This window comes from Roseateles sp. GW835-FHT13E02 (assembly GCF_058794035.1).
The window spans coordinates 168139-211745 of record NZ_JBXAGJ010000009.1 but is presented as its reverse complement, the minus strand read 5'-3'; the positions used below and the strand labels follow the sequence as shown (position 1 = coordinate 211745).

The following is a 43607-nucleotide window of genomic DNA, read 5'->3' as shown; positions in this document are numbered from 1 at the left end:
TCTGACTTGGCGCTTCTGTCTGAACGAAGCGAACGCAGGGAGCGAAGTGAGTTATGCGCCAGCCCCGAGGTGCGAGCCGCGCAGGGAAGTCGGCCCGGCAGGGCCGACCCCGGAACCATGAGCCCGGTGGCGGCACGGGCTGCAGGGCCTCACGAGCAAAACCAAAGACAACTTCGTGCCGAATCCGGTCCTGCGTCCGACCTGAGCGCTGCTGAAGCCCGTGACCTCATGGCCCCGAATCGGGCGGGGCGCTTTGCTGTTGGCGCTTCTTGATCAGCACCTCGGTCAGTTCCAGCAGCTTGGCGGGGCTGAAGGGTTTGGCGAGGAAGAAGTTGGCACCGGCTTCGAGGGCGCGAGTCTTGGTGGCTTGGCCGGCGTCGGCGGTGAGCATGACGATCAAGGCCTGGGCGAGCTTGGGGTCGGCGCGCATCTGGCGGCAGACCTCCACCCCATCGATACCACCGGGCATCATCACATCGAGGTAGACCAGGTCCGGCTGCATGGTGCGGGCCAGGTCCAGGGCCAGGCTGCCATTGGGCGCTTCGTAGAGCTGGTGGCCAGTGTCTTCCAGGGCCCAGCGGATCAGTCGGCGGATGTCGGCTTGGTCCTCGACGATCAGAATCTTGGCTTTCTTCATCGCGCGGGCGGAATCCTCGGCTGTGTCACCGACAAGCATATCGCCTGCCGGAAACTTTTCCCGTGCAGGACTTGGCATTGGCGCCACTGTCCCCACATGCTCCCTCCTAGAATCGAAACGCTCGCCCCTGAACCGCCGCATTTCCGGCCCGACCCGAGACCCTCGCACATGGTTCCCCACCTCACCACCGCGCTGACCGGCCCCATCAACGAGTTGGAGCAGCGCATCCTGGAATCCATGCCCGCCATCGAGCGCTGGTTCCGCCTGGAATGGATGGAGCACACACCGCCGTTTTACACCTCGGTGGATTTGCGCAACGCCGGCTTCAAGCTGGCACCGGTGGACACCAACCTGTTCCCCGGGGGCTTCAACAACCTGACGGCAGACATGCTGCCGCTGTCGGTGCAGGCCGCCATGGCCGCGATCGAGAAGATCTGCCCTGAGGCCAAGAACCTCTTGCTGATCCCCGAGAACCACACCCGCAACACCTTCTATCTGAGCAATGTCGCCACGCTCAAACGCATCTTCACGCAAGCCGGCTTGAACGTGCGCCTGGGCACGCTGGACCCGGATGTGACTGAGCCGACCGCGCTGAACCTGGCCGATGGCTCCAGCTTGACGGTGGAGCCCCTGGTGCGCAACCGCGGGCGCCTGGGCCTCAAGGATTTCGATCCCTGCACCATCTTGCTCAACAACGATCTGTCCGCCGGCGTGCCGCGCGTGCTGGAGCATCTGCATGAGCAGTATCTGCTGCCGCCCCTGCATGCGGGTTGGGCGTTGCGCCGCAAGAGCCAGCACTTCAAGGCCTATGAAGAAGTGGCCAAGAAGTTCAGCAAGCTGCTGGGCATGGACCCCTGGTTGATTCATCCGATGTCGGTGCCGGTCGAAGGCGTGGACTTCAGCGAAGGCCAGGGCCTGGAAGCCCTGCAAGCGCAGGTCGACCTGGTGCTCAGCAAGACGCGCAAGAAGTACAAGGAATACGGCATCAACGAGAAGCCCTTTGCGGTGATCAAGCCCGATGCCGGCACCTACGGCATGGGCGTGATGACGGTGCGCGATGCCAAGGAACTGGTTGACCTGAACCGCCGCAGCCGCAACAAGATGAGTGTCATCAAGGACGGCCAGGAAGTGCACCAGGTGCTGGTGCAAGAGGGCGTGGTCACGCACGAGCGCGTCAACGACGCGGTGGCCGAGCCGGTGGTCTACATGATGGACCGCTACGTGGTGGGCGGTTTCTACCGCATCCATGCCGACCGCGGCGCCGACGAAAACCTCAACGCGCCGGGCTCCAGCTTTGTGCCCCTGGCCTTCGCTCAGAGCTCGCAGCTGCCGCGCCCGGGCGAGAAGCCCGGCGCCAGCGCGCCGAACCGCTTCTACATGTACGGCGTGATCGCCCGCCTGGCCATGCTGGCGGCGAGCTATGAACTGGAAGTCACCGACCCCGAAGCCGAGGTGTACGCCTAATCATCACGGCTGAGCGCAGGCTCAAGTCAGCTTCTGGCTGGCCTCCAGCATCAGCTGCTTGAACCGCTCCACCACCTCGCTCTGCGGCTCGCGCAGATGCCAGAGGGTCAGGTCGGCCAGACCCAGATCAGCCTCCAGGGGCAGGATCTTGGCGATGCCATTCTGCGCCGCCAGCTTGGCCACATGCTGGGGCAGCAGGGCCAGGATGGGCATGCGCTTGAGCAGGCTCAGGGTCAGCATGACATCGCCGGTTTCCACCAGATTGGTGGGCAGGGTTTGGCCCATGTCATGCCAGAGCCGATCCTGCAGGCTGCGCGAGCGGGTGCCGGGCAGGGGCCAGATCCAAGCCTGCTGATTGAGTGTGTCCCAGCCCAGCTTGTGGCTGGTCTTGGCCAGTGGGTGCACGGTGCTGATGGCCGCCACCTCGGGCTGGGCGATCAGGCACAGGGGCTCCAGATCGGGCGGCGCCTCATGCGGGCGGATGCGCGCCACCACGAGATCGAGCCGGCCTTCACGCAGCTCGTTGATCAGTCCGGTCAGGGCATGGGTGCGCACGCTCAGGGTGATGTGGGGGAACTCCAGCTTCATCGCTGCCATCGCGTCCGGCAGCACCTGGGGCAGGGCGGCATTGGTGGCGCCGATCAGCAATTCACCCGAGGCACCGCGCACGATGGAGGCAATGTCGCCGCCGCCTCGATGCAGGTCGGCATCAAGTTTTTTGGCCAGCTGGATCAGCCGTTCGCCCAGTGCTGTGGCGCGCAAGCTGCGTCCGCGACGCACGAACAGGGTTTGTCCTAGGCCTTGCTCGATTTCGCTCAGCGCCTTGCTGACCGCGGGTTGGGTGACATGCAGGGCATCGGCCGCTGCGCCCAGGCTTCCCGCCTCAGAAAGCGCTTGCAGCACCCGCAAATGACGCAGGCTCAGGCGCTTGCGAACAAAGCTGTCAGCGGCTTCGGGGGCGATGGGCTGGGCCTTGGGCGCGCTGGAGATAACCATTTTTTCACTTTAACAAACCTTTACTCATGTCGATTTTGTGACGCGCTTCTATGGTTGGCGTGAGCCCTGACGCCAGGCCGCCAAAGCCTGGTGCCAAGCCACCCATCCCATCAAAAAACCGTTGGAGAGTCTTCGTGCAACAGCAGCGTCATCACCTCATTGCCCTGGCCGTTTTCAGTTTGGCCGCGTCCGTTCAAGCCCAAAGCTCTGGCACAACAAGCGCGCCTGTGGCCTCGACTGAAAAGCTGGAGCGCATTGAAGTGACGGGCTCGTCGATCAAGCGGGTTGACAAAGAAACCGCTTCGCCAGTTCAAATCCTGAGTGCTGAAGACATTGCGCGATCGGGCGCCTCCAGCGTCGCCGACCTGATGCGTTTGCTGCCTGCCGTGACAGGTGGCGGCCAGGTGGATTCGACGTCCACCAGTTTTTCTGAAGGCGTGGCGACTGTCTCCATGCGCGGCTTGGGTTCCGCGTCGACGCTGACCTTGATCAACGGCCGCCGCATGGCTGCCACGGCAACCGCCAATCCCAACGCCGGGCAGTCGACGCTTTACAACCTGAACAGCATCCCCTTGGCCGCGATCGAGCGGGTTGAGGTGCTCAAGGATGGCGCCTCGGCTGTCTATGGCTCGGATGCCATCGCCGGCGTGGTCAATTTCATCCTGAAGAAGGAGTACCAGGGCCTGGAAGGCAAGCTGAGCACTTCGGGTGCCACGTCCGGAGGGTTCACGTCCTCCACCGCCAGCTTGTTTGGTGGTTTTGGGGATCTGGTGCAGCAGCGATTCAACGTGATGGTTGGGCTGGACCTGTCCCGCCGCGGTGAAACCCCTGTCAGCCGTTTGGATGGCATTTCGTACGAGGAGTGGCAACTCGCTTCGACCTCGGCCACCACAGGCTTGCCGGGGGACATCTATCGTCCGGACAGCGCCATCACATTCGCCCCCAACTTCTGGCGGGAAACCGGGGTCGGGACCGGCGCATACAACACCACGACTCCTCTCGTGCCCAAGTCTTGCCCGGCCCCTTCTCAGCTCAGCACCACGATTCTGGCCAACGGGGCGCCAGCCTGCGCCATGGACACCAGCATCTACGAGCGCTTCACTGATCCGTCCAAGAGCGCCAAGCTGTTTGCTCGTGGCAACTTCTGGATTTCCGAGGACCTCAGCGCTTCGGTCGAAGCCGCTTTCTCTCGGATCGAGAACTCATACGTCAGCTCATCGGGTTTCGCCACCTTGGGTTCGGGCCTGAGCGAATGGTTCGATCCCAAGGGCAACCGCCGTACCTTCCGCCATGTGATGGCGGCCAATCACCCGGACAACCCTTTGTTCCAGGCTGATCCGAACAACAAGCTGCGCGTGCTAACCAGTGCGCGGCTGGGCGACATTCCGCGCGACAGCCGCGTGAATCAAGACGATGTGCGTTTGGTGCTGGACCTCAGTGGCAGCCACTTCGGCTGGGATTGGAACGGCGGAGGCCTGTACAACAAGTCCAAGCGGGAGGAGGTGGAAACCGGCATGATCCATTCGCTGAAGGCTCAGGCTGCTTTGGACAAGTACCGCTTTGGCGGACAAAACAGCCCGGAGCTACTGGCTCAGATCAGCCCGACATCGACCAACACCGGCGAGACCAAGGTTTCGATCCTGAACTTCAAGGGCAGCCGTGAGATCGGGCGCCTGGCTGGTGGCATGGCAGGCCTGGCCTTGGGTCTGGAACATCGTCGCGAGAGCATTTCCATGATCCCCGATGCCGACCTGGATGCCGGCAACTTTGTCGGCCGGGGCGGCTCCAAGGCGAATGGTTCCCGTCAGGTCTCGTCGGCCTTTGCCGAGGTTGTGGCCCCGGTTCTTCAGTCTCTGTCCTTGGAAGCGGCCGTACGTGTCGACAAGTACAGCGACTTTGGCAACTCGACGACACCGAAGCTCGGTTTCAAGTGGACGCCCATGAAGACCTTCGCCGTCCGCGGTACGGCGGCTTCGGGTTTTCGTGCGCCCAGCTTGAGTCAGATGTCCGAGTCTTCGGTCACGAGCTTCCAGTCCATCGGAACCTGGCGTGACGCGTTGCGCTGCCCGCTGGGCACTGATGGCCTGCCTGCCAAGATTCCTGGCGCTACCGGCTATGACTCCCAACTGGCAAATGAATGCAATCGCAATGCGAGCAGCGGCAACTCGCGCACGATTGCGGCCTTCATTGTGGCCAACCCGGCGCTCCGCCCTGAAACCTCCCGCAGCTACACGCTCGGCTTGGTGTTCGCTCCGTTTGATTCGCTCAACGGCACCTTTGATGTGTACCAGATCACTCGCAAGAACGAGGTGGATCGCCTGAGTTCCAGCGATGTGCTGCAGCGACTGTATGAAAACGGTGATCTCAGCTACGCCAACGATGTGATCCGCAGCGCCGATCCAACGACGGCCTTGAAAGATGCGCAGGGCAAGGTCATTCCCGGAACCGAGCGCATTGCCCTCGTCAAGCGCAAGTACCTGAATCTGGGTCAAACCCAGGTGCGAGGCGCCGATCTTGAGTTGACGCATCGAGCCACGTTTGAGAACGGCGGGCGCTTGAATTCGAGCTTGTTCCTGGGCTATGTGCACAGCTATCGTTTCCAGCGGGACAAGGGTCTGCCGATGGTCGACATCAACGATTCCATGGCTGATGATCTGCCGAAGTACAAGGCGCGCGTCAACGCCAGCTACAAGCTGGACAAAGTGACGGTCACGGCCGCTGTGAACTACCTCCACAGCATGGGTCTGCCGCGCTACAACACCCTGACGGGCGTGCGTGACACCTGCAACCCAAGCTACGCAGCAAGTGCCAATCAGATGGCAGCCCTGGGTGGTGATTGCCGTGTCGCTTCCTTGACGACGCTGGACCTGGGCATGGGCGTGCAGCTGACGAAGGGCTTGAACGTGCGGGCCACGGTGCTCAATGTGTTCGACAAGAAGGCGCCTTACTCGCCCACCTTTGACCTGTATGGTTGGGACAAAGGTCAGCACAGCGCTGCGGGGCAGAGCCTTTCTCTGAGCGCGAGCTACAGCTTCAAGTAAACCGACCTTCGATCGACCTGTCGATCAGTCCCGAACGCGGCTGTGGCCGCGTCGGTTTCAGGGGCGCTGCGCAGGCAGCCGCCCCTTTTTTTGTTGTTGAGGGTCTTGAACCATGGGGCTGCATTTCAAAACCCGGTCTTGTTTCGCCGCTTTGCTGTGGCTGGCCTTGGGCTGTCTGGCCCCGGCCGCGGCCCGACCCTTGTTGCCGCCGCCCGGCCTGCAGACCGATGGGCTGCCAGCCTTGGAGCGGGTGCAGGCAGCGACCCGCGCCGAGGCGCCGGTGCAGCGCTTTCTCGGCTGGCATCCGCAGCGGCGCGAGATGCTGGTGCTGGCCAGCGCCGGCGGCAGCCAGCAGCTGCACCGCCTGGCCGAGCCCGGCGCGCGCCCGCAGCCGCTGACCGGCGGCCGCGAGCGGGTGGACAGCGCGCAGTGGGAGCCGCAGCGCGGCGAGTACCTGGTGTTCAGCCGTGACCGCGGGGGTGATGAGGCCTTCCGGCTCTACCGCCTGCAGCCCACCGATGCCAGGCGGGACGCACTCGCCGAGCCTCTGGCGCTGACGCCAGACGGCGCGCGCGTCAGCGCTTTTCAGTTCCTGCCGCAAGGGCAGGGCTTGGTCTATGTGCTGGACCAGCTCGATGGCCGCCGCAGCCCGGCGACGAGAGCGAGTGTGGACGCCGAAGGCGATGAGGAGGCGGATTCGGCCGCGTCGCCATCGGCGCAGCCCAGCGGCACCCGCAGTGCCCGCAGCCAGCTGTTTTGGATGGACCCGCTGCGGCCCGAGAGCGCGCGCCTGCTCGGCGACAGCGTCGGTGGCCGCTACACCGATTTGCGCGTCAGCGCCGCTGGCACGGTGGTGGCCCTGCACACCCGCCATGGGCGCAGCCAGACCCTGCGCTTCGATCTGGAAGCCGCCGTCCCGCCCGGCGGCCAGGCCCTGGGCGCCCCTGGCGGCGCCGAGCTGCGCGAGGACGATGTGCTCTTGCAGCGCCAGGCCTTGGGTGGCGACTTTCGCCAGCTGGTGCTGCTGCGCTTGAACAGCGGCCAGCGCCAGGCGGTGAAGCTGCCCGCCTTGGCCGGCGATCTGGAAGCCCTGGCCGTGCCGCCGCCGGGCAGCGCCATGCCTCTGGCCCTGGTGCACAACGAGGGGGGCGTGTCGGTGCTGCGCCTGGCGCGGCCGGGCAGCGAGCCGCCGCTGCAGCGGGTGGCGGCCGAGCTGCCGGCCGGCGTGATCCAGGGCCCGCAGTGGCACCCGCGCCTGCCCTTGCTGGCTTTCAACCACAACTCGGCGAGCAGCCCGGGGCGCATCCTCAGCTGGTCGCCGGAGGACGCCGGCCTGCAAGCCTGGTCGGGCCGCGAGGCCGAACCAGAGGCCGGGGTGTGGTTGCCCGAATACGCCCCGCTGCGCTGGCAGAGCTTTGACGGCCTGGAAATCAGTGGCCTGCATGTCGCACCGCCGCCTCAATTCAAAGGCCTGCGGCCGGTGCTGATCAGCATCCACGGCGGGCCCAGCGCGCAAGCCCGGCCCACGCACCTGTCGGGCAGCCTGCGCTACCTAGTCGAGACCCTGGGCATGCACCTGATCCTGCCCAATGTGAGGGGCTCCGAGGGCTTTGGCCAGCGCTTTCTCAAGCTCGACAACGGCCGCCAGCGCGAGGACGCGGTGCGTGACATCAGCGCCTTGCTGGACCTGATCGCCGCCCGGCCCGAGATGGATGCGCGGCGCGTCATCGTCTCGGGCGGCAGCTATGGCGGCTATATGTCGCTGGCGGTGGCCACGCGCGAGTCGGCCCGCATTGCCGGCAGCATCTGCCGCGTCGGCATCGCCAACTTCGTCTCTTTTCTCGAGAACACCCAGAGCTACCGGCGCGACAACCGCCGCGCCGAGTACGGCGACGAGCGCGACCCGGATATGCGCGCTTTTCTGCAGCGCATCTCGCCCTTGAGCCGAGCGGCGGCGGTGCGCAAGCCGCTGTTCATCATCCATGGCCGCAACGATCCGCGCGTGCCCTACGGCGAGGCCACGCAGATGGTGGCGGCGGTGCGGGCGGCCGGCACCCCGGTCTGGTTCCTCACGGCCGAGGACGAGGGCCACAGCTTCAGCCGGGCCGAGAACCGCGACTTTCTGTTCAGCGCCACCGTGGCCTTTGTGCAGCAGGCGCTGGCGGCGGTGCCGCCTGATGCCGAGCCGGATGCCCAGTCTGTGGCAGCCGATGCCGATGTTTCATCAGCTTTGACGCAGCGCAGCAAAGCAGGCGCAAAATAGCGCTTTTGGCTCGCCAGCGCCGCACGCGCGCTGCAACAACACGTGAGTTCTTCCAACACGGCCCGCTCGCCCTCCGCCTTGGCCGGCCTGACCCTCGGTGCTCTGGGGGTCGTCTACGGCGATATCGGCACCAGCCCGCTCTACGCGCTCAAAGAAGTCTTCCACGGCGGCCATGTGGCCACCACGCACGACAACATCCTCGGCGTGCTCTCGCTGCTGTTCTGGACGATGACCATCATCGTCTCGCTCAAATACGTGCTGCTGATCCTGCGCGCCGACAACAACGGTGAAGGCGGCCTGATCGCCATGCTGGCCCTGGCCACCAATGCGGTGAACAGCAGCCCGCGCCTGCGACGGGTGCTGATGCTGGTGGGCTTGTTCGGCACCGCCATCTTCTACGGCGATGCTGTGATCACACCGGCCATGACGGTGTTGGGCGCGGTGGAGGGTATCGATGTCTACGCGCCGCAGCTGCATGACGCCATCCTGCCCATGACCTTGCTGGTCTTGGCGGGCTTGTTCGCCGTACAGCGATTTGGCACCGGGGGCATTGGCAAGGCCTTCGGGCCGGTGATGCTGCTCTGGTTCGCCGCGCTGGCGCTGCTGGGCTTGCCCCATGTGATCGCCAACCCACATGTGCTGGTGGCGGTCAACCCGGCCTATGCGGTGGCCTTTTGCCTCGAGTACAAATGGGTGGCTTTCGTGGCCCTGGGCGCCGTGGTGCTGGTGGTGACGGGCGGTGAGGCGCTGTATGCCGACCTGGGCCATTTCGGCAAGAAGCCCATCCGCATCGCCTGGTACGGCATCGTCATGCCCTCGCTGGTGATCAACTACTTCGGCCAGGGCGCCATGCTGCTGGTTGAGCCCGAGGCCGTGAAGAACCCCTTCTTCAACCTGGCTCCGGCCTGGGCCGAGATACCGCTCTTCATCCTGGCCACCTGTGCTGCGGTGGTGGCGTCTCAAGCCTTGATCACGGCCGCCTTTTCGGTCACCAAGCAGGCGGTGCAGCTGGGCATCCTGCCGCGCATGCGCATCCTGCACACCTCCGTGCGTGACACCGGCCAGATCTACGTGCCCTTCGTCAACTGGGGCCTGTTCGTCTTCATCGTGCTGGCGGTGGTGCTGTTCGGTTCGTCCAGCAAGCTGGCTGGTGCCTACGGCATCGCGGTGACCATCGACATGACCATCACCACGGTCATGACCTTCTTCGTCATCCGCTACGGCTGGAAGTACCCGCTGCCGCTGTGCCTGCTGGCCACCGGTTTCTTCTTCATCATCGATGTGATCTTCCTCGGCTCCAACCTGCTCAAGCTGTTCGCCGGTGGCTGGTTCCCGCTGATGATTGGCATCGGCATGTTCACCCTGATGCTGACCTGGAAGCAGGGCCGACGCCTGCTCAGCAGCAAGCTGCGTGAGGACGCGATCGACCTCAAGAGCTTCCTGGAGGCGGTGTTCCTCAGCCCGCCGCAGCGTGTCGAAGGCACGGCGGTGTTCCTGTCCGCCGAGGCCGGTGTGACGCCCAACGCCTTGCTGCACAACCTCAAGCACAACAAGGTCCTGCATGCGCAGAATCTGTTCGTCACGGTCAAGCACCACGAAGTGCCCTGGGTGGGCTTCGACAAGCGGGTCCATGTGGAGCCGCTGGGCAATGCCTGCTGGGCCGTCAGCCTTCATTTCGGCTTCAAGAACGAGCCTGACGTGCCCTATGCGCTGAAGATGCTGGAGCAGAACGGCGTGCATCTCGACGAGATGGAAACCAGCTACTTCCTCTCGCGCGACATCGTCATCCCGACGATTGGCAGCGGCATGGCGCTGTGGCGCGAAAAACTGTTCGCCAGCATGCACCGCAACGCGGCCGCCGCGGCCGACTTCCTGCACCTGCCGACCAACCGCATCGTCGAGCTGGGTTCCAAGGTCGAGATCTGATCGCAGTGCCGGCCCGTGCGGGCCGGCTCGGGGCAGCACCCCTCAGCCCAGCGCCAGCCGGCTGAAACCCTCGCGCCCCAGGCGCAGCACCATGCCCTGGGGAATCAGCTCCCAGCCTTGCTGCTCGTCGGCCAGGGGCTCGGAGGCCACGACCAGGCCGCGCCCACCCTCAGCCTCGCTCGCTTCGCGCATATAAAGCGTGGGCGCGCGCTTGTCGCTGGAGAAGCGGAAGGCGTGCACCTGCTCGCCATCGGCCAGGGCGGCGGCAAAACGCAGGGGCTCGTGGATGTGCAGCACCTGCATCATGGCCAGGGTTTCGTTGAGCACCTGGTTGACCGCATCGGGTACCGATTCGCCCATCTCCACGCGGGCCATGATGAGCAGAAACAGCAGCTCCGAGTCGGTGGCGCCCTTGCGCTGGGCGTAGAGGTGGTCGGGCAGGCGCGCTTCCATGGCGCGGCGGATCTGGCCGTAGCCGCCGATCTGGCCGTTGTGCATGAAGAGGTAAGGCCCGTAGTGAAACGGGTGGCAGTTCTGCCGCGCGATGCCGGTGCCGGTGGCGGCCCGCACATGGGCAAAAAACAGGTGGGAGCGCACATTGGCGCACAGGGCCAGCAGGTTCTCGTCCGACCAGGCCGGCATCACCTCGCGGTAGACGCCCGGGGTCTGGCGCTCGCCATACCAGCCGATGCCGAAGCCGTCGCCATTGGTCACGGCCTTGGCCTGATCGGCGCGCAAGGACTGTCGCACCAGGGAGTGCTGGGGCTTGCACACCAGCTCGTCGAGAAAGATCGTGTCACCGAGGTAGGCAAGAAAACGGCACATGGCGGCAGTGGCGTCAAAGTCCGGTCTTGAGCTTGCCACAACAAGGGCGTGGGCAGCCCGCTATGCTGCGGGCATGCAGACAAAAAACGACTGGTTCCGGGATCTTTCCCTGTCCACGGCGGTGGCCGGTTTTGTGGCCGTGTTGGTGGGCTTCACCAGCTCGGTGGCCATCGTCTTCCAGGCCGCGCAAGCGCTCGGCGCGACCCCGGCCCAGACCAGCTCCTGGATGTGGGCCCTGGGCCTGGGCATGGGGCTGACCAGCCTGGGCCTATCCTGGTGGTCGCGTCAACCGATCCTGACCGCCTGGTCCACGCCCGGAGCGGCATTGTTGGCCGCCACATCGGGCCTGAGCATGCCGGAGGCGGTGGGCGCGTTCCTGTTCTGCCCCGCGCTGATCCTGCTCTTCGGCCTGACCGGCTGGATCGAGCGCCTGATGGACCGCATCCCCCTGGCCGTGGCTGCGGCCTTGCTGGCGGGTGTGCTGGCTCGCTTCGGGCTCGATGCGGTGCTGACGGTCAAGAGCGCGCCCGAGCTGGTGCTGGTCATGGCCGCGGCCTATCTGCTGGGCCGGCGTTTCTGGGCCCGTTACGCCGTGCCGGGCGTGCTGCTGGCCGGCGTGGCCGTGGCGGCGCTGCAAGGGCGCTTGCACCTCGATGCCGTCGAATGGGCCTGGGCCGCGCCGGTCTGGACCGCGCCAAAGTTCAGTCTTGCCGCCCTGGTGGGGGTGGGCCTGCCGTTGTTCCTGGTGACCATGGCCTCGCAGAATCTGCCCGGCGTGGCGGCGCAGCGCGCGGCAGGCTACCGCACGCCGGTTTCGGCCAGCATTGCGGCCACCGGCGCAGCCAGCCTGCTGCTGGCGCCGTTTGGCGGCTATGCGCTCAATCTGGCCGCCATCACCGCCGCCATCTGCATGGGCCGCGAGGCCCATGAAGACCCGGCCCGGCGCTACACCGCGGCCATGGCGGCCGGCCTGTTCTACATCGCCCTGGGCCTGGCGGGCGGCGCCGTCGTCGGGCTGCTGGTGGCCTTTCCGCGTGAGCTGGTGGCGGCCGTGGCCGGCCTGGCCTTGCTGGGCACGATTGCCGGCGGCCTGCACAGCGCCCTGGCTGAGCCTGAGCATCGCGATGCGGCCATGCTGACCTTTCTCGTCACGCTCTCGGGCCTGAGCCTGCTGGGCATTGGCGCGGCCTTCTGGGGTGTGGTGGCCGGCTCTGCCGCTCTCGCAGTGCAGAAGCTGCGCAAGACCTGACCCCGATTTTTTTTTGACCCTTTTGTGTGAGTGCATCCCCATGAAACTGCTGTTCGTTGCCGATCCCTTGGAGTCCTTCAAGATCCACAAGGACACGACTTTTGTGATGATGCGCGAGGCCTTGCGTCGTGGCCACCAGATCTGGGCCTGCGAGCCGCAGGATCTGGTCTGGCGCAGCGGCGGCCGCGTGGTGGCGCGCCAGGCGCGCGCGATTGCGCTGACCGGCCAGACCTCGCCCTGGTTTGAGGTGCTGGCCACCCAGGAGCTGGTGCTGGCCGAGACCGACGCCATCGTCATGCGCAAGGACCCGCCGTTCGACAGCGAGTTCTTCTACGCCACCCATCTGCTGGGCCAGGCCGAGCGCGAGGGCGCGCGTGTCTTCAACAAGCCGGCCGCGCTGCGCGACCATCCCGAGAAGCTGGCGCTGATGGAGTTTCCGCAGTTCTGCCCGACCACCTTGGTCACGCGCAGCGAGGCGGCCATCCGCGCCTTTCATGCCGAGCAGGGCGACATCATCCTCAAGCCGCTGGACGGCATGGGCGGCATGGGCATCTTCCGCGTCGGTGCCGATGGCCTCAACCTGGGTGCCATCATCGAGACTCTGAACAAGGACGGCGCCGAGACCGTCATGGTTCAGCGTTATCTGCCCGCCATCAAGGACGGCGACAAGCGTGTGCTGGTGATCGGCGGCAAGGTCGTGCCCTTCTGCCTGGCGCGCATTCCGCAGGGTGGCGAGGTGCGCGGCAATCTGGCGGCGGGCGGCAAGGGTGTGGCCCAGCCCATCAGCGCGCGCGACCGGGAGATCGCCGAGGCCGTCGGCCCGCTGCTGGCAGCACGCGGCCTGCTGCTGGTGGGCCTGGATGTCATCGGTGAGCACCTGACCGAAGTCAATGTCACCAGCCCGACCTGCTTCCAGGAAATCTTCGACCAGACCGGCTTTGACGTGGCCGCCATGTTCATCGACGCGCTGGAGAGCGCGCTGGCAGCGCCTGCGGGATGACGCCGCCCAAAAACAAAAGCACCGTGCAGCCTGGGCTGACGGTGCTCGTGGCAGGCGAGTGAAGCAAGGCGGCCTCAAGCCGCCTGCGTTCAAGCGCGCTTGCTGTTGCGGCGGCTGTAGGCCAGGCCGCCCAGGGCCAGCAGGGTCAGGGCTAGGGAGGCGGGCTCGGGGACGTTGCTGGTCTTCAGGTTGTCGAAGTAGACGCTCTTGGACGAGATCCAGCTGGCGTTGAGCAGATTGCGCTCATTCAGCTGGAAGGTCTGGAAGCCGGTCCGGCGGTCCAGCTGGACGGTTTTCTTGGCGTGGCTGCCGTCGGCGTAGCTGAAGCTGAAGTCGATCGAATAGTCGCTGAACACCGAGCTTGGCAGGTTCAGGTATTCATCCAGATCGATGCTTTCGAAGTTGAAGCTGTGGCCGTCTTCGCGGGCCAGGGTGGTGGTGCTGGCGTTGAAGACGTTGTAGGCGAACACATTGCGCTTGTTGCCACGGCCCGATGCGTCGCTCATCAGGCAGGTCTCCAGGGGCTTGCGGCCGGACTTGATGTTGGCGCAGTCATTGCTGACCGTGAAACCCTCTTCGGTCACGGACTTGACGGCCTTGCGCAAGGTGTTGGCGCTGAAGTCGCTGAAATCGACGGTGGTGACTGGCGCAGCCAAGCTGGCGGCGCTGCTCAGGCTAAGCAGGGCACTGAGGGCGAGAAGACGAAAGTTCATGGGGATCCCTGGTATTCAGGTGGTATTGGTGCAACGCCGCGAATCCTAGGGATGGCATGCCGAACGGGCCATCGTGTAGCTGCGGGGGGTGTGTTGAAATCCGTGATCCAGTTCACGAAGTCCAGGGGCGATCCCCCGTGAATTGGTGAGCTGTCCGGAGGCCCCGGGTCCGGATTTGCACATGCAGCAAAACGCCAACCGGCGTTCGCCAGCAGACCCGGTGCCGCGCGTTTATGCTGCGGCAGCCGTACCGCCCCAGTTGCCCTCCCCCCGCTTTTTTCAGGAGCCCCCACATGATCAAAACCCGTGCCGCTGTTGCCTGGAAAGCCGGCGCCCCTCTGAGCATCGAAGAGGTGCAGCTGGACGGCCCGCGGGCCGGTGAAGTGTTGGTCGAAATCAAGGCCACCGGCATTTGCCATACCGATTACTACACGCTCTCGGGTGCCGATCCGGAGGGCATCTTCCCGGCCATCCTGGGCCATGAGGGCGCCGGCGTGGTGCTGGAAGTGGGCGAGGGCGTCACCTGGCTCAAGCCAGGTGACCATGTGATCCCGCTCTACACGCCGGAATGTCGCCAGTGCAAGTTCTGCCTTTCGCGCAAGACCAACCTCTGCCAGGCCATCCGCAGCACCCAGGGCAAGGGCCTAATGCCCGATGGCAGCGCCCGCTTTTCGATCGACGGTCAGCCCATCTTCCACTACATGGGCACTTCGACCTTCTCCAACCACATCGTCGTGCCCGGCATCGCCCTGGCCAAAATCCGCGAGGACGCGCCTTTTGACAAGGTTTGCTACATCGGCTGCGGCGTCACTACCGGTGTGGGCGCCGTGCTGTTCACCGCCAAGGTGGAGGCGGGCGCCAATGTGGTGGTGTTCGGCCTCGGCGGCATCGGCCTGAATGTGATCCAGGGCGCCAAGATGGTGGGCGCCGACAAGATCATCGGGGTCGACATCAATCCGGGCCGTGAAGCCATGGCGCGCCAGTTCGGCATGACCCACTTCATCAACCCCAAGGAGGTCGGCAACGTGGTCGACCACATCGTGCAGCTGACCGATGGCGGCGCCGACTACTCCTTCGAGTGCATCGGCAACACCCAGGTCATGCGCGACGCGCTCGAGTGCACGCACAAGGGCTGGGGCCGCTCCATCATCATCGGCGTGGCCGAGGCCGGCGCCGAGATCAGCACCCGGCCCTTCCAGCTGGTGACCGGCCGCAAATGGGAAGGCAGCGCCTTCGGCGGCGCCCGCGGCCGCACCGACGTGCCCAAGATCGTCGACTGGTACATGGACGGCAAGCTCAATATCGACTCGCTGATCACACACAAGCTCAAGCTGGAGCAGATCAACGAAGGCTTCGACCTGATGAAGCGTGGCGAGTCGATCCGCGCCGTGGTGGAGTTCTGAGCATGGCCGAGCTGCAAGCGCTGGAGCTGCTCAGCGAGCATGGCTGTTTCGGCGGGCGTCAGCGCTTTTACCGCCATGCCTCGGCCGAGATCGGCCTGCCCATGCGCTTTGCGCTCTTCCTGCCGCCCGAGCCGAAGGCGCTGCTGGTGTTTCTGGCCGGCCTGACCTGCACCGAAGAAACCTTCACCATGAAGGCCGGCGCCCAGCGCCTCGCCGCCGAGCTGGGCCTGGCCCTGCTGATGCCCGACACCAGCCCGCGCGGCGCGCAGCTGCTGGACGAGGCCAAGGATTGGGACTTCGGGGTCGGCGCGGGCTTCTACCTCGATGCCAAGCAGCAGCCCTGGGCGCGCCACTGGCGCATGGAGAGCTATTTGATGCACGAATTGCTGCCGGGTGTGCAGCGCGAGTTCGGCCTGGCGGCCGAGCGCACCGGCATCTTTGGCCACTCCATGGGCGGCCACGGTGCTCTGGTGCTGGCGCAGCGCCATCCCGGCGCGTTCCGTTCGCTCTCGGCCTTTGCGCCGATTGCCGCGCCCATGCAGTGCCCCTGGGGGCAGAAGGCGTTTCAGGGCTATCTTGGCGGCGATGCGGCTGATTGGGCGGCCCATGACGCGACGGCCTTGATGCTGATGCATGCCAAATCACGGCGGCCGCAGTTCCCGGGCGGCATCCTGATCGACCAGGGTCTGGCGGATCGTTTCCTGGCCGAACAGCTGCACCCCGAGGCCTTCGAAGCGGCCTGTGCCGTGGCCGGGCAAGCCCTGACCCTGCGCCGCCATGCCGGCTACGACCATGGCTATTACTTCCTCGCCAGCTTCGTGGACGATCACCTGCACCACCACGCCAAGCAGCTCTGTGCCTGAGGGGGGGCGCCGCATGCCGAGCCCGGCGCGGGCTCGCTGCGGGCTCAGGTTTTTTTGCGTCCCGGCTCGGCGCGCTGAGGGGCCGGGGGCACCAGGGCCGCTATGGTGCCTGCGTCGCTGGGCTTGGCCGGTGCATGGGACGCCTGCTTGGGCTTCTTGGCTTCTTTGTTGCCGCGCTGACTTTTGGTCATGGGGTGTGCTCGCTGAAAGGGGTTGAAGCAACCCCGGGGTGAATCGAGGCCTCAGCATGCGCGGCCGCCTGGCGCTGCGGCGGTGCGCTGGCGCACGCAAGCGGCGGGTTCGTGAAACCGGGCGCGCATTTCCTGCGATGCCGCTGGCGCCGCCCGGCTACCATGCGCATTTCCGCCCAGCGGTTTTCTCGCGGGCGGGCGGGCCCGCCAAGGCCTCTCCCGTCTGCCCCTCCTTCGCTCCCTCGTACTGCCTGCGCCATCGCCCGCTGTGGACCTTCGCACCCTGTTCCTGGCTCAAACAGCCTTGCTGGTCACCATCGCCGTGATGTTGTGGCTAGCGCGCGGCGTGGCCGACGAGGCCAATGGTCTGCGTTGCTGGACCTGGGGCATTGCTGCCGAAGGGCTGGCCTACTCTCTGCTGGCGGGTGCGGGCCATTTGCCGACATGGCTGTCGGGCGGCGTGGCCAATGCCCTGGGGGCGCTCAGTGTGGCCTTGCTGTTCGTGGCCATCCGGCAGTTTCTCGGCCTGCGCTGGCGCTGGCCGCCTTTGTTCTTGATGGGCCTGGCCGTCACCGTGGTCGGCACGGCCTTTGGCGGCCGCTATGTCGGCGCCACCATCTTCAACGGCTTTGTCTACGGCTTGCTGCAGTTGCTCAATGCCCATGTGCTGTGGCGTCACCGGCACAGCGCTGCGCCGGCTGCTGCTGCGGCGCCCGATGGCTTGTCCCGCGTGCAAAGCCTGGTGGCCCTGGCCCATCTTGCCATGGGCTTGGTGCTGCCGGCGCGCGCGCTGTTTTTGGCCCTCGGTGCGGCGAGGCCGGACTACCTCGATCTGCACACGGGCTGGCAGCAGCCACTGTTCGCATTCAGCTTTGTCTACCTGGTGGTTTGTTGCCTGGGCTTTTTGCTGATGTGCAAGATGCGCGCTGAGCAAGAGGTGCGTGAACTGGCATTGACCGATGGTCTGACCGGTTTGGCGAACCGCCGTGCCCTCGACGAGGACATGGCCCAAGCCCTGTCCGGCGCGGCGCAGTCCGGGCGATCGTTCGCCGTGTTGATGATCGACATCGACCACTTCAAGGCCTTCAACGACCAGCATGGCCATCGTGCTGGCGATGCCGCCCTGCGCCAGTTTGCCGCGCGCCTGCGCATGCAGCTGCCGGCCCAGGGGCGCGCCTACCGCTATGGCGGCGAAGAGTTCACCGTGATGCTGGCGGCCGCCGATGCCACGCAAGCCCTGGCGCAGGCCGAAGCCTTGCGCGCGGTGCTGGCCACCGACCTAGCTTCGCCCGAACCCGGCGTGCGCAGCGCCAGCATCGGCGTGGCGCTGTGGCAGCCCGGCGATCATGCCGACCGCCTGTTTGGCCGCGCCGACCGTGCGCTCTACCGCGCCAAGGCCGGCGGGCGCAATCGCGTCGAGCTGCAGGCCTGAGCGCCGGCGCGCATATCAGCGCCCGCAATGAAAACGCCCCGCAGAGCGGGGCGTTGCTGTGAGGCTGGCTCAGCCAGGGTCCCGGCCGAGAGGAAACCAACCGACCGATCAGCGGTCTTGCATTTGCTTGCGGCGGCGCAGGCCGATGGCGCCCAGGCCCAGGGCCATCAGGGCGTAGGTGCTGGGTTCCGGCACGGCGGCGGTGATGCTGACGCTGTCGATGCCGATGTAGTCGGAGTTGTCACCTGCAGGGCCGCCCGAGTTCACGGTGTAGCGGAAGGCGATGGCGCCGTTGGTGGCACCGCTCAGGCCGCTGATGGTGGCGCTGTACTGGGTCCACTCACCGGGGTAGCCGCCTTGCTCCAGATTGGGGTTGATGCTCAGCAGCAGGGTGCTGAAGCTGCCAACGCTGGTGGCGGTGTTGCCGACATCGGTGCCGCCGACATTGCTGAAGCGAACTTCCAGGCGATCGGGGTAGAGCGAATCGGTGACGCTGCGGCTCCAGAAGGTCAGGGTGTCGCCGTTGTTGAAGCTCAGGGTCGGGGTGATCAGCCAGTTGCTGATTTCGCCGGCGCCGGCCGTGTTGTTGAAGTTGGCGCCGATGTAGGAATTGGCCGCGCCCGATTGCGAAGTGAAGACGGTGGCATTGCCCTGGAACCAGTTGGTGGTGCCGATGGGGGCGCTGTTGTTCTTTTGGGTCCAGCCGGCGGGCAGGACGGTGTCGAAGCCTTCGGTCAGGTCGGCAGCCGCGGCATTGCCTGCAGCCAGGGCAGCGATCACGGCCGGCACCAGCGCGCGGGCAAAGATGGAACGTGCGGACATTGGGGTTCTCCTCAAAAGCGTTGGCAAGAGGCCGCGCGGCGAGCGCTCGGCGAAGTCTTCGGCGATCCTGCATGTCTTCAAAACCGTGCAGGACTGCACGTGTTCTCCTTGTACCCGCCCGCTTGAAATGACAAACCCATGAAATCCCTGGGGGACCCACCGGATCAAGGGGAGGGGAAACCAGCAGCTGCGCTGCGCCCGCCACACGCCGGCTGTCCCGTTTCGGGGCCGGCCTCGTCCATCGGGGACAATGCGCGCCATGGCAGTCCTATCCATCTCCAATGCCCATCTCGCGTTCGGCCATGTGCCGCTGCTGGATGGTGCTTCTTTCTCGCTCGAAATGGGTGAGCGCGTCGGCCTCATTGGCCGCAATGGCACCGGCAAATCGTCCCTGCTCAAAGTGCTGGCTCAAATCGAGAAACTCGATGACGGGCTGCTGCAACTGCAGCAAGGCCTGACCAGCGTCTATGTGCCGCAGGAACCACTGTTGCGGCCCGAAGCCACCATTTTTGACGTGGTCAGCGAAGGCGTGGCCGAGGCCAAGGCTTTGCGCGAGCGCTACGAAATCCACGACCCCAATGACGATCTCGAGTGGATCGGCGAGCGCATCGAGCACATCGGCGGCTGGACCTGGGAGCAGCGCGTGGATGAAACCTTGCAGCGCCTGGGCCTGGATGGCTCGCGTGTGGTGGGTTCGCTCTCCGGAGGTTTGAAAAAGCGTGTGGCCCTGGGCCGCGCCCTGGTCGCCCAGCCCGATGTGCTGCTGCTGGACGAACCCACCAACCACCTGGACCTGGATGCCATCACCTGGCTCGAAGGTCTGCTCAACGATTTCAAGGGCTCGCTGCTGCTGATCACCCACGACCGGGCCTTTCTGGACAATGTGGCCAATCGCATCGTCGAGCTGGACCGTGGCCAGCTGCGCGGCTACCCGGGCAATTTCGCGGCCTTCACCGCCGCCAAAGCCTACGAGCTGGAGAACGAGGCCCTGTTCAACGCCCGCTTCGACAAGCTGCTGGCGCAGGAAGAGGTCTGGATCCGCAAGGGCGTGGAAGCCCGCCGCACCCGCAGCGTGGCCCGCATCCAGCGCCTGGAGGCCATGCGCCTGGCCCACGCCGCGCGCCGCGATGTGCAGGGCAAGGCCAAGCTGGACATCGACACCGGCGCGGCCAGCGGCAAGATCGTGGCCGAGCTGGAGAACGTCAGCAAGAGCTATGGCGACCGCGTCATCGTGCGCGACTTCACCGCCACCATCCTGCGCGGCGACAAGGTCGGACTGGTCGGCTCCAACGGCGCCGGCAAGACCACGCTGCTGAAGATGATCCTCGGTGAGCTGGCGCCCGACAGCGGCGAGGTGCGCCAGGGCTCCCGCCTGACGGTGGCCTATTTCGACCAGATGCGCGACACGCTGAACCTCGACGCCACCTTGGCCGACACCATCAGCCCCGGCAGCGAGTGGATCGAGATCGGCACGCAGAAAAAGCATGTAAAGAGCTATCTGGGCGACTTCTTGTTCTCGCCCGCGCGCGCCAATTCGCCGGTCAAGAGCCTCTCCGGCGGCGAGCGCAACCGCTTGCTGCTGGCCCGCCTGTTTGCCCGCCCGGCCAATGTGCTGGTGCTGGACGAGCCGACCAACGACCTCGACATCGAAACCCTTGAGCTGCTCGAAGAGCTGCTGGCCGATTACGACGGCACGGTCTTCCTGGTCAGCCATGACCGCCGCTTCCTCGACAACGTGGTCACCTCGACCATCGTCAACGAAGGTGATGGTCGCTGGCGCGAGTACGAGGGCGGCGTGCAGGACTGGCTGATCCAGTCCAAGCGCGCAGCGGCCCTGGCCGCCAAGTCGGCACCCGCAGCTGCTCCGGCCCCCGTGCCGGTCGCCGCGCCAGCGCCCGCAGCTGTGGTGGCCCACAAGAAAAAGCTCAGCTACAAGGAGCAGCGCGAGCTGGACGAGCTGCCCGCCAAGGTGGCGGCGCTGGAAGCCGAGCAGAAGCAGCTGCACGCGCTGCTGGGCGGCACCGAGCTCTACAGCCAGGGTGCGGCCCGCATCGCCGAAGTGACCGACCGCGCCGCGCAGATCGACGACGAGCTGCTGGGTCTGATGGAGCGCTGGGAAGTGCTGGAAGCGAAATGACGGCGCTGGCGGACCCGGACCGCGCGCAGGCCTTGGGCCAGGAATGGCAGGCCTTGTTCCGCGCGCACGAGTGCTACGAGTTCGGTGCCTTGGCGCTGAAGCTCTCCGCCCTGGTCTTGTGCGGCCTGGCCTGGGGTGCGAGCTGGCTTTGGGTGCTGCTGCCGCTGCTGTGGCTTCAGGAGGGCGTGCTCAAGACCTTCCAATCGCGCTTGTCCGATCGCCTGCTGCGCGTCGAGCGCCTGCTGCGTGAGCCCGCCCCGACAGCTGCGGCGTTTCAGCTGCACAGCGAGTGGCTGAAGCAGCGGCCGGGCAGCGTGGCGCTGATGCTGGAGTACCTGAAGTCGGCCTTGCGCCCGACCGTGGCCCTGCCGTATCCGGTCTTGCTGCTGGTCCTGGCCTTTGTTTGAGGGCTTGAGGGCTCGGGCGTCGCGCTGCTTCAGAGCTGAACCTGCACCTCGCCCAGGCCCTCGAAGCGGACCCACAGCCGGTCGCCCGCCGCCAGATCGGGCATCACCAGCCAGGCGCCGGTGGTGACCACCGAGCCGGCAGGCACGACCTGACCCTCGCGGGTGGCATGGCGCAGCCATTGCGGCAGCAGCCAGAAGGGATCGCCCAGGGAATGGCTGCCTCGGGTGCGCTGCGGCGCCTCGTCGTTGCGCTGGATTTCGCAGACCTGCTGGGCCCAGTCACGCCCGGCTTGCGGCGGCAACCAGTCGCCCAGCACCAGGGCGCCATGCGAGAGTGCATCGACCTGGCGCAGCCAGGCCGGCGCGGCCTGTGCTTGCAGCCAACGTGAGCTGACCAGCTCGGCCGAGACGGTCATGCCGTCCACCAGGGCCGCGGCCTGCGGGCCGTCCAGCGTGGCAGCCCGTGCGGCATCGACATCCTGGCCCAGGCGCAGGGCGATTTCGGCCTCGATGCCGGGGCGGTTCAAGCGCAAATCGTGCAGGGTGGCCGGGCTGCGGCGCACGCCGCGTGGGGGCAGGGCGGCATGGCCCAATGCCGCTGTGCGCGAGGGGCCGCCGCTCTTCCATGCTTGGGGCTCATGGGCCTGATTGCAGCCCAGGCGGCGCGCCAGATCTTGCTGGGCGCAATCGATCAGCGCGGAGTCTGGGGGATCGATCGGCCAGGCGCCGGCATCCAGCAAGGGCCCGCCCCACCAGGCGGCAGCCAAAGCGGCCGGGAGTTCATCGCGGACACGCGCCCTGTCTTCGGAGTTCACAGGCGCTGCAGCTTGTGGGCCGGAATCAGCTCGGTCTTGTTCTTGAGCTGCACGACCAACTCACCGCTGCGCACCACGACGTACTGCACGGTATCGGACTGGCCCTCGTACTTGACCTTGTCGCCCGCGCGCAGCTGCGGCGGCAAGGGCGGAAGCACGATCTTGGGTGGCAGATGGCCGGGACCTTGTTGTGCCTTCATCACGGCATTCAGTCGCTGCGCCAGCTCCGGGCGTTCCTGAGCCAGTTGCTCCAGCGAACGGCGCATGGTGGTCTTGAGGTCATCGGCGGTGAAGGGCTTGCGCAGCAGAAAGCGCGAGCCGGCTGCCGCGGCCTCGGCCTCATGCGCCGGCGTGATCTCGAAGCTCAGCAGGGCGAGGCGGCAACCGGGGTTGACTGTTTTCAGTCGTTGGAAGAGCGCGATGCCGCTCAGATCGGCCTTGGGGAACCAGTCGGTGATAAGGAAATCGGGCTTGAATTCCAGGCCAATCGTCAAGGCCGAGGCGGTGTCGCCAGCATTGCGGATGGAATGGGAGGGAAAGCCAAAGCCTTCCAGCAGTTGGCGGGCAAAGGTCTGAACACCCGTCAGGGCATCGACGACCAGAAAACGGAGCTCGTTGTTCGCGGGGGCACTCATGACCAGGAAACGGGGAAGGACGGCTGCACGAAACGGTGAATTCCCCGTGGAAGGGGGCCGAAAAGGGCGATGTTAGCCCCGTGGCGCGTTGTTTTCGGGTCGCGCGACGTTTGTAGTACCTCGAGCCATGTACGAATGCCGCCCGCGGCGGTCGCCGCGGCGACAGGCGGTACTTGAACTCCTGTCTTTTTGGGTGGGATAATTTCCCACGCAACAAGATTTCAAGAACCGACGAGGGATGAGGCCATGCAGATGAAATCCAAACATTACTGGTTGCGCGCCGGTTTGCGTGAGTTGATCTGGTTGTGTCCGGCCGTGGTGGTGGCCGCGCTGGCCCTGAGCCTGGCTTCGTGTGGCAGCGGCATGGCCGAACTGGCCTTGCGGCCGGTCGAGGCCGACGCGGCCCTGCCCGCACGCATCAACGAGCCGATGGCGGACACCTTTTGCAGCCCGGCCCAGCCGCGCTGCCTGGCCTGAAGCACCGCCCCGGATTCAGGCCTTGCGCAGCTCGGCCAGCAGGCGCCAGAAGCGCGCGTCTTGCGAGGTGGCGAAATTGATGCGCATCAGGGTGCCGGCGCGTCGTGTCGGACTGAACAGCAAGCCGGGCGCGATCAGCCAGCCGGCGTCCAGCATGCGCTGGGCCAGGCGTTCGGTGTCCACGCCCACTTCCAACCAACCGAACAGGCCTTGCGGCGGGGTCACGAACTGGCAGCCCGCCTCTTCGGCCAGGCGCACGGCACGCTGCCGCGCGGCGTCCAGGCGCGAGATCACCCGTTCTGCATGGCGGCGCAGCTGGCCTTGCTCCAGGCAGATGGCCACGGCCCGGTCCATCATCGGGCTGGTGGTCAAGGTGGACAGCAGCTTCAGCTCGGTCAGCTGATGCACGATCTTGGCGCTGGCGGCGACAAAACCGACCCGCCAGGCCGGGGTCAGGATCTTGGAGAACCCGGAGACGTAAATCGTGCGCTTGAGCCCGTCCAGGGCCGAAAGCCTCGGCACATGGTTGGGTGCCAGAAAGGCATAGGTGTCGTCTTCGACCACCAGCATGTCGGCCGCTTCGACCAGCTTGAGGATCTGGTGCGCGCTGGCGAGTGACAGGCTGTTGCCCGTGGGGTTGTGCAGCACCGAGACGGTCACATACATGCGCGGCCGGTGCTCGGCGATCAGCCGGGCCATGACCTCCAGGTCGGGCCCCTGCGGCCCACGCGGCACCGGCAGCAGGCGCATACCCGCTTGCGACAGGCGCGCGTACTCGATGGCCCAGCCGGGATCGTCCACCAGCACAGCGTCTCCCGGGGTCAGCAGGCAGCGCGTGATCAGGTCCAGGGCATGGGTGGCGCCCACGGTGCTGATGATCTGCTCAGGCGCCGCGTGCACGCCCAGGTCCTCCAGGCGCCGGCTCAAGGCGCTGCGCAGACGCGGGTCGCCGCCGGGCTCGCCGTACTGCAGGGCCAGTTGATCGGGTTCCTCGCTCTGGCTGACGACGCGGCGCATGGCGCTCTGCAGCATGGGCAGGTCCAACCAATCGCCGGGCAGGGTGCCCAGGCCTGGGGCGTGGCGGGCGTCGGCCTGAAACATGCCGCGGATCAAGGCGCTGGCATCGATGGGTGCCGGGGTGGCCGTCGCGGTCTGGGCCGGCGCCGACTTGGCCCGGGGGGCGTGGACCTCGCGCACAAAAAAGCCGCGCTGCTTGCGCGCTTCCAGCAGGCCGGCAGCCAGCAACTGGTCGTAGGCCGCCACCACGGTGTAGGGGCTGACGCCATGGTGGCGCGCGCACTCACGCACCGAGGGCAGGCGGGCGCCGGGCAGGATCAAGCGCTGCTGGATGCGTTCGGAAAACCGCAGGGCCAGCTGCTGGGCCAAGGGCAGGCTGGCGCTGCGGGACAAAGCTGTGCTGGTGCTCATACCGATACAGATTCTAAAAATGTGCGGCGAAGTGTATTGGGTCTGTATTGGTTGAGGCCGCTAGACTGGGCTCATGAAATTGCTGGGCATCCTCGGGGGCATGAGTTGGGAATCGAGCGCGCATCTGTACGCGCTGCTCAACCGTGAGGTGGCGGCCCGCCTGGGCGGCTTGCACAGTGCCCGGCTCGTGATGCACAGCGTGGACTTCGCCGAGATCGAAGCGATGCAGGCGCGCGGCGACTGGGCCGCGGCCGCCCGCCTGCTGGGCGCGGCCGGCGCCGGGCTCAAAGCGGCGGGCGCCCAGGCCTTGCTGCTGGCCACCAACACCATGCACAAGGTGGCCGATGAGCTGCAGGCGCAAGCCGGTTTGCCCTTGCTGCACATTGTTGATGCCACCGCCGCGGCCCTGCAGGCCCAGGGTTTGCGCCGGGTCGGCCTGCTGGCCACGCGCTACACCATGGCGGCTGACTCCTTCTACCAGCAGCGCATGGCCCGCCATGGCATCGAATTGCTGACCCCGCCGACCGAAGCGGCGGCCGAGGTCCACCGCATCATTTACGACGAGCTGTGCCGCGGCCAGTTGAACGCGTCGTCGCGGGCCCTGTACCTGGACTGCGTCACCGAGCTGGCCGCGCGCGGCGCCGAAGGCGTGATCCTGGGCTGCACCGAGGTCGGGCTCTTGCTCGATGAGGCGGCGCAGGCGCTGAGCCCCCTGCCTTTTTTCGACTCGACCGTGCTGCAGGCACGCGCGGCGGTCGATTGGATGCTGGATGGCGCCGAGATCGCCCTGCACGATGGTAAAAGCCTGAATGAGAGCCCGGGTGAGCTTGCCCCCACGAGGGCGGTGCCGACATCAGGCACGCAAGAATCCACGCAGTGACCGAATCGCCTTCCTTGAATGAATTGTTGTTGAATACGCAGGAGACAAGAAGCATGAGCAGCATCTGGAACCAAGCCCGCCGCGCGGCGCGCATGAACCCGTCCATCATTCGCGAGATCCTCAAGGTCACCGAAAAGCCGGGCATCCTGTCCATGGCCGGCGGCCTGCCTTCGGCCGAGACGTTCCCGGTCGACGCGCTGAAGGCGGCCTGCGACGAGGTGCTGAGCAAGAACGCCAAGGAAGCCCTGCAGTACGCCGCCAGCGAGGGCTTCGGCCCCCTGCGCGAATGGGTGGCCCAGCGCATGGCCAGCCTGGGCATGACGGTCAGCCCCGATCAGGTGCTGATCACCAGCGGCTCCCAGCAAGGCCTGGATCTGGTCGGCAAGATCCTCTGCGATGCCGGCGCGCCGGTGGCCGTCGAGACGCCCACCTACCTCGGCGCCCTGCAGGCCTTCACGCCCTACGAGCCCAACTTCGTGAGCCTGGCCAGTGACGAGCAAGGCGTGGACCCGGCCGAGTTTGCCCGCCTGCCGCACGATGCGCCCGGCACCCGCTTTGCCTACCTGCTGCCCAATTACCAGAACCCCACCGGTCGGGTGATGAGCCTGGAGCGCCGTCAGGCCGTGATGGCCGCGGCCAAGGCCGCCAACGTGCCGGTGATCGAAGACAACCCCTACGGCGACCTCTGGTTTGACGAGCCGCCGCTGCCGGCCCTGGCCTCCTTCTGGCCGGAAGGCACCATCTACCTGGGCAGCTTCTCCAAGGTGCTGACGCCCGGCTTCCGCCTGGGCTTCATCATTGCCCCGAGCGAGCTCTACCCCAAGCTGCTGCAAGCCAAGCAAGCGGCCGACCTGCACACCCCGGGCTTCAATCAGCGCGTGGTCTACGAGGTGGTCAAGAACGGCTTCCTCGACGAGCATGTGCCGCTGATCCGCGCCCGCTACAAGGCCAACCGCGATGCCATGGCCGAGGGTCTGAAGAAGCACCTGCCGCCGGGCTGCGTCTGGCAGAGCCCCAAGGGCGGCATGTTCTTCTGGATCCGCCTGCCCGAAGGCCTGAATGCCATGGACCTGCTGCCCAAGGCAGTGGATGCCGGCATCGCCTTCGTGCCCGGCGCGGCCTTCTACGCCCAGAACCCCGACCCGCGCACCCTGCGTCTGTCCTTTGTGACCCTGACGCCGCCGCAGATTGAGGAAGGTGTGGCCATTCTGGGCAAGGTGCTGCGCGACGCGCTGGACAACGGCGCACAGCCCACGCCATGAGCTTGCAAAGCCGCCGCTTCGCCCAAGTCGACGTCTTCACCGCCATGCCCTTGCTGGGCAATGCCCTGGCCGTCGTCATCGACGGCGAGGGGCTCAGCGACGCCGCCATGGCCAGCTTTGCCCGCTGGACCAACCTCAGCGAAACCACTTTTCTGCTGCCGCCCACGCAGCCGGAGGCGGATTACCGGCTGCGCATCTTCACCCCCGGTGGCGAGCTGCCCTTTGCCGGCCACCCGACGCTGGGCTCGGCCCACTGCTGGCTGGCTGCCGGCGGTGTGCCCAAGCACAAGGGGCGGGTGGTGCAGGAATGCGAGATCGGCCTGGTGACGATCAAGCGAGGCGGCGATCACAAGCGCGAACGCCTGGCTTTTGCGGCACCGCCGCTCAAGCGCTCGGGCCCGGTGGCGCCTGAGCTGCATGAGCAGGTCTTGCGCTCGCTGCGCCTGCCCGCCGAGGCGGTGCTCGATGTGGTGTGGGTGGACAACGGTCCGGGCTGGATGGCGGCCCGCCTGGCCTCGGCCGAGGCGGTGCTGGCCTTGCAGCCCGATTTCGCGGCCATGCAGGGCCTGAAGCTCGGCGTGGTCGGCGCCTACCCTTCGGGCTCGCCCCAGCAGTTCGAGGTGCGGGCCTTTGTGCCAGATCTCGGTGTGCCGGAAGACCCGGTCACCGGCAGCTTCAACGCCGGCCTGGCCCTGTGGTTGATGGATGCGGGCCTGGCGCCCATGCGTTACACCGCAGCCCAGGGCGCCAAGCTGGCGCGTGCCGGCCGCATCCATGTCTTGCGCGACGACGAGGCCACCTGGATCGGCGGCGATGTCGTGCCCCTGATCGAGGGCGAAGTCCGACTTTGATTCCCTTGAAGCTCGAAGGGACGTCAGCACCATGACGCTGCAATTGCTGGGCAAAGCCAGCTCCATCAATGTCCGCAAGGTGCTGTGGACCTTGGCCGAGCTGGGGCTTGAGTTTGAGCGCCAGGACTGGGGCGCGGGCTTTGCCGCCACCGACACGCCCGAGTTCCGCCGCCTCAACCCCAATGCCATGGTGCCGGTGCTGTGCGACGGCGATTTCGTGCTCTGGGAGAGCAACAGCATCTGCCGCTACCTGGTGGCGCGCGAGCAGCGCCACGACCTGCTCCCGGAAGCGCCTCGAGCGCGAGCGCAGGTCGAGCAGTGGATGGATTGGCAGGCCGGCGAGTTCAACAACGCCTGGCGTTATGCCTTCATGAGCCTGGTGCGCCAGAGCCCGGCGCACCAGGACCCGCAACTGCTGGCCCAAGGCGTGGCGGGCTGGCACCGCCATGTGCAGATCCTCGACGCGCAGCTGGCCCGGACCGGCGCCTATGTCTGCGGCGAGACCTTCACCCTGGCCGATGTGGTGCTGGGCCTGTCCTTGCAGCGCTGGCGCGTGGCGCCGCTGGACGAGGCGGGCCGGCCCGAGGTGCCGGCGGCCCGCGCCTACCTGCAGCGCCTGGAGCAGCGCCCGGCCTTCATGGCCCACGGTGCCAACGGTCAGCCCTGAAATCCAGGGCGGGCCGTCAGCGCGGCCGCTTATTCGTTGCGGAAGATGTCGTGACAGGACTTGCAGGTGCTGGCGGCCGGACCGAAGCTGGCCTTCAGCTGTTCCACGGTCGCGGGTTTGGCCGCAGCCAGCTTGGCGACCTCGTCCTGCATCTTTTTGGCGGCTTCGTCGAACTTGGCGCGCTCGCTCCAGATCTCGGCCTTGGCGCCGCCCTTGTCCTTGCTGGCCGTGCCTTCGACAAAGCCGTGGAAAGGCAGGCGCGAGAGGCTGGCGACGATCTCGGCATTGCTCGCCGCAGCCGCAGCATCAAACGGGGCGCGGCCCTGGACCATGGCGCCCATGCGGCTGAAATGCGCACCAATCAGGGTGAAGGCGGCTTTGCGGTACTTGATGGCATCCTCGGGTTTTTGAAACTGGGCCTGTGCCGGCAGGCTGGTGCCGAGGGCGGCGACGCTCAGGAGGGTCAGGCTGAGGGCGTGCTTCATCGAGATCTTCTTCATGGTGCGTGAGGTCCTTGTGGCAGAGGAAGGAAGGCAGGAATGAACGAACAACAAGAGAAAGAAGCGTCGGCCCAGGGCCGGCGCGCTGAGTGTACGGAAGACCTGGAACTTGTGCGGGGCTGCCGTCGCGTCGCCGCTGGGTTATCGTTGCCAGCTGTGAGGCCGCATGCCTGGGTGCTTGCGTTGCCAGGTGGCAAAAGGAGGTCCGTCCATGTCTGAGGACTCGGCGAGGGTGGGTGTGCAGGTGCGGGTCTGGGACCTGCCGACCCGTTTGTTCCATTGGGCGCTGGCGCTGTGCGTGCTGGGCTCGGTGCTCAGCGCCAAGGTCGGTGGCAACGCCATGATCTGGCATGCGCGCCTGGGCTATGCGGTGCTGGCCTTGCTGGGCTTTCGTCTGGCTTGGGGCCTCGTGGGCGGGCGCTGGTCGCGCTTTGCCAGCTTTCTCTACAGCCCCGCCGCTCTGCTCCGTTATTTGCGCGGACAGCCGCGCGAGGGCGATCATTTCGATGTGGGCCACAACCCGCTGGGCGCCTTCTCGGTGCTGGCCATGCTGGCCTGGCTGGGCCTGCAAGTGGGCTCGGGCCTGATCGCAGATGACGAGATCGCCTTCAGCGGCCCGCTCGTCGCCTGGGTCAGCTCTGAGGTGAGCCTGGCCTGGACCCACTATCACAAGAGCTACGGGCAATGGGGGCTGTTCCTGTTGCTGGGCCTGCACCTGCTGGCGATCGCCTTCTACCGCCTGCGGCGCCGCCAGGACTTGATCGGCCCCATGCTCTCGGGCGACAAGCATCTGCCTGCTGCCGTGCCGGCCAGTGCCGACAGCTGGGCCACACGCCTGTTTGCGCTGACCTTGTTGCTGGCCTGTTCCGCCGGGGTCTATCTGCTGGTGACGCCGGCCCCGCCCACGTGAGGCAGGTGGCCAGTACACTGCAGCGCTGCATGGAAAGCCCTCGCATCACCCTGATCACCCCGGACGACGCTGAAGCCTGGTCCGCCACGCGCGAGATCCTGCGCGATTACAGCGCCAGCTTGCAGGTGGACCTGTGCTTCCAGGATTTCGAGGCCGAACTGGCCTCGCTGCCCGGCCAGTATGAGCCGCCCGGCGGCTTGATGCTGCTGGCGCTGGTGGATGGCGCCGTGGCCGGTTGCGGCGGGTTTCGCAACCTGCCCGAGGTTGACTACCCCAACGCCTGCGAAATGAAGCGCCTGTTTGTCCGCCCGGCCTTCCGCCGCTTCGGCCTCGGGCGCATGCTGGCCCAGGCCTTGATCGACCGCGCCACCCAGGCCGGCTATTCCAGCATGCTGCTGGACACCCTGGACGATATGGAGGCCGCTCGCGGCCTGTACGAGAGTCTGGGTTTCGAGGCCGTGCCGCCGTATTACTTCAACCCGATCCCGGGTGCGCACTACCTCCGTGTCGAACTGGCCTGAGGGTCGCCGCGCATCAATCGCGGCGCGGGTCTGAGTTTCATCGGGTTACGGTCGTAGCATGGGGTGTTGCATCCCGCCTCCGACCCCGCCTCGATCGCCATGAATTCAGAAACCTCGACCCCGCTCTACACCATCACGCCTGCTGGCCCGACGCCGGCCTTGCTGGGTGAATCGCCGCTGTGGAGCGTGGAGGAGCAGGCGCTCTACTACGTCGACATTCCGGCCAAGCAGGTGTTGCGCCTGCATCCCGCCTCGGGCGAGTTGCGGCAATGGCCCATGGTCAGTGAGCCAGGCTGTATCGCGCTGATCGAGGGCGGTGGATTGGCCGTGGCGCAGCGCCAGGGGCTGTTCCGACTGGATCTGGAAAGCGGTGCCTGCAGTCTGCTGGCGCCGCCGCCGTACGACCCGGCGCGCCAGCGCTTCAACGACGGCAAGCCCGATGCGCAGGGCCGGCTCTGGGTCGGCGGCATCGACGATGCCCGGGCGCCTGACGCTGCGCTGTACCGTTATGGGTCAGCCGGCTTTGTGCGCGCCGAAGGCGGCATCACCACCTCGAACGGCCTGGCCTGGAGCCCGGGTCAGGCCTGGATGTATTGGTCCGACACCAAGGCGCATGAAATCTACCGCCTGCCTTTCGATGCCGAGACCGGTGCGTTGGGAGCGCGCCAGACCTGGGTGCGCTTCGAGCCGCGTGCGGCCGGCCTATCGCTGGACAGCTACGGTGGCCGGCCCGACGGCGCAGCCGTGGACCAGGAAGGCTGCTACTGGGTGGCCATGTACGAAGGCCAGCGCCTGCTGCGGCTCTCGCCCGAGGGGCAGGTCTTGATGGAGGTCAAGCTGCCGGTGCGTTGCCCGACCATGCCGACTTTCGGTGGTGCCGATCTGCGTACGCTCTACATCACCACCGCCAGCGACGGCCGCCCGGCCGAGGAGCGCGCCGCCCAGCCCTGGGCCGGCTGTGTGCTGCAGATGCGGGTCGAGGTGCCCGGTTGGGCGCCGAATCGGCTCAAGCTCTGAACTGCAGGCGCCCCAAAATCGGGCGCCCATTCCCCTCGGACTTGCAGGGCTGTCAGTCAAAAGTCATGGTCCTTGAAGATCATGCCGCAGGGCCTGGAAAAGCCGGCCGGCGGGCGCTTTGAAGCTTGCTTGGCATCGGTTTTCCGGCCTCGGGCGAGGGGCTTCGGCAGGGGTTTGGGAGGGCTCCCGGTGGCGCTGGCTTTCCCAGCCTACGGGTTTCCACATATAATCTTTGGGTTTTGCCGACAGCCGTCATCCATTCATGAGCGAATTTGAAGGCGATGAACTGGGCGGACATTCGGGTGCCAGGGCCGGGGATCAGCGATCAGAGCGATCGCCAACGTCCGGCCCAGCCGAAGGTTCGAAAACAGCCCAGCCTGCAAGTTCGCTGACCCTGTCGCCGGGGTTGTCGCCTGAGCGCAAGTTCAGGCAGCTGGCTTGGGATGACGAGGTGTCTGAGGATGGTTCCCATGATGGGGCCGCCGAGGCTGCTTTCAAGACGCTCACGCGTGAGGAGGCTCAAGCCCTGGTGGCGCAGCATCCGCCTTTGTCGCCCTGGCGGGTGGTGGGGGCGCAGGCCGTGATTGGCGTGCTGCTGACCGTGCTCTGGGGGCTGGGTGCCTGGTTGATGGGCGACAGCGGCCTCGGTGGAATGGGGAAAGCGCGGTCGGCCCTGTGTGGCGTGGCCGCGGTGGTTCTGCCCAATGCCTTGATGGCATGGGGCATGACCGGGCTCTTCAGGGGGATTCCTGGCGCTGCGGTGCTGGGCTTCATGTTCTGGGAGCTGGTCAAGATCATGTTGGCCGTTGCCATCTTGGCAGCGGCTGCGAAATGGATGCCCGGGCTGTACTGGCCAGCACTGCTGGTTGGGCTAATCGGGTGTTTGAAAGTTAATTGGGTGGCCCTGCTTCTGCAGGGTCGTTTCAGCAAAAATCGCGTGGCCGCAAGCCACGCCAAGCGGGACGGAAACTGACAATGGCAGCCGAAGGACACGCGCCGAACGCGGGCGAATACATCCAGCATCACTTGCAGCACATGCAAGTGAACTTTGCGGGCCAAGCGGTCAAGCAGACCAGCATTGTTGATTTCAGCCTGTTCAACCTCGACTCGCTGATCTATTCGGTGCTGCTGGGCGTGATCGGCTGCTTCTTCCTGTGGCGCGCCGCGCGCAAGGCCACCTCGGGCGTGCCGGGCCGCTTCCAGGCTGCCGTGGAAATCCTGGCTGAAATGGTCGAGAACCAGGCCAAGGGCGTGATCCACAACGCCGCCAGCCGCAAGGTGATCTCGCCCCTGGCGCTGACCGTCTTCGTCTGGATCTTCCTGATGAACTTCATGGACATGCTGCCGGTCGACCTGCTGCCGGCTGCCTGGACCCACGCTTACGCCGCCATGGGCCATGACGCACACCACGCCTACATGCGTGTCGTGCCGACGGCCGACCTGTCGACCACCCTGGGCCTGTCCACCAGCGTGCTGCTGGTGTGCTTCTGGTACAGCGTGAAGATCAAGGGCATCGGCGGCTGGACGCATGAGCTGCTGGCTGCGCCCTTCGGCGACAAGTGGTTCCTGTATCCGATCAATTTCCTGATGCAGATGATCGAGTTCGCGGCCAAGACCGTGTCTCACGGCATGCGACTGTTCGGCAATATGTTTGCCGGCGAACTGGTGTTCATGCTGATTGCCTTGATGGGCGGTGTGTGGGCCTGGGAGCTGAACCCCTTGTCGGGCGGCTTCTGGCTGGGTCTGGGTCACTTGGTGGCAGGCACGGTGTGGACGCTGTTCCACATCCTGATCATCACCTTGCAGGCCTTCATCTTCATGATGCTGACCCTGATCTACACCGGCCAGGCGCACGACGCGCACTGATCGCAGTCAGTCTGTAGTTTTTCGTTTGACCTTTCCCTTTCCCTTTTCTTTTTTCTATCCCTTCTGGAGCTAATCATGGAAAACATCCTCGGTCTCGTCGCGCTGGCTTGCGGTCTCATCGTTGGTCTGGGCGCTCTGGGCGCTTCGATCGGTATCGCACTGATGGGCGGCAAGTTCCTGGAATCTTCGGCTCGCCAGCCTGAGCTGATGAACGAACTGCAAACCAAGATGTTCATCTTGGCTGGTCTGATCGACGCTGCTTTCCTGATCGGCGTGGCTATCGCTCTGCTGTTCGCATTCGCCAAGCCCTTCGCCATCTAATTGAACGGCCAACCTTTCACGGTTGAAAGGATCGTGCTGTGAATATCAACGCAACCCTGTTCCTGCAAGCGATCGTTTTTGCGATCCTTGTTTGGTTCACCATGCGCTTCATCTGGCCGCCGATCACCAAGGCGCTGGATGAGCGTGCGCAGAAGATCGCCGACGGTCTGAAGGCGGCTGAACTGGCCAAGTCTGAATTGGCCACGGCCAACAAGAAGGTCGACGAGCAACTGGCCCAAGCGCGCGGTGAAACCACCAAGCAATTGGCTGACGCTGAAAAGCGTGCCGCTGCCATCGTGGACGCTGCCAAAGTGCGTGCAGAAGAAGAAGGCGCCAAGATCGTGGCCGCTGCCAAGGCTGAAGCCGAGCAGCAAGCCGCACGTGCCCGTGAGGCCCTGCGCGAGCAGGTCGCCGCACTGGCCGTCAAGGGTGCCGAGCAAATTCTGCAGCGCGAGGTCAACGCCAGCGTCCATGCCGAGTTGCTGGGCCGTCTGAAGACGGAGCTGTAATCATGGCTGAGCTCGCAACCATTGCCCGTCCTTACGCGGAAGCGCTCTACCAAGTGGCGCTGAAGTCTGACGTCAAGGCCTGGGGCCAGCAGATTTCTGCGCTGGCCCAGGTGGCGCAAGACGCCGAGCTGCGCCAGTTCGCTGACAGCCCCAAGGCCCAGCCCGAGCAAGTGCTTGCCATCATGACGGCAGCCACGGGCCTGGCCTTGGCCGACGGCATGCAGAGTTTTCTGCGTGAAGTGATCGCCAATGGTCGCCTGGCAGCCTTGCCGGCCGTGGCAGCGCAGTTCCATGCGCTCGCCAATGCCGCCGCAGGTGTGGCTGATGCGACCATTTACAGCGCCTACCCGATCGAGCCGGCTCAGCTGGCCGAGGTCGTGGCGGCGCTGGAAAAGCGCTTCGCTCGCAAGCTGCAAGCCCAAGTCACGCTGGAGCCGGCATTGATTGGCGGCATCCGGGTGGTGGTTGGCGATGAGGTGCTCGACACCTCGGTCAAGTCCCGCCTGGAGCGCATGAAAGTGGCGCTCACCGCCTGAGTTTCGGGCACGAGCGCAACGCCACCCCCTTTCGTTCATCCCTGTGTCTACCGCTCTGGCAACAGACGCTAGTCCAGATGGGAGCCATAGCAATGAATTTGAATCCTGCTGAAATTTCCGAAGTCATCAAGTCCCGCATCGAGGGTCTGGGTGCATCGACGGACGTCCGCAACCAGGGCACGGTCGTGTCCGTGTCCGACGGCATCTGCCGCATCCATGGTCTGTCTGACGTGATGCAAGGCGAAATGCTGGAGTTCCCGGCCGGTGCCGATGGCAAGCCGACCTACGGCCTGGCTCTGAACCTCGAGCGCGACTCCGTCGGCGCCGTGATTCTGGGCGCTTACGAGCACATCTCCGAAGGCAACACCGTCAAGTGCACGGGTCGCATTCTGGAAGTGCCCGTCGGCCCCGAGCTGGTGGGTCGCGTCGTCAACGCCCTGGGCGAGCCGATCGACGGCAAGGGCCCGATCAACGCCAAGCTGACCGACGTGATCGAAAAGGTCGCGCCTGGCGTGATCGCACGTAAGTCCGTGGACCAGCCGGTGCAGACCGGTCTGAAGTCCATCGACTCCATGGTGCCCGTCGGCCGTGGCCAGCGCGAGCTGATCATCGGTGACCGCCAGACCGGCAAGACCGCCGTCGCCATCGACGCCATCCTGGCCCAGAAGGGTCAGAACATGACCTGTATCTACGTCGCGATCGGCCAGAAGGCTTCGTCGATCAAGAACGTGGTGCGGGCTCTGGAAGCCAACGGCGCGATGGACTACACCATCGTCGTGGCCGCCTCTGCGTCTGAATCGGCGGCCATGCAGTACGTCTCGGCCTACTCGGGCTGCACGATGGGCGAGTACTTCCGCGACCGCGGTCAAGACGCGCTGATCATTTATGACGATCTGTCCAAGCAAGCTGTGGCCTACCGTCAGGTCTCGCTGCTGCTGCGCCGTCCGCCGGGCCGTGAAGCCTACCCGGGCGACGTGTTCTACCTGCACAGCCGTCTGCTGGAGCGTGCCGCTCGCGTGAATGCCGACTACGTCGAAGCATTCACCAAGGGTGAAGTGAAGGGCAAGACCGGTTCGCTGACCGCGCTGCCCATCATCGAAACCCAAGCCGGTGACGTGTCCGCCTTTGTGCCGACCAACGTGATCTCGATCACCGACGGCCAGATCTTCCTGGAAACCAATCTGTTCAACGCTGGCATCCGTCCCGCGATCAACGCCGGTATCTCGGTGTCGCGCGTCGGTGGCGCTGCTCAGACCAAGCTGATCAAGGGCCTGTCCGGCGGTATCCGTACCGACCTGGCGCAGTACCGTGAACTGGCTGCGTTCGCGCAGTTCGCTTCCGATCTGGACGAGTCCACCCGCAAGCAGCTGGACCGCGGTGCCCGCGTGACCGAACTGCTGAAGCAAGCTCAGTACTCGCCGCTGCCGATCAGCCTGATGGCTGCCACGCTGTACGCGGTGAACAAGGGTTTCATGGACAGCCTGGACGTGAAGAAGGTTCTGGCTTTCGAACACGGCCTGCACCAGTTCCTGAAGACCAGCCACGCCGCTCTGCTGGCCAAGCTGGAAGCCGACAAGGCCATGGACAAGGATGCGGAAGCCGAGTTGAACGCCGCCATCACGACGTTCAAGAAGTCCTTCGCTTAATGCCCATGACGGGGCGGAACAAGCACCACGCGCTGAACCGCCCCATCTGAACAGGAGAAATCATGGCATCAAGCAAGGAAATTCGCGGCAAGATCAAGTCGGTCGAGAACACCAAGAAGATCACCAAGGCCATGGAAATGGTCGCTGCGTCCAAGATGCGCAAGGCGCAGGAACGGATGCGCTCGGCTCGGCCCTACAGCGAGAAGATCGGCAGCATCGCCGCCAATCTCTCCAAGGCCAACCCCGAGTACAAGCACCCCTTCATGGCGACGAACGAGTCGGCCAAGCAGGTCGGTTTCGTGGTGGTCACGACGGACAAGGGTCTGTGCGGCGGTTTGAACACCAATCTGTTGCGCGCAGCCACGGCCAAGTTGAAAGACCTGGAAGCGGGCGGTCAGAAGGCTGAAGTCGTTGCCATCGGCAACAAGGGCTTGGGCTTCATGAACCGCATCGGCGCCAAGGTCGTTTCGCATGTGACGCAGATGGGTGACCAGCCGCACATCGAGAAGATCATCGGCCCGGTCAAGGTTTTGCTCGACGCGTACGCGGAAGGCAAGCTCTCGGCGGTCTACCTGTGCTACACCCGTTTCATCAACACGATGAAGCAGGAGCCGGTTGTGCAGCAGCTGCTGCCGCTGAGCGCCGAGGGTCTGGCCGGTGGCGCTGAAGGCTCCAAGGCCTCGCACGCTTGGGATTACATCTACGAACCCGACGCGGCGACCGTGATCGACGAGCTCTTGGTGCGTTACACCGAAGCGCTGGTTTATCAGGCTGTGGCGGAAAACATGGCGTCCGAGCAATCGGCACGCATGGTGGCGATGAAGGCCGCAACCGACAACGCCGGCACCTTGATTGGTGAGCTGAAGCTGGTCTACAACAAGACCCGCCAGGCCGCCATCACCAAGGAACTGAGCGAAATCGTCAGTGGCGCGGCCGCGGTGGGTTGATAGATCCCGCTGCTCGCCAAACCATACGCAACGAATACTGATTGAAGGAATCGATATGTCGAACACTCAAACCAACGCGGTTGGCAAGATCGTTCAGTGCATTGGCGCCGTGGTGGACGTGGAGTTCCCGCGCAACCAGATGCCGAAGATCTATGACGCGCTGAAGATGGAAGGCTCCGCCCTGACGCTGGAAGTTCAGCAACAGCTGGGCGACGGCGTGGTGCGTACCATTGCTCTGGGCTCGTCGGACGGTCTGCGTCGCGGTTCGCAGGTGTACAACACCGGCGAAAACATCCAGGTGCCGGTCGGCAAGGCCACCCTGGGTCGCATCATGGACGTGCTGGGTTCGCCCATCGACGAGCGTGGCCCGGTTGATCAAGCCCAAATCGCTTCGATCCACCGCGCTGCTCCCGCCTACGACGAACTGAGCCCCTCGCAAGACCTGCTGGAAACCGGCATCAAGGTGATCGACTTGATCTGCCCGTTCGCCAAGGGCGGCAAGGTGGGTCTGTTCGGTGGCGCCGGTGTGGGCAAGACCGTGAACATGATGGAACTCATCAACAACATCGCCAAGGCCCACAGCGGTCTGTCGGTGTTTGCGGGTGTGGGCGAGCGTACCCGTGAGGGCAACGACTTTTATCACGAGATGGCCGATTCGGGCGTCGTGAACCTCGAGAAGCTCGAAGACTCCAAGGTCGCCATGGTCTACGGTCAGATGAACGAGCCTCCGGGCAACCGTCTGCGCGTGGCCCTGACCGGTCTGACCATTGCGGAATCCTTCCGTGACGAAGGCCGTGACGTGCTGTTCTTCGTGGACAACATCTACCGCTACACCCTGGCCGGTACCGAAGTGTCCGCACTGCTGGGCCGTATGCCTTCCGCCGTGGGCTACCAGCCGACGCTGGCCGAGGAAATGGGCCGTCTGCAAGAGCGGATCACCTCGACCAAGGTCGGTTCGATCACCTCCATCCAGGCCGTCTACGTGCCAGCGGATGACTTGACCGACCCCTCGCCTGCCACGACCTTCGCCCACTTGGACGCCACCGTCGTGTTGTCGCGTGACATCGCTTCGCTGGGTATCTACCCCGCCGTGGACCCGCTGGACTCGACCTCGCGTCAGATCGACCCGAACGTGATCGGCGAAGAGCATTACTCGACCACCCGTGCGGTGCAGGGCATCCTGCAGCGCTACAAGGAACTGCGCGACATCATCGCCATTCTGGGTATGGACGAGCTGGCACCGGAAGACAAGCTGATCGTGGCTCGAGCCCGTAAGATCCAGCGCTTCCTGTCGCAGCCCTTCCACGTCGCTGAAGTGTTCACCGGCTCGCCGGGCAAGTACGTGCCGCTGAAAGAAACCATCCGTGGTTTCAAGATGATCGTGGCTGGCGAGTGCGATCACCTGCCGGAACAAGCGTTCTACATGGTTGGCACCATCGACGAAGCGTTCGAAAAGGCGAAGAAGCTGGGTTGATGGAAGTTCGCCGCCGCGGGGCTCAAGCCCTCGGCGGCAGTTCCCTCTAACTCTCTTTTTCAACGCTAAGGACGATACAAATCATGGCAACCATTCATGTTGACGTGGTCTCCGCCGAAGAGCAGATCTTCTCCGGCGAAGCCAAGTTCGTCGCGCTGCCGGGTGAAGGTGGTGAGCTGGGCATCCTGCCCAAGCACACCCCCCTGATCACCCGCATCAAGCCGGGTGCCGTGCGCATCGAGAAGGCCGATGGCAGCGAAGAGTTCGTCTTCGTCGCCGGCGGCATTCTGGAAGTGCAGCCGGGCACGGTGACCGTGCTGGCCGACACCGCCATCCGCGGCAAGGACCTGGACGAAGCCAAGGCCACCGAAGCCAAGAAGTTGGCCGAGGAAGCGATGAAGAACGCCAAGAGCGACATCGACTTTGCCGCCGCGCAAAGCGAGTTCGCCGCCATGGCGGCCCAGATCGCGGCGCTGCGCAAGTTCCGTCAGAAGTAATCTGCAAGACGCTTCCGCCGGGAACCCAGGTTGCCGGCCGGAACCTCAGCGCCCGCCGACGCAAGTCCGGCGGGCGTTGTCCATTTGAAGTTCTCCATTCCCCCTTTCCCTTTTCTCCCCTTTCGCCTCCCTTCGCCTCCCTTCGCCCCTCTGCCGCCGAGAGAACCGCCATGACCGCCGCCACGCCCCAACCCATTGCCATCTCCCGCCACCAGGGCCTCGATGCGATCGAGCTGAAGTCGCCGGATGGCGCGCGTGCCACGGTGCTGCTGCACGGCGCGCACCTGCTCTCCTGGGTGCCCGCCGGCGGCGAGGAGCAGCTCTACGTGTCGCCCAAGACGGCCTATGCCAATGGCGAGGCGATCCGCGGCGGCGTGCCGGTGATCTTTCCGCAGTTCTCCACCCGCGGCCCGCTCAAGCGCCATGGCTTCGCCCGCAGCAAGCCCTGGCAGCTGGTGTCGGCCGAGCAGGGCGCGGACGATGCGCTGGCGGTGCTGCGCCTGACCGACGATGCGGCCAGCCGCATGTTCTGGCCCCACGCCTTTGAGCTGGAGCTGAGCGTGCGCATCAGCGGCCGCGAGCTGCAGATCGAGCTGGCCTGTGAGAACAAGGGCGACACCGCCTTCGACTTTACCAGCGCACTGCACACCTATTTGCGCGTCCACGATCTGGACTCCAGCAGTGTCGAAGGCCTGAGCGGCCTGCAGTACGAGGACAGCGCTGCCGGCGGCGAGCTCAAGCGCCAGCGGGTCGAACTCTTGCTGCCGGGCGGCGATCTCGACCGCATCTACCACGGCCTCAAGCAAGACCTGACCCTCAAGGAACAGCTGATCAACCGCGGCCGCCAGCTGCTGATCCGCCAGCAGGGTTTTGAGGACACCGTGGTCTGGAACCCCGGTGCCGAGAAATGCGCCCAGCTGACCGACATGCCGGCCGATGGCTACCAGCACATGCTCTGCATCGAAGCAGCCCAGATCCGCCAGCCCGTGCAGCTCGCGCCCGGTGAGAGCTGGGTGGGCATGCAGACGCTCGTGCAGGCTTGAGCTGAGCACGTATGCTGGCCGCCTCAGACCGATCTCGGAGGTGTCATGGCCGGCAAGAAAGACAGCAAGAACAGCAGCAAGACCAAACCCAGGTCTGAACCGAGCATGCTCAACAAGTCCGAATACCTCGAGCGCATGGCGCCGCTGCAGCTGGAGCTCAATGCCATGGCGCAGTGGCTGCAGCACAGTGGCAAGCGCCTGGTGGTGCTGGTCGAGGGGCGCGACACGGCCGGCAAGGGCGGCACGATCGCAGCGATCTCGGAGACCTTGAACCCGCGCCAGTGCCACACCGTGGCCCTGGGCAAACCCAGCGAGCGGGAGCAGGGCGCCTGGTACTTTCAGCGCTATGTGCCGTATCTGCCCTCCGCGGGCGAGATCGCGCTGTTCGACCGCAGCTGGTACAACCGTGCCGGGGTTGAGAGCGTCATGGGCTTTTGCACGCCGGCCCAGACCGAGGCTTTTTTGCAGCAGGCGCCGGTGTTCGAGAAGCTCCTGGTGGACGACGGCATCCTCTTGCTCAAGTACTGGCTCTGCGTGGACCAGGAGCAGCAGGAGCTGCGCTTTGCCGAGCGCCTGGCCGACCCGCTCAAGCGCTGGAAGCTCTCGCCCATCGACCTGGAGGCGCGCACCCGCTATGCCGAGTACGGCCAGGCCCGTGAGCGCATGCTGGCGGCCACGCACAAGACCTACGCGCCTTGGACCCTGGTGGATTTCAATGACCAGCGCCAGGGTCGCCTGACCTTGATCCGCCACCTGCTCGATCAGCTGCCGGATGTGCGCGTGCCCCAGGCCAAGCTCAAATTTCCGCCGCTGGGGCACAAGCCGCTGACGGAGACATTCAGCGGCAGGCTGAAGCCGCTTCGAACGCAGGGCGGTGCGGCTGCAGGCAAAGGGTCAAAGGCGTAGCACGGCGTCGGGCAGTTCGTTGCGGGCGGTCTCGCCGTCCCGCAGCGGGAAATGCTGGCAGAGCAGCTCGCTCACACCGTTCACCGCGCCCGCCAGGCCGGGCTCGAACTGGCCGGCCTTCAAAGCCTCGCCGAGCGAGCCCACCAGGGCTTGCCATTGTTGCGGGCTCACGCAGGGCTTGAGGCCGCGGTCGGCCACCACCTCGATGGCCCGGTCGGCCAGCAGCAGATAGATCAGCACGCCGTTGTTGGCCTCGGTGTCCCAGACCCGCAGCTTGCCGAACAAGGTGATCGCGCGGTCACGCGCCTGCAGCCCTTTCCACAAATAGGAGGTGGGCAGGCCAGCCTCGACGCAGACGCAGATCTGGCCTTGATGACGGGCCTCGCTGGCGCGCACCAGGGCCTCGATGCGCGCCAGTGCCGCATCGGGCAGGGCGCGCTCGGCATCCCGGCTGTCCATCCAGCGGTGGCGCCACCAGCGCAGCCAGCCCTGCTTTCTTGTCTTGCTTGTCGATCCAGCGTTCATCACCAGTCTCCCGAGGCGCCGCCGCCGCCAAAATCGCCGCCGCCGCCCGAGCTGAAACCGCCACCGCCACTGTCGCTGCTGCTGCCGCCTCCGCCCCAAGATCCGCCCGACCCTCCCCAGATGACGGGGCCACTGTCGCTGCGGCCTCGGCCACCGCGGCGAACGCTGTGGCTCCGCGATCCCCCCAAGCCCATCACGCCCACCACGATCAAGGCCACAAATCCCACCAAGCCGCCGATCAGCGCGCTGGACGCCATCCAGCCGGCCGCCGAGCCCGCCACCGCACTGGTGAACAGGCTGCCGAGCTTGCGCCCGAAGATGCTGCACAACAGGGCGCCCAGCATGGGCACGCCGATGAAGAAGAGGGCGCCCAGGGTTTCGAAATCAAGGCCGCCATCGCCGGACGCCGTGCCTCGGGCCGGCGTGGCGCCGGGCGCGGGCAGCGCTTCGCCGCGGATGCGTGCTTGAAGCTGGTCCACTGCCAGGTTCAAGCCGCCGGCATAGTCACCCGCCTTGAACGCGGGGCTGAGAGCGTTCTGGATGATCTGGCGTGCGGCCAGATCGGGCACGGCACCTTCCAGCGCCTTGGCCACTTCGATGCGCACCTTGCGGTCGTTCTTGGCCACCACGATCAGCAGGCCGTCGCCCACATCCTTGCGGCCGATCTTCCAGGCATCGCCGACGCGCTGCGCGAAGGCGGCAATGTCCTCGGGCTGGCTGCTGGCCACGATCAGGATCACCAGTTGCGAGCCGCTCTCGCGCTCGAAACGCTCCAGCTTGTTCGTCAGGGCCTCGCGCTGCGCGGCGCTGAGCGTGCCCGTCTGGTCCATCACCTGCTGGGTCAGCACGGGCACGGGGCGCAGCTCCTGCGCGCGCGCCGGCCCGCCGGCCAGTGCCAGAAGCAGGCTGAGCAGCCCGCCGAGCAGGAGCAGCGGGTGCAGCCGCAGTGCCTTGCTCATGGCGGACTTATTTGGACGCCGGTTTGTCGAAGCTCACGGCCGGGGCGTTGCTGATCGCCGCCTCGTTCTGCACCGTGAAGTTGGGCTTGACCTCATAACCAAACACCTTGGCGGTCAGGTTGTTGGGGAACTGGCGGGTGTGCACGTTGTAGTCGGCCACCGACTTGATGTAGCGGTTGCGCGCCACGGTGATGCGGTTCTCGGTGCCTTCCAGCTGCACGCGCAGATCCTGGAAGCCCTGGTTGGCTTTGAGGTTGGGGTAGTTCTCGCTGACCACCAGCAGGCGAGACAGCGCGCTCGACACCTCGCCCTGGGCGGCCTGGAACTTCTTCAGCGCCTCCGGGTCCTTGGCCAGCTCGGGTGTGACCTGGATGCTGGTGGCCTTGGCGCGCGCCTCGATCACCTTGGTGAGGGTCTCTTGCTCGAAGTTGGCCTCGCCCTTGACCGTGTTGACGATGTTGGGGATCAGGTCGGCCCTGCGCTGGTACTGGCTCAGCACCTCGGCCCAGTTGGCGTTGACCTGCTCGTCCAGGGTCTGGAACTCGTTGTAGCCGCAGCCGCTGAGTGAGAGCGTCAGGGCGAGTGCCGCAGCGGCGCTGAGGGCGCTGAGGGCGCTGCGGGTGTTGCGGGTGTTGCGGGCGTTGCGTGAGGTCTTCGAGATGGCCGTCATGGAAATCCTCCGGTGTGGAATCGTTCAAGGGGCAGCGCTTCAGGTGGCGGCCCGCTCTGCGAAATCAAGTGCTGCCCCAGTATCGCAGCGTGCGATGACAGGGCTGGTGTGACACGCTTGCTCTGCAGCAAGATCACGCGCGTTGGGCATCGGATAATCCGTGCATGAATGCACCTCTGCAAAACGACACCTTCCTGCGCGCCTGCCTGCGCCAGCCCACCGACTACACCCCCGTCTGGCTGATGCGCCAGGCCGGCCGCTACCTGCCGGAGTACCGCGACACGCGGGCCAAGGCCGGCAGCTTCATGGGTCTGGCCACCAACCGCGACTATGCGACCGAGGTGACCTTGCAGCCGCTGGAGCGCTACCAGCTCGA

General features: G+C 65.6%; 44 protein-coding genes (1 of these 44 running past the window's edge). 31 read left to right on the top strand and 13 right to left on the bottom strand.

Annotation, left to right across the window (positions count from 1 at the left end):
• Positions 1–226: 226 nt before the first annotated feature.
• Positions 227–637 (bottom strand): response regulator transcription factor, encoded by a 411-nt coding sequence (locus tag AC1Q6P_RS11265; RefSeq protein WP_271007311.1) that lies wholly within the window; start codon positions 635–637, stop codon positions 227–229.
• Between the two features lie 168 nt (positions 638–805).
• On the opposite strand from AC1Q6P_RS11265, the gene gshA reads away from it, so the two are divergent.
• Positions 806–2101, top strand: coding sequence for a glutamate--cysteine ligase (gene gshA / locus AC1Q6P_RS11260; protein WP_492663999.1), 1296 nt, complete (start codon positions 806–808; stop codon positions 2099–2101).
• Between the two features lie 21 nt (positions 2102–2122).
• Here gshA and AC1Q6P_RS11255 read toward each other — a convergent pair whose 3' ends face one another.
• Positions 2123–3097, bottom strand: a complete 975-nt coding sequence (locus AC1Q6P_RS11255; protein WP_492663998.1) for a LysR family transcriptional regulator — start codon at positions 3095–3097, stop codon at positions 2123–2125.
• A gap of 134 nt (positions 3098–3231) precedes the next feature.
• Here AC1Q6P_RS11255 and AC1Q6P_RS11250 point away from each other — a divergent pair, with 134 nt between their 5' ends.
• The 3 genes from AC1Q6P_RS11250 (at position 3232) to AC1Q6P_RS11240 (ending at position 10327) form a co-directional block, all read left to right on the top strand.
• Positions 3232–6138, top strand: a complete 2907-nt coding sequence (locus tag AC1Q6P_RS11250; RefSeq protein WP_492663997.1) for a TonB-dependent receptor plug domain-containing protein — start codon at positions 3232–3234, stop codon at positions 6136–6138.
• A 112-nt stretch (positions 6139–6250) separates the two neighbouring features.
• On the top strand, positions 6251–8401 hold the full coding sequence (locus tag AC1Q6P_RS11245) for a S9 family peptidase (protein WP_492663996.1): 2151 nt from the start codon (positions 6251–6253) through the stop codon (positions 8399–8401).
• 42 nt (positions 8402–8443) lie between these two features.
• Positions 8444–10327: a potassium transporter Kup gene (locus AC1Q6P_RS11240; protein WP_102769273.1), complete on the top strand. Its 1884-nt coding sequence runs from the start codon at positions 8444–8446 to the stop codon at positions 10325–10327.
• A 42-nt stretch (positions 10328–10369) separates the two neighbouring features.
• On the opposite strand, the gene AC1Q6P_RS11235 is transcribed toward AC1Q6P_RS11240, so the two are convergent.
• Positions 10370–11152, bottom strand: coding sequence for a class II glutamine amidotransferase (locus AC1Q6P_RS11235; RefSeq protein ID WP_171828633.1), 783 nt, complete (start codon positions 11150–11152; stop codon positions 10370–10372).
• A gap of 73 nt (positions 11153–11225) precedes the next feature.
• On the opposite strand from AC1Q6P_RS11235, the gene AC1Q6P_RS11230 reads away from it, so the two are divergent.
• Together AC1Q6P_RS11230 and gshB are read left to right on the top strand one after the other, a co-directional pair.
• Positions 11226–12401, top strand: a complete 1176-nt coding sequence (locus tag AC1Q6P_RS11230; RefSeq protein ID WP_492663995.1) for a benzoate/H(+) symporter BenE family transporter — start codon at positions 11226–11228, stop codon at positions 12399–12401.
• A gap of 40 nt (positions 12402–12441) precedes the next feature.
• The gene (gshB, locus tag AC1Q6P_RS11225) at positions 12442–13401 is read left to right on the top strand and encodes a glutathione synthase (protein WP_492663994.1); all 960 of its coding nucleotides are present in this window, start codon (positions 12442–12444) and stop codon (positions 13399–13401) included.
• A gap of 89 nt (positions 13402–13490) precedes the next feature.
• Here the strand turns inward: gshB and AC1Q6P_RS11220 are convergent, their stop codons facing one another.
• Complete coding sequence (locus AC1Q6P_RS11220) at positions 13491–14114, bottom strand: PEP-CTERM sorting domain-containing protein (RefSeq protein ID WP_492663993.1); 624 nt, start codon at positions 14112–14114, stop codon at positions 13491–13493.
• A 296-nt stretch (positions 14115–14410) separates the two neighbouring features.
• On the opposite strand from AC1Q6P_RS11220, the gene AC1Q6P_RS11215 reads away from it, so the two are divergent.
• Positions 14411–15517 carry an S-(hydroxymethyl)glutathione dehydrogenase/class III alcohol dehydrogenase gene (locus tag AC1Q6P_RS11215; RefSeq protein ID WP_492664086.1) on the top strand — a complete coding sequence of 369 codons (1107 nt, stop codon included), beginning with the start codon at positions 14411–14413 and terminating at the stop codon, positions 15515–15517.
• Positions 15518–15519: 2 nt separating this feature from the next.
• Complete coding sequence (gene fghA, locus AC1Q6P_RS11210) at positions 15520–16380, top strand: S-formylglutathione hydrolase (RefSeq protein ID WP_492663992.1); 861 nt, start codon at positions 15520–15522, stop codon at positions 16378–16380.
• A gap of 44 nt (positions 16381–16424) precedes the next feature.
• Here fghA and AC1Q6P_RS11205 read toward each other — a convergent pair whose 3' ends face one another.
• Entirely contained in the window at positions 16425–16571 is a 147-nt protein-coding gene (locus AC1Q6P_RS11205; protein ID WP_492663991.1) for a hypothetical protein, read from the bottom strand.
• A gap of 268 nt (positions 16572–16839) precedes the next feature.
• On the opposite strand from AC1Q6P_RS11205, the gene AC1Q6P_RS11200 reads away from it, so the two are divergent.
• Positions 16840–18003 (top strand): GGDEF domain-containing protein, encoded by a 1164-nt coding sequence (locus AC1Q6P_RS11200; RefSeq protein ID WP_271007300.1) that lies wholly within the window; start codon positions 16840–16842, stop codon positions 18001–18003.
• A 108-nt stretch (positions 18004–18111) separates the two neighbouring features.
• Here the strand turns inward: AC1Q6P_RS11200 and AC1Q6P_RS11195 are convergent, their stop codons facing one another.
• The gene (locus AC1Q6P_RS11195; RefSeq protein WP_171828638.1) at positions 18112–18825 is read right to left on the bottom strand and encodes a choice-of-anchor J family PEP-CTERM protein; all 714 of its coding nucleotides are present in this window, start codon (positions 18823–18825) and stop codon (positions 18112–18114) included.
• A 259-nt stretch (positions 18826–19084) separates the two neighbouring features.
• Between AC1Q6P_RS11195 and AC1Q6P_RS11190 the strand changes: the two genes are divergently transcribed.
• On the top strand, positions 19085–20962 hold the full coding sequence (locus AC1Q6P_RS11190) for an ATP-binding cassette domain-containing protein (RefSeq protein ID WP_492663990.1): 1878 nt from the start codon (positions 19085–19087) through the stop codon (positions 20960–20962).
• Positions 20959–21369 (top strand): hypothetical protein, encoded by a 411-nt coding sequence (locus AC1Q6P_RS11185; RefSeq protein ID WP_171828640.1) that lies wholly within the window; start codon positions 20959–20961, stop codon positions 21367–21369. The genes AC1Q6P_RS11190 and AC1Q6P_RS11185 overlap by 4 nt, the downstream gene beginning before the upstream one ends.
• Before the next feature lie 29 nt (positions 21370–21398).
• On the opposite strand, the gene AC1Q6P_RS11180 is transcribed toward AC1Q6P_RS11185, so the two are convergent.
• Both AC1Q6P_RS11180 and AC1Q6P_RS11175 read right to left on the bottom strand, forming a co-directional pair.
• Positions 21399–22184: a fumarylacetoacetate hydrolase family protein gene (locus AC1Q6P_RS11180; protein ID WP_492663989.1), complete on the bottom strand. Its 786-nt coding sequence runs from the start codon at positions 22182–22184 to the stop codon at positions 21399–21401.
• Entirely contained in the window at positions 22181–22819 is a 639-nt protein-coding gene (locus tag AC1Q6P_RS11175) for a response regulator (protein WP_492663988.1), read from the bottom strand. Before AC1Q6P_RS11175 ends, AC1Q6P_RS11180 begins: the two co-directional genes overlap by 4 nt.
• A gap of 246 nt (positions 22820–23065) precedes the next feature.
• On the opposite strand from AC1Q6P_RS11175, the gene AC1Q6P_RS11170 reads away from it, so the two are divergent.
• The gene (locus AC1Q6P_RS11170) at positions 23066–23296 is read left to right on the top strand and encodes a hypothetical protein (RefSeq protein ID WP_492663987.1); all 231 of its coding nucleotides are present in this window, start codon (positions 23066–23068) and stop codon (positions 23294–23296) included.
• Positions 23297–23311: 15 nt separating this feature from the next.
• On the opposite strand, the gene AC1Q6P_RS11165 is transcribed toward AC1Q6P_RS11170, so the two are convergent.
• Entirely contained in the window at positions 23312–24724 is a 1413-nt protein-coding gene (locus tag AC1Q6P_RS11165; RefSeq protein WP_492663986.1) for an aminotransferase-like domain-containing protein, read from the bottom strand.
• 73 nt (positions 24725–24797) lie between these two features.
• On the opposite strand from AC1Q6P_RS11165, the gene AC1Q6P_RS11160 reads away from it, so the two are divergent.
• From AC1Q6P_RS11160 to AC1Q6P_RS11145, 4 genes are read left to right on the top strand one after another with little or no spacing between them, the layout of a single operon-like run.
• Positions 24798–25604 (top strand): aspartate/glutamate racemase family protein, encoded by an 807-nt coding sequence (locus AC1Q6P_RS11160; RefSeq protein ID WP_492663985.1) that lies wholly within the window; start codon positions 24798–24800, stop codon positions 25602–25604.
• A gap of 53 nt (positions 25605–25657) precedes the next feature.
• Entirely contained in the window at positions 25658–26866 is a 1209-nt protein-coding gene (locus tag AC1Q6P_RS11155) for an aminotransferase-like domain-containing protein (RefSeq protein ID WP_102769287.1), read from the top strand.
• Positions 26867–26868: 2 nt separating this feature from the next.
• Positions 26869–27717: a PhzF family phenazine biosynthesis protein gene (locus AC1Q6P_RS11150; protein ID WP_492664085.1), complete on the top strand. Its 849-nt coding sequence runs from the start codon at positions 26869–26871 to the stop codon at positions 27715–27717.
• Positions 27718–27748: 31 nt separating this feature from the next.
• Positions 27749–28384, top strand: coding sequence for a glutathione S-transferase family protein (locus tag AC1Q6P_RS11145; protein WP_492663984.1), 636 nt, complete (start codon positions 27749–27751; stop codon positions 28382–28384).
• 29 nt (positions 28385–28413) lie between these two features.
• Here the strand turns inward: AC1Q6P_RS11145 and AC1Q6P_RS11140 are convergent, their stop codons facing one another.
• The gene (locus tag AC1Q6P_RS11140) at positions 28414–28884 is read right to left on the bottom strand and encodes a c-type cytochrome (protein WP_492663983.1); all 471 of its coding nucleotides are present in this window, start codon (positions 28882–28884) and stop codon (positions 28414–28416) included.
• A 211-nt stretch (positions 28885–29095) separates the two neighbouring features.
• On the opposite strand from AC1Q6P_RS11140, the gene AC1Q6P_RS11135 reads away from it, so the two are divergent.
• From AC1Q6P_RS11135 to ppk2, 14 genes are all read left to right on the top strand, one after another.
• Positions 29096–29794, top strand: coding sequence for a cytochrome b/b6 domain-containing protein (locus AC1Q6P_RS11135; RefSeq protein WP_492663982.1), 699 nt, complete (start codon positions 29096–29098; stop codon positions 29792–29794).
• A gap of 29 nt (positions 29795–29823) precedes the next feature.
• A complete protein-coding gene (locus AC1Q6P_RS11130; protein WP_102769292.1) occupies positions 29824–30315 on the top strand; it encodes a GNAT family N-acetyltransferase in 492 nt (163 codons plus the stop codon).
• A 99-nt stretch (positions 30316–30414) separates the two neighbouring features.
• The gene (locus AC1Q6P_RS11125) at positions 30415–31332 is read left to right on the top strand and encodes an SMP-30/gluconolactonase/LRE family protein (RefSeq protein ID WP_492663981.1); all 918 of its coding nucleotides are present in this window, start codon (positions 30415–30417) and stop codon (positions 31330–31332) included.
• Between the two features lie 262 nt (positions 31333–31594).
• Positions 31595–32305 carry an ATP synthase subunit I gene (locus tag AC1Q6P_RS11120; RefSeq protein ID WP_492663980.1) on the top strand — a complete coding sequence of 237 codons (711 nt, stop codon included), beginning with the start codon at positions 31595–31597 and terminating at the stop codon, positions 32303–32305.
• A gap of 2 nt (positions 32306–32307) precedes the next feature.
• A complete protein-coding gene (gene atpB / locus AC1Q6P_RS11115) occupies positions 32308–33198 on the top strand; it encodes a F0F1 ATP synthase subunit A (RefSeq protein ID WP_102769294.1) in 891 nt (296 codons plus the stop codon).
• Between the two features lie 75 nt (positions 33199–33273).
• Positions 33274–33519: a F0F1 ATP synthase subunit C gene (atpE, locus tag AC1Q6P_RS11110; protein ID WP_058721792.1), complete on the top strand. Its 246-nt coding sequence runs from the start codon at positions 33274–33276 to the stop codon at positions 33517–33519.
• A 38-nt stretch (positions 33520–33557) separates the two neighbouring features.
• Positions 33558–34028 (top strand): F0F1 ATP synthase subunit B, encoded by a 471-nt coding sequence (locus AC1Q6P_RS11105; RefSeq protein WP_102769295.1) that lies wholly within the window; start codon positions 33558–33560, stop codon positions 34026–34028.
• Positions 34029–34030: 2 nt separating this feature from the next.
• Positions 34031–34564 (top strand): F0F1 ATP synthase subunit delta, encoded by a 534-nt coding sequence (locus tag AC1Q6P_RS11100; protein ID WP_102769296.1) that lies wholly within the window; start codon positions 34031–34033, stop codon positions 34562–34564.
• Between the two features lie 92 nt (positions 34565–34656).
• Complete coding sequence (atpA, locus tag AC1Q6P_RS11095; protein ID WP_102769297.1) at positions 34657–36210, top strand: F0F1 ATP synthase subunit alpha; 1554 nt, start codon at positions 34657–34659, stop codon at positions 36208–36210.
• A gap of 62 nt (positions 36211–36272) precedes the next feature.
• Positions 36273–37157: a F0F1 ATP synthase subunit gamma gene (atpG, locus tag AC1Q6P_RS11090; protein WP_171828650.1), complete on the top strand. Its 885-nt coding sequence runs from the start codon at positions 36273–36275 to the stop codon at positions 37155–37157.
• 49 nt (positions 37158–37206) lie between these two features.
• Positions 37207–38631 (top strand): F0F1 ATP synthase subunit beta, encoded by a 1425-nt coding sequence (gene atpD / locus AC1Q6P_RS11085; protein WP_171828713.1) that lies wholly within the window; start codon positions 37207–37209, stop codon positions 38629–38631.
• Positions 38632–38714: 83 nt separating this feature from the next.
• A complete protein-coding gene (locus AC1Q6P_RS11080) occupies positions 38715–39128 on the top strand; it encodes a F0F1 ATP synthase subunit epsilon (RefSeq protein ID WP_102769300.1) in 414 nt (137 codons plus the stop codon).
• A gap of 170 nt (positions 39129–39298) precedes the next feature.
• Complete coding sequence (locus tag AC1Q6P_RS11075; RefSeq protein WP_492663979.1) at positions 39299–40171, top strand: D-hexose-6-phosphate mutarotase; 873 nt, start codon at positions 39299–39301, stop codon at positions 40169–40171.
• Positions 40172–40216: 45 nt separating this feature from the next.
• A complete protein-coding gene (gene ppk2, locus AC1Q6P_RS11070) occupies positions 40217–41077 on the top strand; it encodes a polyphosphate kinase 2 (protein ID WP_492663978.1) in 861 nt (286 codons plus the stop codon).
• On the opposite strand, the gene AC1Q6P_RS11065 is transcribed toward ppk2, so the two are convergent.
• From AC1Q6P_RS11065 to AC1Q6P_RS11055, 3 genes are read right to left on the bottom strand one after another with little or no spacing between them, the layout of a single operon-like run.
• Complete coding sequence (locus AC1Q6P_RS11065) at positions 41066–41602, bottom strand: TPM domain-containing protein (RefSeq protein ID WP_492663977.1); 537 nt, start codon at positions 41600–41602, stop codon at positions 41066–41068. The two genes, ppk2 and AC1Q6P_RS11065, sit on opposite strands and share 12 nt — an antisense overlap.
• Positions 41602–42561, bottom strand: a complete 960-nt coding sequence (locus tag AC1Q6P_RS11060) for a TPM domain-containing protein (protein WP_492663976.1) — start codon at positions 42559–42561, stop codon at positions 41602–41604. The genes AC1Q6P_RS11065 and AC1Q6P_RS11060 overlap by 1 nt, the downstream gene beginning before the upstream one ends.
• 7 nt (positions 42562–42568) lie before the next feature.
• The gene (locus AC1Q6P_RS11055) at positions 42569–43231 is read right to left on the bottom strand and encodes a LemA family protein (RefSeq protein WP_492663975.1); all 663 of its coding nucleotides are present in this window, start codon (positions 43229–43231) and stop codon (positions 42569–42571) included.
• A gap of 164 nt (positions 43232–43395) precedes the next feature.
• Between AC1Q6P_RS11055 and hemE the strand changes: the two genes are divergently transcribed.
• Positions 43396–43607: the start of a uroporphyrinogen decarboxylase gene (hemE, locus tag AC1Q6P_RS11050; protein WP_492663974.1), read on the top strand. Its footprint extends 880 nt past the window's final position; 212 of the gene's 1092 nt are visible here — the first part of the coding sequence; its start codon is at positions 43396–43398; its stop codon lies off the right edge, out of view.

Bases quoted from the DNA above. Each gene is read 5' to 3' on its own strand.
- AC1Q6P_RS11055 (WP_492663975.1), bottom strand. From the start codon at position 43,231: ATGACGGCCATCTCGAAGACCTCACGCAACGCCCGCAACACCCGCAAC.
- AC1Q6P_RS11120 (WP_492663980.1), top strand. From the start codon at position 31,595: ATGAGCGAATTTGAAGGCGATGAACTGGGCGGACATTCGGGTGCCAGG.
- atpB (WP_102769294.1), top strand. From the start codon at position 32,308: ATGGCAGCCGAAGGACACGCGCCGAACGCGGGCGAATACATCCAGCAT.
- AC1Q6P_RS11175 (WP_492663988.1), bottom strand. From the start codon at position 22,819: ATGAGTGCCCCCGCGAACAACGAGCTCCGTTTTCTGGTCGTCGATGCC.
- AC1Q6P_RS11130 (WP_102769292.1), top strand. From the start codon at position 29,824: ATGGAAAGCCCTCGCATCACCCTGATCACCCCGGACGACGCTGAAGCC.
- gshB (WP_492663994.1), top strand. From the start codon at position 12,442: ATGAAACTGCTGTTCGTTGCCGATCCCTTGGAGTCCTTCAAGATCCAC.
- AC1Q6P_RS11075 (WP_492663979.1), top strand. From the start codon at position 39,299: ATGACCGCCGCCACGCCCCAACCCATTGCCATCTCCCGCCACCAGGGC.
- atpA (WP_102769297.1), top strand. From the start codon at position 34,657: ATGAATTTGAATCCTGCTGAAATTTCCGAAGTCATCAAGTCCCGCATC.
- AC1Q6P_RS11165 (WP_492663986.1), bottom strand. From the start codon at position 24,724: ATGAGCACCAGCACAGCTTTGTCCCGCAGCGCCAGCCTGCCCTTGGCC.
- AC1Q6P_RS11155 (WP_102769287.1), top strand. From the start codon at position 25,658: ATGAGCAGCATCTGGAACCAAGCCCGCCGCGCGGCGCGCATGAACCCG.
- AC1Q6P_RS11205 (WP_492663991.1), bottom strand. From the start codon at position 16,571: ATGACCAAAAGTCAGCGCGGCAACAAAGAAGCCAAGAAGCCCAAGCAG.
- AC1Q6P_RS11145 (WP_492663984.1), top strand. From the start codon at position 27,749: ATGACGCTGCAATTGCTGGGCAAAGCCAGCTCCATCAATGTCCGCAAG.
- AC1Q6P_RS11135 (WP_492663982.1), top strand. From the start codon at position 29,096: ATGTCTGAGGACTCGGCGAGGGTGGGTGTGCAGGTGCGGGTCTGGGAC.
- AC1Q6P_RS11190 (WP_492663990.1), top strand. From the start codon at position 19,085: ATGGCAGTCCTATCCATCTCCAATGCCCATCTCGCGTTCGGCCATGTG.
- AC1Q6P_RS11065 (WP_492663977.1), bottom strand. From the start codon at position 41,602: ATGAACGCTGGATCGACAAGCAAGACAAGAAAGCAGGGCTGGCTGCGC.
- AC1Q6P_RS11140 (WP_492663983.1), bottom strand. From the start codon at position 28,884: ATGAAGAAGATCTCGATGAAGCACGCCCTCAGCCTGACCCTCCTGAGC.
- AC1Q6P_RS11245 (WP_492663996.1), top strand. From the start codon at position 6,251: ATGGGGCTGCATTTCAAAACCCGGTCTTGTTTCGCCGCTTTGCTGTGG.
- fghA (WP_492663992.1), top strand. From the start codon at position 15,520: ATGGCCGAGCTGCAAGCGCTGGAGCTGCTCAGCGAGCATGGCTGTTTC.
- AC1Q6P_RS11170 (WP_492663987.1), top strand. From the start codon at position 23,066: ATGCAGATGAAATCCAAACATTACTGGTTGCGCGCCGGTTTGCGTGAG.
- AC1Q6P_RS11100 (WP_102769296.1), top strand. From the start codon at position 34,031: ATGGCTGAGCTCGCAACCATTGCCCGTCCTTACGCGGAAGCGCTCTAC.
- atpG (WP_171828650.1), top strand. From the start codon at position 36,273: ATGGCATCAAGCAAGGAAATTCGCGGCAAGATCAAGTCGGTCGAGAAC.
- AC1Q6P_RS11265 (WP_271007311.1), bottom strand. From the start codon at position 637: ATGAAGAAAGCCAAGATTCTGATCGTCGAGGACCAAGCCGACATCCGC.
- AC1Q6P_RS11220 (WP_492663993.1), bottom strand. From the start codon at position 14,114: ATGAACTTTCGTCTTCTCGCCCTCAGTGCCCTGCTTAGCCTGAGCAGC.
- AC1Q6P_RS11185 (WP_171828640.1), top strand. From the start codon at position 20,959: ATGACGGCGCTGGCGGACCCGGACCGCGCGCAGGCCTTGGGCCAGGAA.
- AC1Q6P_RS11255 (WP_492663998.1), bottom strand. From the start codon at position 3,097: ATGGTTATCTCCAGCGCGCCCAAGGCCCAGCCCATCGCCCCCGAAGCC.
- AC1Q6P_RS11230 (WP_492663995.1), top strand. From the start codon at position 11,226: ATGCAGACAAAAAACGACTGGTTCCGGGATCTTTCCCTGTCCACGGCG.
- AC1Q6P_RS11060 (WP_492663976.1), bottom strand. From the start codon at position 42,561: ATGAGCAAGGCACTGCGGCTGCACCCGCTGCTCCTGCTCGGCGGGCTG.
- ppk2 (WP_492663978.1), top strand. From the start codon at position 40,217: ATGGCCGGCAAGAAAGACAGCAAGAACAGCAGCAAGACCAAACCCAGG.
- gshA (WP_492663999.1), top strand. From the start codon at position 806: ATGGTTCCCCACCTCACCACCGCGCTGACCGGCCCCATCAACGAGTTG.
- AC1Q6P_RS11160 (WP_492663985.1), top strand. From the start codon at position 24,798: ATGAAATTGCTGGGCATCCTCGGGGGCATGAGTTGGGAATCGAGCGCG.
- AC1Q6P_RS11195 (WP_171828638.1), bottom strand. From the start codon at position 18,825: ATGTCCGCACGTTCCATCTTTGCCCGCGCGCTGGTGCCGGCCGTGATC.
- AC1Q6P_RS11080 (WP_102769300.1), top strand. From the start codon at position 38,715: ATGGCAACCATTCATGTTGACGTGGTCTCCGCCGAAGAGCAGATCTTC.
- AC1Q6P_RS11125 (WP_492663981.1), top strand. From the start codon at position 30,415: ATGAATTCAGAAACCTCGACCCCGCTCTACACCATCACGCCTGCTGGC.
- atpE (WP_058721792.1), top strand. From the start codon at position 33,274: ATGGAAAACATCCTCGGTCTCGTCGCGCTGGCTTGCGGTCTCATCGTT.
- AC1Q6P_RS11235 (WP_171828633.1), bottom strand. From the start codon at position 11,152: ATGTGCCGTTTTCTTGCCTACCTCGGTGACACGATCTTTCTCGACGAG.